General features: G+C 38.5%; 47 protein-coding genes (1 of these 47 running past the window's edge). 46 read left to right on the top strand and 1 reads right to left on the bottom strand.

Annotation, left to right across the window (positions count from 1 at the left end):
- The 12 genes from nrdR to glmS all read left to right on the top strand — a co-directional run.
- On the top strand, window positions 1-142 hold the end of the coding sequence (nrdR, locus tag O3658_RS06130) for a transcriptional regulator NrdR (RefSeq protein ID WP_001203674.1). Its footprint begins 332 nt before the window's first position; the window shows 142 of its 474 coding nt (coding positions 333-474); its start codon lies beyond the left edge, outside the window; its stop codon occupies window positions 140-142.
- A complete protein-coding gene (locus O3658_RS06125; RefSeq protein WP_371560066.1) occupies window positions 143-1,309 on the top strand; it encodes a DnaD domain protein in 1,167 nt (388 codons plus the stop codon). It abuts the gene before it with no gap.
- The gene (dnaI, locus tag O3658_RS06120) at window positions 1,310-2,206 is read left to right on the top strand and encodes a primosomal protein DnaI (RefSeq protein WP_371560064.1); all 897 of its coding nucleotides are present in this window, start codon (window positions 1,310-1,312) and stop codon (window positions 2,204-2,206) included.
- A complete protein-coding gene (locus tag O3658_RS06115) occupies window positions 2,203-2,916 on the top strand; it encodes an NADPH-dependent oxidoreductase (protein ID WP_371560062.1) in 714 nt (237 codons plus the stop codon). Before dnaI ends, O3658_RS06115 begins: the two co-directional genes overlap by 4 nt.
- Before the next feature lie 13 nt (window positions 2,917-2,929).
- Window positions 2,930-4,240: a ribosome biogenesis GTPase Der gene (gene der, locus O3658_RS06110; RefSeq protein ID WP_371560060.1), complete on the top strand. Its 1,311-nt coding sequence runs from the start codon at window positions 2,930-2,932 to the stop codon at window positions 4,238-4,240.
- Window positions 4,241-4,832: 592 nt separating this feature from the next.
- Complete coding sequence (secA, locus tag O3658_RS06105; RefSeq protein WP_371560058.1) at window positions 4,833-7,346, top strand: preprotein translocase subunit SecA; 2,514 nt, start codon at window positions 4,833-4,835, stop codon at window positions 7,344-7,346.
- An 81-nt stretch (window positions 7,347-7,427) separates the two neighbouring features.
- Entirely contained in the window at window positions 7,428-8,459 is a 1,032-nt protein-coding gene (locus O3658_RS06100; protein ID WP_371560056.1) for a 3-deoxy-7-phosphoheptulonate synthase, read from the top strand.
- A 1-nt stretch (window position 8,460) separates the two neighbouring features.
- Window positions 8,461-9,492, top strand: a complete 1,032-nt coding sequence (locus O3658_RS06095) for a 3-deoxy-7-phosphoheptulonate synthase (RefSeq protein WP_371560054.1) — start codon at window positions 8,461-8,463, stop codon at window positions 9,490-9,492.
- Window positions 9,493-9,537: 45 nt separating this feature from the next.
- Window positions 9,538-9,900, top strand: a complete 363-nt coding sequence (gene acpS / locus O3658_RS06090) for a holo-ACP synthase (protein ID WP_371560073.1) — start codon at window positions 9,538-9,540, stop codon at window positions 9,898-9,900.
- A complete protein-coding gene (alr, locus tag O3658_RS06085) occupies window positions 9,890-10,993 on the top strand; it encodes an alanine racemase (RefSeq protein ID WP_371560052.1) in 1,104 nt (367 codons plus the stop codon). Before acpS ends, alr begins: the two co-directional genes overlap by 11 nt.
- A gap of 24 nt (window positions 10,994-11,017) precedes the next feature.
- Entirely contained in the window at window positions 11,018-13,033 is a 2,016-nt protein-coding gene (gene recG / locus O3658_RS06080) for an ATP-dependent DNA helicase RecG (RefSeq protein WP_371560050.1), read from the top strand.
- A 742-nt stretch (window positions 13,034-13,775) separates the two neighbouring features.
- Window positions 13,776-15,584, top strand: coding sequence for a glutamine--fructose-6-phosphate transaminase (isomerizing) (glmS, locus tag O3658_RS06075; RefSeq protein ID WP_371560049.1), 1,809 nt, complete (start codon window positions 13,776-13,778; stop codon window positions 15,582-15,584).
- A 670-nt stretch (window positions 15,585-16,254) separates the two neighbouring features.
- Here glmS and O3658_RS06070 read toward each other — a convergent pair.
- Entirely contained in the window at window positions 16,255-17,739 is a 1,485-nt protein-coding gene (locus O3658_RS06070) for a DUF1846 domain-containing protein (RefSeq protein WP_049549034.1), read from the bottom strand.
- Window positions 17,740-17,890: 151 nt separating this feature from the next.
- Between O3658_RS06070 and O3658_RS06065 the strand changes: the two genes are divergently transcribed.
- From O3658_RS06065 to O3658_RS05900, 34 genes are all read left to right on the top strand, one after another.
- A complete protein-coding gene (locus O3658_RS06065; protein WP_371560046.1) occupies window positions 17,891-19,501 on the top strand; it encodes an alpha-glucosidase in 1,611 nt (536 codons plus the stop codon).
- Window positions 19,502-19,666: 165 nt separating this feature from the next.
- Complete coding sequence (locus tag O3658_RS06060; RefSeq protein WP_371560044.1) at window positions 19,667-21,634, top strand: peptide ABC transporter substrate-binding protein; 1,968 nt, start codon at window positions 19,667-19,669, stop codon at window positions 21,632-21,634.
- A 159-nt stretch (window positions 21,635-21,793) separates the two neighbouring features.
- Window positions 21,794-23,752: a peptide ABC transporter substrate-binding protein gene (locus tag O3658_RS06055; RefSeq protein ID WP_371560042.1), complete on the top strand. Its 1,959-nt coding sequence runs from the start codon at window positions 21,794-21,796 to the stop codon at window positions 23,750-23,752.
- A gap of 497 nt (window positions 23,753-24,249) precedes the next feature.
- On the top strand, window positions 24,250-25,695 hold the full coding sequence (locus O3658_RS06050; protein WP_371560040.1) for an LCP family protein: 1,446 nt from the start codon (window positions 24,250-24,252) through the stop codon (window positions 25,693-25,695).
- A gap of 1 nt (window position 25,696) precedes the next feature.
- Entirely contained in the window at window positions 25,697-26,428 is a 732-nt protein-coding gene (gene cps4B / locus O3658_RS06045; protein ID WP_371560038.1) for a capsular polysaccharide biosynthesis protein Cps4B, read from the top strand.
- An 8-nt stretch (window positions 26,429-26,436) separates the two neighbouring features.
- Window positions 26,437-27,129, top strand: a complete 693-nt coding sequence (locus O3658_RS06040; protein ID WP_371560036.1) for a Wzz/FepE/Etk N-terminal domain-containing protein — start codon at window positions 26,437-26,439, stop codon at window positions 27,127-27,129.
- A gap of 10 nt (window positions 27,130-27,139) precedes the next feature.
- Window positions 27,140-27,829, top strand: coding sequence for a tyrosine-protein kinase (locus tag O3658_RS06035; protein ID WP_371560034.1), 690 nt, complete (start codon window positions 27,140-27,142; stop codon window positions 27,827-27,829).
- 384 nt (window positions 27,830-28,213) lie between these two features.
- Window positions 28,214-28,807 carry a sugar transferase gene (locus O3658_RS06030; protein WP_371560032.1) on the top strand — a complete coding sequence of 198 codons (594 nt, stop codon included), beginning with the start codon at window positions 28,214-28,216 and terminating at the stop codon, window positions 28,805-28,807.
- A 9-nt stretch (window positions 28,808-28,816) separates the two neighbouring features.
- The gene (locus O3658_RS06025; RefSeq protein WP_371560030.1) at window positions 28,817-30,043 is read left to right on the top strand and encodes a glycosyltransferase family 4 protein; all 1,227 of its coding nucleotides are present in this window, start codon (window positions 28,817-28,819) and stop codon (window positions 30,041-30,043) included.
- Complete coding sequence (locus O3658_RS06020) at window positions 30,040-31,209, top strand: glycosyltransferase (RefSeq protein WP_371560028.1); 1,170 nt, start codon at window positions 30,040-30,042, stop codon at window positions 31,207-31,209. The genes O3658_RS06025 and O3658_RS06020 overlap by 4 nt, the downstream gene beginning before the upstream one ends.
- 16 nt (window positions 31,210-31,225) lie before the next feature.
- Window positions 31,226-32,320 carry a glycosyltransferase family 1 protein gene (locus O3658_RS06015; protein WP_000590693.1) on the top strand — a complete coding sequence of 365 codons (1,095 nt, stop codon included), beginning with the start codon at window positions 31,226-31,228 and terminating at the stop codon, window positions 32,318-32,320.
- Window positions 32,317-33,426 (top strand): glycosyltransferase family 4 protein, encoded by a 1,110-nt coding sequence (locus O3658_RS06010; RefSeq protein ID WP_371560026.1) that lies wholly within the window; start codon window positions 32,317-32,319, stop codon window positions 33,424-33,426. Before O3658_RS06015 ends, O3658_RS06010 begins: the two co-directional genes overlap by 4 nt.
- Entirely contained in the window at window positions 33,423-34,343 is a 921-nt protein-coding gene (locus O3658_RS06005) for a glycosyltransferase family 2 protein (protein WP_371560024.1), read from the top strand. The genes O3658_RS06010 and O3658_RS06005 overlap by 4 nt, the downstream gene beginning before the upstream one ends.
- Window positions 34,344-34,358: 15 nt before the next feature.
- Window positions 34,359-35,798: a flippase gene (locus O3658_RS06000; protein ID WP_371560022.1), complete on the top strand. Its 1,440-nt coding sequence runs from the start codon at window positions 34,359-34,361 to the stop codon at window positions 35,796-35,798.
- Window positions 35,795-36,883 (top strand): EpsG family protein, encoded by a 1,089-nt coding sequence (locus O3658_RS05995; RefSeq protein ID WP_371560020.1) that lies wholly within the window; start codon window positions 35,795-35,797, stop codon window positions 36,881-36,883. Before O3658_RS06000 ends, O3658_RS05995 begins: the two co-directional genes overlap by 4 nt.
- 113 nt (window positions 36,884-36,996) lie before the next feature.
- Complete coding sequence (locus O3658_RS05990) at window positions 36,997-37,851, top strand: phosphorylcholine transferase LicD (RefSeq protein WP_371560018.1); 855 nt, start codon at window positions 36,997-36,999, stop codon at window positions 37,849-37,851.
- Window positions 37,848-38,252 carry a glycerol-3-phosphate cytidylyltransferase gene (tagD, locus tag O3658_RS05985; protein ID WP_000832257.1) on the top strand — a complete coding sequence of 135 codons (405 nt, stop codon included), beginning with the start codon at window positions 37,848-37,850 and terminating at the stop codon, window positions 38,250-38,252. Before O3658_RS05990 ends, tagD begins: the two co-directional genes overlap by 4 nt.
- Before the next feature lies 1 nt (window position 38,253).
- The gene (gene cps4J / locus O3658_RS05980) at window positions 38,254-39,315 is read left to right on the top strand and encodes a capsular polysaccharide biosynthesis protein Cps4J (RefSeq protein ID WP_371560016.1); all 1,062 of its coding nucleotides are present in this window, start codon (window positions 38,254-38,256) and stop codon (window positions 39,313-39,315) included.
- A 113-nt stretch (window positions 39,316-39,428) separates the two neighbouring features.
- The gene (gene cps4K, locus O3658_RS05975; protein ID WP_371560014.1) at window positions 39,429-40,658 is read left to right on the top strand and encodes a capsular polysaccharide biosynthesis protein Cps4K; all 1,230 of its coding nucleotides are present in this window, start codon (window positions 39,429-39,431) and stop codon (window positions 40,656-40,658) included.
- Window positions 40,659-41,843, top strand: a complete 1,185-nt coding sequence (gene cps4L / locus O3658_RS05970; RefSeq protein ID WP_371560013.1) for a capsular polysaccharide biosynthesis protein Cps4L — start codon at window positions 40,659-40,661, stop codon at window positions 41,841-41,843. It abuts the gene before it with no gap.
- Between the two features lie 186 nt (window positions 41,844-42,029).
- On the top strand, window positions 42,030-42,233 hold the full coding sequence (locus O3658_RS05965; RefSeq protein WP_371560011.1) for a hypothetical protein: 204 nt from the start codon (window positions 42,030-42,032) through the stop codon (window positions 42,231-42,233).
- Between the two features lie 359 nt (window positions 42,234-42,592).
- Window positions 42,593-43,462 carry a glucose-1-phosphate thymidylyltransferase RfbA gene (gene rfbA / locus O3658_RS05960; protein ID WP_371560009.1) on the top strand — a complete coding sequence of 290 codons (870 nt, stop codon included), beginning with the start codon at window positions 42,593-42,595 and terminating at the stop codon, window positions 43,460-43,462.
- Window positions 43,463-44,056, top strand: a complete 594-nt coding sequence (locus tag O3658_RS05955; RefSeq protein WP_371560007.1) for a dTDP-4-dehydrorhamnose 3,5-epimerase family protein — start codon at window positions 43,463-43,465, stop codon at window positions 44,054-44,056. It begins immediately after the preceding gene.
- A 12-nt stretch (window positions 44,057-44,068) separates the two neighbouring features.
- Window positions 44,069-45,118: a dTDP-glucose 4,6-dehydratase gene (rfbB, locus tag O3658_RS05950; RefSeq protein WP_371560006.1), complete on the top strand. Its 1,050-nt coding sequence runs from the start codon at window positions 44,069-44,071 to the stop codon at window positions 45,116-45,118.
- Window positions 45,119-45,184: 66 nt separating this feature from the next.
- Window positions 45,185-46,039, top strand: coding sequence for a dTDP-4-dehydrorhamnose reductase (gene rfbD, locus O3658_RS05945; RefSeq protein WP_371560004.1), 855 nt, complete (start codon window positions 45,185-45,187; stop codon window positions 46,037-46,039).
- A gap of 528 nt (window positions 46,040-46,567) precedes the next feature.
- Window positions 46,568-47,941, top strand: coding sequence for a cell division protein FtsA (gene ftsA / locus O3658_RS05940; protein ID WP_371560002.1), 1,374 nt, complete (start codon window positions 46,568-46,570; stop codon window positions 47,939-47,941).
- 17 nt (window positions 47,942-47,958) lie between these two features.
- Window positions 47,959-49,215 (top strand): cell division protein FtsZ, encoded by a 1,257-nt coding sequence (gene ftsZ / locus O3658_RS05935; RefSeq protein ID WP_371560000.1) that lies wholly within the window; start codon window positions 47,959-47,961, stop codon window positions 49,213-49,215.
- A 5-nt stretch (window positions 49,216-49,220) separates the two neighbouring features.
- Window positions 49,221-49,892, top strand: a complete 672-nt coding sequence (locus O3658_RS05930; RefSeq protein WP_075227282.1) for a YggS family pyridoxal phosphate-dependent enzyme — start codon at window positions 49,221-49,223, stop codon at window positions 49,890-49,892.
- Window positions 49,893-49,901: 9 nt separating this feature from the next.
- The gene (locus tag O3658_RS05925; RefSeq protein ID WP_075231297.1) at window positions 49,902-50,453 is read left to right on the top strand and encodes a cell division protein SepF; all 552 of its coding nucleotides are present in this window, start codon (window positions 49,902-49,904) and stop codon (window positions 50,451-50,453) included.
- Window positions 50,453-50,716, top strand: a complete 264-nt coding sequence (locus O3658_RS05920; RefSeq protein WP_248035607.1) for a YggT family protein — start codon at window positions 50,453-50,455, stop codon at window positions 50,714-50,716. Before O3658_RS05925 ends, O3658_RS05920 begins: the two co-directional genes overlap by 1 nt.
- On the top strand, window positions 50,713-51,498 hold the full coding sequence (locus O3658_RS05915) for an RNA-binding protein (RefSeq protein WP_371559998.1): 786 nt from the start codon (window positions 50,713-50,715) through the stop codon (window positions 51,496-51,498). The genes O3658_RS05920 and O3658_RS05915 overlap by 4 nt, the downstream gene beginning before the upstream one ends.
- 9 nt (window positions 51,499-51,507) lie before the next feature.
- Window positions 51,508-52,266, top strand: coding sequence for a DivIVA domain-containing protein (locus O3658_RS05910; RefSeq protein WP_371559997.1), 759 nt, complete (start codon window positions 51,508-51,510; stop codon window positions 52,264-52,266).
- Window positions 52,267-52,540: 274 nt separating this feature from the next.
- Window positions 52,541-55,333 (top strand): isoleucine--tRNA ligase, encoded by a 2,793-nt coding sequence (ileS, locus tag O3658_RS05905; protein ID WP_371559995.1) that lies wholly within the window; start codon window positions 52,541-52,543, stop codon window positions 55,331-55,333.
- Between the two features lie 824 nt (window positions 55,334-56,157).
- Window positions 56,158-57,671: KxYKxGKxW signal peptide domain-containing protein (locus O3658_RS05900; RefSeq protein ID WP_371559993.1), on the top strand; the 1,514-nt coding region annotated here is incomplete at its 3' end.

The raw sequence follows: 57,671 nt of genomic DNA, 5'->3' as shown, positions 1-57,671 counted from the left end.
GGTTATGGAAGAGTTGGCAGAGTTAGATGAGATTACTTATGTACGTTTTGCCAGCGTTTACCGTAGCTTTAAGGATGTGAGTGAGCTTGAAAGCCTACTCCAGCAGATCACACAATCCTCTAAAAAGAAAAAGGAAAAATAAATGAAGCCAAATGACCGTTTTTCTTTTGTAAAGAATAATCGGGTGTCGCAAGATACCTCATCAATGGTGCAGTGCTACCTCCCGATTATCGGTCAGGAGGCGCTGAGCCTCTATCTTTATGCTGTGACTTTTTGGGATGGTGGTCAAAACGAACATCTCTTTGCAGCCATGCTTAATCATCTGAATTTCGGGATGGATACCCTTTTAAAGGCTTTTAAAACTCTGACAGCCATGAAATTGGTGACCCTCTATCAGCAGGGGGAGGCCTATAACTTGTTAGTCCATTCTCCCTTATCAACTCAAGAATTTTTACAACATACAGTTTATCGGACCTTATTAGAAAAAATGATTGGGGATAGTGCGGTTGCAGCTATGAGACAGGAAGGTGTTGAAGGGGAACCTATCTCGGTGTCCTTGAGTCAAATCTTTCCTCAGTTATCTGAGTCTGCGAGTCAAGAAACCTCTAGCAGTCAGCCAGCAGTAGATGATTTTGATTTGGAGCATTTCCGTCAGCTTATGGCTCGCGATGGTCTTCGTTTTCAAGATGAGACTTCGGATGTTTTGGCCTTGTTTGCAATAGCAGACGAGCAGAAGTGGACCTGGTTTGACACTTATCAAGTAGCCAAAGCGACAGCAGTGTCGCAAGTGATTTCTGTCAAACGCATCCGTGAAAAGATAGCGCAAAAGCCTGTGACTTCTGACTTTAGTCCCAAGGAAGCAACCATTATCCGAGAGGCTAAGAAAAAGACAGCCTTGCAGTTCCTTGCTGAAATCAAGCAGACTCGCAAGGGAAGTATTACCCAGACTGAACGGGACCTGCTCCAGCAGATGGCAGCCTTGGGTTTGCTGGATGAAGTGATCAATGTTATCTTGCTCCTGACCTTTAATAAGGTTGATTCAGCCAATATCAATGAAAAATACGCCATGAAGGTGGCTAATGACTACGCCTATCAAAATATTCGTAGTGCCGAGGAGGCTGTCCTCCGTATTCGTGAACGTGGCCAAAAAGCAAAAACGCAAAAGCAGAATCAGACTGCCCCAGTAAAAACCAATGTGCCTAAATGGAGCAATCCTGAATATAAGAATGAAACTAGCGAAGAAACTCGCTTAGAACTAGAACGTAAGAAAAAAGAAATGTTAGCTCGATTAGAAAAAGGAGGAGACTAGATGGAAAGTGTCGGAGACGTACTCAAGCGTCAACCAAGCAGATTTCAGTATCAGGATTTGGTCCAGCAAATTGTGAAAGACCCTGATGTTGCGGCCTTTATCCAGAAAGAATCTCTCAGTCAGGAGGAGTTAAACCGTAGTATTTCCAAGTTTAACCAATACATCACTGAGAGAGATAAGTTCCTCCGAGAAGATACAGACTATATCGCGCGTGGCTACAAGCCTATCCTAGTCATGAACCAAGGCTATGCAGATGTCTCTTATGAAGAAACTCCAGAGCTAATCGCGGCAGAAAAAGAAGCGGCGATTAAAAACCGTCTCAAGCTAATCAATCTTCCAGCTAGTCTTAAAAAAGCTAGCCTAGCTCAAGTTGATTTAGATGATTTGGGGCGCTTGTCCGTTTTTGAAAAGCTCCTAGCCTTTGTGGAGCAATATCCAGCTATTCGAAAAGGTCTGTACTTATATGGAGACTTTGGTGTGGGTAAAAGTTTCATGGTGGCTGCCCTAGCCCATGATTTGTCTGAAAAACGTGGTGTTTCATCAACTCTCCTCCACTATCCTAGTTTTGTCATCGATGTCAAGAATGCCATTGGTGATGGCAATGTCAAGACCTTGGTGGATGAGATTAAGCTGGCTGAAGTCTTGATTTTAGATGATATTGGTGCCGAGCAATCAACAGCTTGGGTGCGTGACGAGATCTTGCAGGTCATTCTCCAATATCGCATGCAGGAAGATTTACCGACCTTTTTCACCTCCAACTTCAACTTTGAAGATTTGGAGAAGCATTTCGCTAAAGGGAAAAACGGAAATGACGAAACCTGGGAAGCTAGACGCGTCATGGAACGCATTCGTTATTTAGCAGAGGAAACCAGACTTGAAGGAGAAAACCGCCGATGACAGAAACAATCAAATTAATGAAGGCTCATACTTCAGTGCGTAGATTTAAGGAGCAAGAGATTCCCCAAGAAGATTTAAATACCATTTTGTCTGCAGGACAAATGGCTTCTTCTTGGAAAAATTTCCAATCGTATTCTGTGATTGTAGTTAGAAGTCAAGAAAAGAAGGATGCCTTATTTGAGTTAGTTCCTCAAGAAGCGATTCGCCAGTCTGCAGCCTTTCTCCTCTTTGTCGGTGACCTAAACCGTGCAGAAAAAGGGGCTCGTCTCCATACGGATGTTTTCCAACCTCAAGGGGTGGAAGGACTCCTCATCACTTCAGTAGATGCTGCGCTTGCTGGGCAAAATACCTTGCTTGCGGCAGAAAGCCTAGGCTACGGTGGAGTGATTATCGGTTTGGTGCGTTACAAGTCTCTTGAATTAGCAGAATTGTTCAAGCTTCCTGACTATACCTATCCAGTCTTCGGGATTGCACTAGGTGTGCCAAATCAAAAGCATGATGTAAAACCAAGATTGCCACTAGAGAATGTTGTCTTTGAGGAAGAATACCAAGAACAGTCAACTGAAGCTATTGAAGCCTATGACCGTTTACAGACTGAATATGCAGGTGCGCGTGCGACTACAACTTGGAGTCAACGTTTGGCAGAGCAATTCGGCAATCCAGAACCAAGCTCGACTCGAGAAAATCTTGAGCAGAAGAAGTTATTGTAGAAAGTGAGAAAACATGGCCTTACCAACTGTTGCCATTGTGGGACGTCCCAATGTTGGGAAATCAACCCTATTTAACCGTATCGCGGGAGAACGCATCTCCATCGTAGAAGATGTTGAAGGTGTAACGCGAGATCGTATCTATGCCACAGGTGAGTGGCTTAACCGTTCTTTCAGTATGATTGATACTGGGGGGATTGATGATGTCGATGCGCCTTTCATGGAACAAATCAAGCACCAGGCAGAAATTGCCATGGAAGAAGCAGATGTTATCGTCTTTGTCGTGTCTGGTAAAGAAGGAATTACAGATGCGGACGAATACGTTGCCCGTAAACTTTATAAAACTCATAAACCAGTTATCCTAGCCGTTAACAAGGTTGACAACCCTGAGATGAGAAATGATATCTATGATTTCTATGCTCTAGGTTTGGGCGAACCACTACCGATTTCATCTGTGCACGGTATTGGGACAGGGGATGTGCTGGATGCTATTGTGGAAAATCTCCCACATGAAGTTGAAGAAGAAAATCCAGATGTTATTAAATTCAGCTTGATTGGACGTCCAAATGTCGGAAAATCTAGCTTGATTAATGCCATTTTGGGAGAAGACCGCGTCATTGCCAGCCCTGTCGCTGGTACTACTCGTGATGCTATTGACACTCATTTTACAGATGCGGATGGCCAAGAGTTTACCATGATTGATACTGCTGGTATGCGTAAATCTGGTAAAGTCTATGAAAATACTGAGAAATACTCTGTCATGCGTGCCATGCGTGCTATTGACCGTTCAGATGTAGTCTTGATGGTCCTCAATGCCGAAGAAGGCATCCGTGAGTATGACAAGCGTATCGCTGGATTTGCCCACGAAGCTGGTAAAGGTATGATTATCGTGGTCAATAAGTGGGATACTCTTGAAAAAGATAACCACACCATGAAAAACTGGGAGGAAGATATCCGTGAGCAGTTCCAATACCTGCCTTACGCACCGATTATCTTTGTTTCAGCTTTTACCAAGCAACGTCTCCACAAGTTGCCTGAGATGATTAAGCAAATCAGCGAGAGTCAAAATACCCGTATTCCATCAGCTGTCTTGAATGATGTGATTATGGATGCCATTGCCATCAATCCAACACCGACAGACAAAGGGAAACGCCTCAAGATTTTCTATGCGACGCAAGTGGCGACCAAACCACCGACCTTTGTTATCTTTGTGAATGAAGAAGAACTCATGCACTTCTCTTACTTGCGTTTCTTGGAAAATCAAATCCGCAAGGCCTTTGTCTTTGAAGGAACACCGATTCACCTGATCGCAAGAAAGCGAAAATAAAAAAGCAGAATCTGGAAGGACATTTCCAGATTTTTTGCTATAATAAAATAAGGAACGCGTTGGAGAGGTAAGGAGATGGAAAAACTATTAAAATTCTTGATTTTGGCACCCTACTTTTACTTTTTTCGTTGGCAAGGGAAGGTACAGCCAGGAAGTAAGTACTTTTCTGTCTTTTACTATTTTTATTGGTTTTATATGTCTCTAGCAGCCTTGTTTAGTCTAGTTTTCACTCTTTTTTCTCTAGTCTTATTTAACTTTATTTTACAAGAACCAAGGGATCTTGCTAGATGGGTGATTTGGCTACTTTTAGTCCTTTTATCCTTAGTCAATGACTGGAAAATCTATGCTTGTCTAAAATTTATGAATAAGCTGCGATTGGAAAAGAAGAAATCCAGTCTTCCTTGAAAGAAATAGGCAAGCTTGTACCTGAAAGAACACTAGCCTCGAAATAGGAATTTTAAGGGAACTAATCTTGATGGTTAGCCCTTTTTTCGTCCTAAGGGAAAACGGAATATTTCTTGAAAAAATTGGGCAAATATGCTACAATAAAAAGAACATTCTAAAATATTCAGAATTTAAAGTAAGGAAAAAAATGGCAAATTTACTAAAAACAATTATCGAAAATGATAAAGGAGAGATTCGTCGTCTGGAAAAGATGGCGGACAAAGTCCTAAAATATGAAGATGAAATGGCTGTGTTAACTGACGAGCAATTGCAAGCAAAAACAGAAGAATTCAAACAACGCTACCAAAATGGTGAGACTCTTGACCAACTTTTGTATGAGGCGTTTGCTGTTGTACGCGAGGGAGCTAAGCGTGTTCTTGGTCTTTTCCCGTATAAGGTTCAGGTTATGGGGGGAATCGTTCTTCACCATGGAGACGTTCCTGAGATGCGTACTGGTGAGGGGAAAACCTTGACAGCGACTATGCCTGTATACCTCAATGCTCTTTCAGGTAAAGGGGTTCACGTAGTTACGGTCAATGAATACCTTTCTGAACGTGACGCGACTGAGATGGGTGAGTTGTACTCATGGCTTGGCTTGTCAGTAGGGATCAACTTGGCAGCCAAATCTCCAATGGAGAAAAAAGAAGCCTATGAGTGTGATATCACTTACTCAACCAACTCAGAAATCGGATTTGACTACCTCCGTGATAACATGGTTGTCCGTGCGGAGAATATGGTTCAACGTCCGCTTAACTATGCCTTGGTCGATGAGGTAGACTCTATCTTGATTGACGAAGCTCGTACTCCTTTGATCGTTTCAGGAGCCAATGCAGTTGAAACCAGTCAACTCTACCATATGGCTGACCATTTTGTGAAGTCTTTGGATAAGGATGACTATATCATTGACATCCAGTCTAAGACTATTGGTCTATCAGATTCAGGTATTGACAAGGCCGAAAGCTACTTCAATCTAAGCAACCTCTACGATATTGAAAATGTTGCTCTGACTCACTTTATCGATAACGCCCTTCGTGCCAACTACATCATGCTTCTCGATATTGACTACGTGGTCAGCGAAGAGCAGGAAATCTTGATTGTCGACCAATTTACAGGTCGTACTATGGAAGGTCGTCGTTATTCTGATGGCTTGCACCAAGCGATTGAAGCTAAAGAAGGTGTGCCAATCCAAGATGAAACCAAGACTTCAGCTTCTATCACCTACCAAAACCTCTTCCGTATGTACAAGAAGTTGTCTGGTATGACAGGTACTGGTAAGACTGAGGAAGAAGAATTCCGCGAAATCTACAATATTCGTGTTATTCCTATCCCAACAAACCGTCCCGTTCAACGTATTGACCATCCAGACGTACTTTATGCTAGTCTTGAAGCTAAATTTAAGGCTGTTGTCGAAGATGTAAAAGCTCGCTACCAAAAAGGTCAACCAGTCTTGGTAGGTACTGTTGCAGTTGAAACTAGTGATTATATTTCTAAAAAATTAGTAGCTGCAGGTGTTCCTCACGAAGTATTGAATGCCAAGAACCACTACAAAGAAGCTCAAATCATCATGAACGCTGGTCAGCGTGGTGCAGTTACAATCGCGACCAACATGGCCGGTCGTGGTACCGACATCAAACTTGGTGAAGGTGTTCGTGAACTTGGTGGACTTTGTGTCATTGGTACAGAACGCCATGAAAGTCGTCGTATCGATAACCAGCTTCGTGGACGTTCAGGACGTCAAGGGGATCCAGGGGAATCTCAATTCTACCTTTCTCTTGAAGATGATTTGATGAAACGTTTCGGTTCAGAGCGCTTGAAGGGTGTTTTTGAACGTCTCAATATGTCAGACGAAGCAATCAAATCTCGTATGTTGACACGTCAGGTTGAAGCAGCACAAAAACGTGTTGAAGGAAACAACTACGACACACGTAAACAAGTCCTTCAATACGATGATGTCATGCGTGAGCAACGTGAGATTATCTACTCACAACGTTACGATGTTATCACTGCTGATCGTGACTTGGCTCCTGAGATTCATGCGATGATGAAACGAACCATTAATCGTGTTGTTGATAATCATGCGCGTGCTAAACAAAATGAAAAACTAGAAGCTATCTTGAATTTTGCAAGATACAACTTGCTTCCAGAAGATTCAATTTCACTTTCAGACCTAGAAGGTTTGTCAGACCAAGCGATCAAAGATGAACTAAACCAACGTGCCTTGAAAGTCTACGATAGCCAAGTTGCTAAGCTTCGTGATGAGGAAGCCGTCAAAGAATTCCAAAAAGTCTTGATCCTACGTGTTGTAGATAACAAGTGGACAGACCATATCGATGCTCTTGATCAGTTGCGTAATGCTGTTGGCCTCCGTGGTTATGCTCAGAATAACCCAGTCGTTGAGTATCAAGCAGAAGGTTTCCGTATGTTTAATGATATGATTGGTTCCATTGAGTTTGATGTGACTCGTTTGATGATGAAAGCACAAATTCATGAACAAGAGCGTCCACAAGCAGAGCGTCATATCAGTACGACAGCTACTCGTAATATCGCTGCGCAACAGGCTGAGCTTCCTGCAGATTTGGATCTTAGCCAAGTTAAGCGTAATGACTTGTGTCCATGTGGTTCTGGTAAGAAATTTAAAAATTGTCACGGTAAACGACGTTAAGAATGACTAATTTTCAGGCGGATGCCTAGTGAAAAGTGAATTTTCGCTTGGCGTCCGTTTGCTTTATAAGGAGGATGAATCATGGTATTTACAGCCAAAAGCCCTAAAATTAATATTGAAGAAGTTCGTAGTTTGTCTAAATTAGAAGGACAAGCACTTGCCAATAAACAACAACGCGATCAAGAACTTGAAGCGATTATTCGTGGTGAAGATAAACGCATTTTGTTAGTGATTGGTCCGTGTTCATCTGACAATGAAGAAGCAGTTCTTGAGTATGCCAAGCGTTTGGCAAAATTACAAGAAGAAGTCAAAGACCGTGTCTTTATGGTGATGCGCGTCTACACTGCTAAACCACGTACTAATGGTGATGGCTATAAGGGCTTGATTCACCAACCAAATGCCAAAGAAGCGCCGAGCCTTATCAATGGGATCAAGGCGGTTCGTCATTTGCACTATCGTGTCATTTCTGAAACAGGAATGACCACAGCGGATGAGATGCTGTATCCAGAGAACCTTCCTTTGGTAGATGATTTGATTTCTTATATGGCAGTTGGAGCTCGTTCGGTTGAAGACCAACAACACCGTTTTGTAGCTAGTGGAGCAGATTTTGCGACAGGTTTTAAAAATCCAACGTCTGGAAATCTCAATGTCATGTTCAACGGTATTTATGCAGCGCAAAACAAACAAAGTTTCCTTTTCCTAGGGAAAGAAGTTGAAACGACTGGAAATCTTCTATCCCATGCCATTCTCCGTGGTGCCCTTAACGAATACGGAAAAAATATTCCTAACTACTACTATGATAATTTGATGGATACTATTGCCCAGTATGAAAAGATGGGCCTTGAAAATCCATTTATCATCATTGATACTAACCATGATAACTCAGGCAAGCAGTATATGGATCAGATTCGCATCGTTCGTCAGACCTTGATTAACCGTGACTGGAATGAAAAGATTAAAAAATATGTTCGTGGCTTCATGATTGAGTCTTATCTAGAAGACGGTCGTCAAAATGAACAAGAGGTCTTTGGAAAATCTATCACCGATCCATGTCTAGGATGGGAAAATACTGAAGCTCTTGTTCGCGAAATCTACCAAAGACTAGGAGAATAATATGGCATTTATTGAAAAAGGTCAAGAAATAGATATTGAAGCGATTAAGGCGGAAACACAGCTGTCTGCAGAAGCCTTGCAACATAAGGAAAGCCGAGACCAAGAACTGGCAGATATCCTTTCAGGAAAGGATAACCGAATCTTGTTGGTCATTGGACCTTGTTCGTCTGACAATGAAGAAGCAGTTCTTGAGTATGCTCGTCGTTTAGCAGACTTGCAGAAGAAAGTTGCGGATAAGATTTTCATGGTCATGCGTGTTTACACAGCTAAGCCACGTACCAATGGAGATGGCTACAAGGGTTTGGTTCATCAGCCAGATACTTCTAAAGCACCAAGTTTGATTAATGGTTTGCAGGCTGTTCGTCAGCTTCATTATCGTGTTATTACAGAAACTGGATTAACCACAGCGGATGAAATGCTTTATCCATCCAATCTAGTCTTGGTTGATGACTTGGTGAGCTACCATGCAGTGGGTGCGCGTTCAGTAGAAGATCAGGAACATCGTTTTGTAGCTTCAGGGATTGATGCACCAGTGGGGATGAAAAATCCAACCTCTGGAAATCTGTCTGTTATGTTTAATGCCATCTATGCTGCACAAAACAAGCAAACATTTCTTTACCATGGACAAGAAGTTGAGACTTCAGGTAATCCCCTAGCTCACGTTATCCTTCGTGGAGCTATGAATGAGTATGGGAAAAATGAACCAAACTTCTACTATGAAACTCTTTTAAATGCTATCGGGCGTTACGAGTCTATGGGGCTTGAAAATCCTTTTATCATGATTGATACCAACCATGATAATTCAGGGAAGCAATATATGGAGCAAGTTCGAATTGTTCGCCAAGCTCTGCTCAACCGTGACTGGAATGAAAAGATTAAGAAAACAGTTCGAGGTTTCATGATTGAATCCTACTTAGCAGATGGTCGACAAAATCAACCAGAAATCTTTGGTTGCTCTATTACAGACCCATGTCTAGGATGGGAAAATACAGTAGCCTTGGTAGAAGAAATCTATACTACCTTAACAAAATAAGTGAAAAGGATGGAGTTGGGGGTATCTCAACTCCTTTTGACGAAAATGATAGTTGGACACGGAATTGATATCGAAGCATTAGCTTCTATACAAAATGCAGTTGAAAAGAGAAAAGGTTTTGCCCAGCGTGTCTTGACAGACAAGGAAATGGAGCGCTTTGCCAGTCTCAAAGGTCGTAGGCAGATCGAGTATTTGGCTGGGCGTTGGTCAGCAAAAGAGGCTTTCTCAAAGGCTATGGGAACGGGAATTGGGAAATTAGGTTTTCAGGACTTGGAAGTTTTGAACAATGAAAGAGGGGCTCCCTACTTCAGCAAATCCCCGTTTTCAGGAAAAGTTTGGCTATCGATTAGCCATACAGATCAGTTTGTGACAGCTAGTGTTATTTTGGAGGAAGATTATGAAAACTAGTCCACATAGACCAACCAAGGCCCTCATCGATCTGGGTGCTATCCGCTACAATATCCAACAAATGGGTGCGCATATTCCCAAAGATACCCTAAAATGGGCGGTTGTGAAAGCCAATGCCTACGGACACGGAGCGGTAGCTGTTGCTACGGCTATCCAGGATGATGTCGATGGTTTTTGCGTTTCTAATATCGATGAAGCCCTCGAGCTTCGTCAAACAGGAATTTCTAAGAAGATTCTCATTTTGGGAGTATCTGAGGTTGAATCTCTTTCATTGGCCAAGGACTTTGATATTACCTTGACAGTGGCAGGATTGGAATGGATTGAGAATCTCCTTGCTACTGAGTCAGACTTAGCTGGTTTAACAGTCCATCTTAAAATTGATTCAGGTATGGGTCGAATTGGTTTTAGAAGTGCAAGCGAGGCAGCACAAGCTCAAACTTTACTCAAGGAATATGGAGCAAATGTTGAGGGAATCTTTACGCACTTTGCAACTGCTGATGAAGAGTCGGATAGTTACTTTAATCAACAGTTAGAATGCTTTAAGGGAATCCTAGCAGACTTGCAAGAAGTACCAGAACTAGTCCATGCGAGTAACTCCGCAACGACTCTATGGCATGCAGAAACGATTTTCAATGCGGTTCGCATGGGAGATTCCATGTATGGCCTCAATCCAAGCGGACAGGTTTTAGAATTGCCTTATGAACTAAAACCAGCCCTGACCTTGGAAACAGCTATTGTCTATGTCAAAACAGTAGTGGCTGGGGCTTGCATGGGATATGGAGCGACCTATCAGGCAGACAATGAGCAAGTCATTGCTACTTTGCCAATCGGTTATGCGGATGGTTGGACACGAGATATGCAGAATTTCTCAGTTCTGGTGGATGGACAATTGTGCCCTATCGTAGGGCGGGTATCTATGGACCAGATCACGGTTCGTTTGCCTAAGCTGTATCCCTTGGGAACAAAAGTTATCTTGATTGGTGCAGACGGTGATCAAGAAATTACTGCAACAGATGTTGCGGTTTACCGAGGAACCATCAATTATGAGGTAGTTTGTCTCCTCAGTGATCGAATTCCGAGAGAATATCATTAAGAAACAGAAGGAAAGGAGAAGAGCATGAATTTACATCAACCCTTGCATGTCTTGCCTGGCGTGGGACCTAAATCAGCAGAAAAATATGCCAAACTAGGAATTGAAAACTTGCAGGATCTCTTGCTCTACTTTCCTTTCCGTTATGAAGATTTCAAGACCAAGCAGGTACTAGAGCTAGAAGATGGCGAGAAGGCGGTTCTGTCTGGTCAGGTGGTAACGCCAGCTAGTGTTCAGTATTATGGTTTTAAGCGCAATCGTCTACGCTTTAGTCTCAAGCAGGGAGAGGTTGTGTTTGCAGTTAACTTCTTTAACCAACCCTACCTGGCTGACAAGATTGAGCTAGGAGCGACTCTAGCTGTCTTTGGAAAATGGGATCGTGCCAAGGCTAGTCTGACAGGGATAAAGGTTTTGGCCCAAGTGGAGGATGATCTTCAACCAGTCTATCGCTTAGCTCAAGGAGTGACTCAAACAGCCCTGGTTAAGGTGATTAAGACTGCCTTTGATCAAGGATTGGATCTTTTGATTGAGGAAAATCTCCCCCAAACCTTGCTAGACAAATATAAGCTCATGTCACGTTGCCAAGCTGTACGTGCCATGCACTTTCCTAAGGATTTGGCAGAATACAAACAGGCCCTTCGTCGAATCAAATTTGAGGAACTCTTTTATTTCCAAATGCAATTGCAAAGCCTCAAGTCTGAAAATAAGGTTCATGGAAGTGGATTGGTCCTGAATTGGTCGCAAGAAAAACTAACTGCGGTTAAAGAAAAGTTACCCTTTGCTTTGACACAAGCCCAAGAAAAAAGCCTGCAAGAAATCCTAACAGATATGAAGTCGGACCATCACATGAATCGACTATTGCAAGGGGATGTTGGTAGTGGGAAAACAGTGGTGGCAGGTCTAGCGATGTACGCAGCTGTAACGGCTGGTTATCAGGCCGCTCTCATGGTTCCAACAGAGATTCTTGCAGAGCAACACTTTGAAAGTCTAGAAAGTCTCTTTCCTGATTTGAAACTAGCTCTCCTAACAGGTTCATTAAAAGCTGCAGAAAAACGCACGGTTTTAGAGACCATTGCCAAGGGCGAGGTCGATGTGATTATTGGTACCCATGCTCTTATACAGGATGGGGTAGACTACGCTAGACTAGGTTTGATCATCATCGATGAGCAACACCGTTTTGGTGTGGGGCAAAGGCGTATTTTACGTGAAAAAGGAGAAAATCCAGATGTCCTCATGATGACAGCGACACCGATTCCACGGACCTTGGCTATCACCGCCTTTGGAGATATGGATGTTTCCATTATTGACCAGATGCCAGCAGGACGCAAACCGATTGTGACACGTTGGATCAAGCATGAGCAATTGCCCCAGGTTTTGACTTGGTTGGAGGGTGAGATTCAAAAAGGTTCTCAAGCCTATGTCATTTCGCCCTTGATTGAAGAATCTGAAGCCTTGGACCTAAAAAATGCTATTGCTTTATCGGAAGAATTGACGGATCATTTTGCAGGGAAAGCAAAAGTTGCCCTCTTACACGGGAAGATGAAGAGTGATGAAAAAGACCAGATTATGCAGGAGTTCAAAGATAGAAAGACAGATATTCTGGTTTCGACAACGGTTATCGAAGTTGGGGTCAATGTGCCAAATGCAACCGTCATGATTATCATGGATGCTGACCGTTTCGGACTTAGTCAGCTTCATCAGCTCAGAGGTCGTGTCGGTCGTGGGGAGAAGCAGTCCTATGCAGTTCTCGTTGCCAATCCTAAGACTGACTCTGGAAAAGACCGTATGCGTATCATGACAGAAACGACCAATGGTTTTGTCCTTGCAGAAGAAGATTTGAAAATGCGCGGTTCGGGTGAGATTTTTGGAACCAGACAGTCAGGTCTACCAGAGTTTCAAGTAGCTGATATTATCGAAGATTTTCCGATTCTTGAAGAAGCACGTAAGGTAGCTAGTTATATCAGTTCACTGTCTAACTGGCAGGAGGATCCAGAGTGGCATATGATTGCCCTAAATCTAGAAAAGAAAGAACATTTAGATTAAGCTTTCTCTAAGAAAATCTTAAGTTTACTTTTAGAGTTATTGCCTATACTAGAGTCATCAAAAAGAAACGAGGACTCTCACATGACAATGACAATTAAAGTAAATTACCAAAAAACGTTTCAACAGGAACAAACACCTTCTCCTAAATACTAAGTAAAAGAGCGGTAACGCTCTTTTTGTATGGGATTCGCAGGTAAGGGATTTAGAAAAATGCTTATATTAATTTTATTTACTGAATGCATAAACTTAAACACCACTTCAAACGAGGTCTTAGTCTATCTGGTAAACTGAATGCAGTGCTTTGAGAAAGCTGTGACTAGCTTTCTAGTTTTCTCTTTCGTTTTCATTGAGTCACAAGTTACTTTTAGTTTTTTCTAAGGAAAATATAAGCTATGTTTTAGGAAGGCGTCCTATACTAGAGTCATTAAAAAGAAACGAGGACTCTCACATGACAATGACGATTAAAGTAAATTATCAAAAAAACTTTCAAGAAGTAGTAAAGGCAGACAAGCTTGCTACAAAATAGTAGTTATTAAGGGCGGTAAAGCCCTTTTTAAATACTTGCTTTAGGCGAAATATGATAGATTTTTAGTAGATAGAATCGGCAGAATCACGCTATACCAATTTTTATTCTTGACAAGTAAAAGAAACAAGTATATACTGTTTTTGCTGATTCTGTAAAGCGAGAATTAGACTATACCAATTTAAGGGGAAAGCACAGCTTGTCTGTGTCGTATATACTATGTGTGGAATTGTTGGTGTTGTTGGAAACACAAATGCAACTGATATTTTGATTCAAGGGCTTGAAAAGCTCGAATACCGTGGTTATGATTCTGCGGGGATTTTTGTCCTAGGTGGTGCTGAAAACCATTTAGTGAAGGCGGTTGGTCGTATCGCAGAATTATCTGCTAAAACTGCTGGTGTTGAGGGAACAACTGGTATCGGACATACTCGTTGGGCGACTCATGGGAAACCAACAGAAGACAATGCTCACCCCCACCGCTCTGAGACAGGACGTTTTGTCTTGGTCCACAATGGTGTGATTGAAAACTATCTTGAAATCAAGGAAGACTACCTTGCAGGTCACCACTTCAAGGGACAAACAGATACAGAAATCGCTGTTCACTTGATTGGAAAATTTGCAGAAGAAGACGGCTTGTCAGTACTTGAAGCTTTCAAAAAAGCTCTTCATATCATTCGTGGTTCATATGCCTTTGCCTTGATCGACTCTGAAAATCCAGATGTCATCTACGTGGCCAAGAACAAATCACCACTCTTGATTGGTCTTGGTGAAGGTTACAACATGGTCTGCTCAGATGCCATGGCTATGATTCGTGAAACTAACCAATACATGGAGATCCATGACCAAGAATTGGTGATTGTCAAAGCTGATAGCGTTGAAGTGCAAGACTATGATGGTAACAGCCGTGAGCGTGTTAGCTATACTGCCGAGCTTGACTTATCTGATATCGGTAAGGGGACATATCCATACTACATGCTTAAGGAAATTGATGAGCAGCCAACGGTGATGCGTAAGCTCATCCAAGCCTATACAGATGAGACTGGTCAAGTAGTGGTAGATCCAGCTATCATTAAGGCTGTTCAAGATGCAGACCGCATCTACATCCTAGCAGCTGGAACATCTTACCACGCAGGATTTGCTTCTAAGAAGATGCTGGAAGAATTGACAGATACGCCAGTTGAACTTGGTATTTCCTCTGAGTGGGGCTACGGTATGCCACTTCTCAGCAAGAAACCACTCTTCATCTTTATCAGCCAGTCTGGTGAAACAGCGGATAGTCGTCAGGTTTTGGTTAAGGCTAATGAAATGGGAATTCCAAGCTTGACAGTTACAAACGTACCAGGTTCAACACTTTCACGTGAAGCTAACCATACTATGTTGCTTCATGCAGGTCCTGAAATTGCCGTAGCATCAACTAAGGCTTATACAGCACAAATCGCAGCCCTTGCCTTCCTTGCAAAAGCAGTCGGAGAAGCAAACGGCAATGCTAAAGCGCAAGCCTTTGACCTGGTTCATGAGTTGTCAATCGTGGCTCAGTCTATCGAATCAACTCTTTCAGAGAAAGAAACGATCGACGCAAAAGTCCGTGATCTTCTTGAAACAACACGCAATGCCTTTTACATCGGACGCGGTCAAGACTACTATGTAGCTATGGAAGCTAGTCTCAAACTCAAAGAAATCTCTTACATCCAATGTGAAGGTTTTGCGGCTGGAGAACTCAAGCACGGAACGATTGCCTTGATTGAAGAAGGAACACCTGTCTTGGCCCTCTTGTCAGACCCAGTCCTTGCCAACCACACTCGCGGAAATATCCAAGAAGTGGCAGCGCGTGGAGCTAAGGTCCTCACCATTGCAGAAGAAAATGTTGCCAAAGATACAGATGATATCGTTCTTACGACCGTACACCCTTACCTCTCACCAATCTCAATGGTCGTACCAACGCAATTAGTCGCTTACTTTGCAACCCTACACCGTGGACTCGATGTGGACAAACCACGTAACCTTGCTAAGTCAGTAACAGTAGAATAAGCTAAAAAAATTAAATCATAATCAAAAGTGAACAAAATAGTTTTCTGAAAATCAGAATACTGTCTTGTTCACTTTTTTGTATATTCAATGAAAATCAATGATCAAATTTGTTCTCTTGTGTAGATGTCTCCAAGCATCGCTTTGAGGTTTTAGATAAGAGTGACGCAGTCAGTCTTATTACACCAAGTTGATATTGTAGAGAAAATGGATCAACCTCAGCCAAGGTAGTTCAAGTCAAGATTGAAGAGGATTGATTCATACTCTTCGAAAATCTCTTCAAACCGCGTCAACGTCGCCTTGCCGTAGGTATGGTTACTGACTTCGTCAGTTCTATCCACAACTTCAAAACAGTGCTTTGAGCTGACTTCGTCAGTTCTATCCACAACCTCAAAACAGTGTTTTGAGCTGACTTTGTCAGTTTCATCTACAACCTCAAAGCAGTGCTTTGAGCAGCCTGCGGCTAGTTTCCTAGTTTGCTCTTTGATTTTTATTGAGTATCACTCCTTTTAAGAATTCATTAGAAATAAATCTAAAATTAAATGTTATCTCAGTTTCTATGAAAATGAGAATTCTTTTTGAAAGATATGCTTGTGGAAGACTTGCAAGATATAAAAAACTCTTAGAGCTGGATGATAAGGATCCAATTCTAAGAGGAGTTAGTTTCGTATTTTTACTTGCGATACAAACGATCGTATTGGTAGTAAGGATCAAAGGTTACGTTGATACCTAGTTTGCGAAGAACATTTTTGTCTTCGTCTGTTAGGATAATTGTAGAATGAGCTTCGCTACCCTTGAGATTTCCGAGTTCTTTCATGGCACGATCTGCATCAGGATTCTGCATTGCTGTGATAGCAAGAGCGATGAGGATTTCATTTGAGTGGAGTCGAGGGTTACGGCTACCCAAGTGATTGATTTTCAAACCTTGAATTGGTTTCACCACTTCTGGTTCAATTAATTTTGTTTCAGCATCAATGTTAGCGGACATCTTGATAGCATTAATCAAAGCAGCGGCTGTTGGACCAAAGAGTTCTGAATTCTTACCAGTAACGATTTCACCAGAAGGTAATTCAAGAGCTAGGGCAGGTCCGCCTGTTTCTTCTGCTTTTTGTCGTGCAGCGACAGCAACCTTGCGGTCAGCTGGAGTGATGCCGAGGTCATTCATGAGAAGCTCAATCTTCTTCACAGCAGTTTCTCCAACCTTCTCAGCTTTGAAGTCAAGAACGGTCTGGTAATAGCGACGGATAATTTCCTGTTTAGATGCTTCAATGGCAGCGTCGTTATCAGTGATTGCAAAACCAACCATATTGACACCCATGTCAGTTGGAGACGCATAAGGAGACTCACCGAGAATACGTTCCAGCATACGCTTAAGGACAGGGAAAATTTCAATGTCGCGGTTGTAGTTGACTGTGGTTTCTCCATAAGTTTGGAGATGGAATGGGTCAATCATGTTGACATCATCTAGGTCTGCTGTAGCAGCTTCATAAGCTAAGTTTACTGGATGATGAAGTGGGAGATTCCAAACTGGGAAGGTTTCAAATTTAGCATAACCAGACTTGATACCATTGATTTGGTCGTGGTACATGTTAGACATACAAGTTGCCAACTTACCTGAACCAGGCCCAGGAGCAGTCACGACAATCAAGTTTCGACTAGTTTTGATATAGTCGTTTTTCCCCATACCTTCAGGAGAAATGATATGATCCATATCTGTCGGATACCCCTTGATAGGGTAGTGTAGATAAGAGTCGATACCATTTTTCTCTAATTGATTACGGAAGGCATCAGCTGCCGGTTGGCCTGCATATTGAGTAATGACAACTGAACCAACAAAGATACCGAGTTCATTGAATTTATCGATCAAACGAAGCACTTCTTGGTCATAAGAAATGCCCAAGTCTCCACGAGCTTTTGAGTGCTCGATATTGCTAGCGTTAATAGCGATAACAACCTCAACTTGCTCCTTCAATTCTTGTAAGAGTTTGATTTTGTTATCTGGTTCATATCCAGGAAGGACACGAGCAGCGTGAAAATCTTCTAACATCTTACCACCAAACTCTAAATAGAGTTTGCCGTCAAATTGGTTGATGCGCTCCAAGATATGGTCGCGTTGTAGATTCAAATATTGTTCAGAACTAAAAGCTTGTTTTTTCATTTTTTTACCTCTGAGCTCTATTATATAAAAAAAATGGAAGATTAGAAACTAGAGAGTCGCAAAAGTGAGAAAAAAGATAAAGCAAACGCTTGCATAATTTTGATAAAAGGTCTATGATGGAGTAAAGTCAATTTTAAATAGAGGTAAAAAGATGCAAGAAAAATGGTGGCACAATGCCGTTGTTTATCAGGTCTATCCAAAAAGTTTTAAGGATAGCAACGGAGATGGGATTGGTGATTTACCTGGGATTACCAGTAAGCTAGACTATCTAGCTAAGTTAGGGATCACAGCGATCTGGCTTTCTCCAGTCTATGATAGCCCCATGGATGACAATGGTTATGATATTGCCAATTATCAAGATATCGCTGCTATTTTTGGCACGATGGAGGATATGGATGAGCTGATTGCTGAGGCTAAAAAACGAGATATCCGAATCATTATGGATTTGGTGGTCAATCATACATCAGATGAGCACGCTTGGTTTATTGAAGCTTGTGAAAATCCTGATAGTCCTGAGCGAGACTACTATATCTGGCGTGATGAACCTAACGAATTGGAGTCAATTTTCAGTGGTTCTGCCTGGCAATATGACGAAAAGTCTGGTCAATATTACCTGCATTTTTTCAGTAAGAAACAACCAGACCTCAACTGGGAAAATGAAGAACTACGCCAAAAAATCTATGAGATGATGAATTTCTGGATTGATAAAGGGATTGGTGGATTCCGTATGGACGTCATTGACATGATTGGGAAGATTCCTGATCAGAAAATTGTAAATAATGGTCCTATGCTCCATCCCTATCTCAAGGAAATGAATCAGGCTACTTTCGGCGACAAAGAGCTCTTGACAGTAGGGGAAACTTGGGGAGCAACACCAGAGATCGCTAAACTCTATTCAGATCCGAAAGGACAAGAACTGTCTATGGTCTTCCAGTTTGAACATATCTGTCTTCAGTATCAGGAAGGGCAACCTAAGTGGCAGTACCAAAAAGAGCTAAATGTTGGGAAGTTAAAAGAGATTTTCAACAAATGGCAAACAGAGTTGGGAGTTGAAGATGGCTGGAATTCCCTCTTCTGGAACAACCATGACCTCCCTCGTATTGTCTCTATCTGGGGAAATGACCAAGACTACCGTGAAAAATCTGCCAAAGCGTATGCAATCTTACTTCATCTTATGAGAGGGACTCCTTATATTTACCAAGGTGAAGAGATTGGAATGACCAATTTCCCGTTTGAAACGCTGGATCAAGTAGAGGATATTGAATCCCTCAATTATGCGCGTGAAGCTCTTGAAAAAGGCGTTCCAATGGAAGAAATCATGGATAGTATTCGTGTGATTGGACGAGACAATGCCCGTACCCCAATGCAGTGGAATGGAACAAAAAATGCTGGTTTCTCAGACGGACAATCTTGGTTGGCTGTTAATCCAAACTACGAAGCAATCAACGTTCAGGAAGCACTGGCAAACCCAGATTCTATTTTCTATACTTATCAAAAACTGGTAGAAATTCGTAAGGAAAATAGCTGGTTGGTTCGTGCTGACTTTGAACTTCTTGATACGGCTGAAAAAGTCTTTGCTTATATCCGTAAAGATGGGGACCGTCGTTTTCTAGTGGTCGCCAATTTGTCCAACCAGCAGCAAGAGTTTGCAGTAGAAGAATCAGTTAAGTCTATCTTGATTGAAAATACCTCAGTAGAAGCAGTTTTGACTACACAGAGCTTGGCTCCTTGGGATGCCTTCTGCGTCGAATTAGCCAATTAAACCTAAAACTCAAGTATCTTAGATGCTTGAGTTTTTTCTAAAATAAGTGTATAAATTTCTTAAAAAAATATTAGTTTGAATTTTCTAAAAAATCACCTGAAAATCCTTGCTTTTATATAAAAATAGGGTATAATGGTGAAAATAGTATTTTAAAGGAGAATACCAATGAAATCGAAAAAGTGGCTCGCAGTAGCAGGGATAACGATGAGCGCAGCTCTTCTTTTGGCAGCTTGTGGCAAGACTGAGAAAAAAGCAGATGCTCCAACAACATTTTCGTATGTATATGCCATTGATCCAACAACATTGGACTATAGCGTTACTAGTAAAAGTTCAACATCAGACGTCATTGCCAACTTGGTCGACGGACTCTTGGAAAATGACAAATATGGAAACTTGATTCCATCTCTTGCTGAAGACTGGTCTGTTTCACAAGACGGTTTGACTTATACTTACAAGCTACGTAAAGGTGTCAAATGGTATACTTCTGAAGGAGAAGAGTACGCTGAAGTCAAGGCCCAAGACTTTGTGACAGGTTTGAAGCATGCTGCAGATGGTAAATCAGATGGTCTAACTCTTATCCAAGACTCTATCAAAGGTTTGGCAGAGTATGTCAGCGGTGAAACAAATGACTTCTCAACAGTCGGTGTCAAAGCAGTTGACGATTATACAGTTGAGTATACCTTGAACAAACCAGAAAGCTTCTGGAATTCTAAGGTGACAACAGCAACTATGCTCCCCGTTAATGAAGAATTCTTAAATTCTCAAGGAAAAGATTACGGTGCGGCAGCGCCTTCAGGTATTCTCTACAATGGTCCATATATTTTGAAGAACTTCACTTCAAAATCAGTGATCGAGTACGAAAAGAACCCAAATTATTGGGACAAAGACAATGTTAAAATTGACCACGTCAAGCTTACCTTCTACGATGGTTCTGACCAAGAATCATTGATTCGTAGCTTTGCGTCAGGCTCATATACGACAGCTCGTCTTTTCCCAACTAGCTCAAGCTTTGATTCAACTAAGAAAGAATACGGCGATAAGATCGTTTATAGTCCGCAAGAAGCGACAAGCTATTACTTTACTTTCAACGTAAATCGTCAGTCTTACAATAAAACAGCTAAGACAGATGATGCCCAAAAAACATCAACTAAAGAAGCACTTCTCAATAAAAACTTCCGTCAAGCCATCAACTTCGCTCTTGACCGTCATGCTTACTCTGCACAGATGAATGGCGAAGAAGGTGCAGACAAGATTATCCGTACCAGCCTTGTGCCTTATGACTATGTCCAAGTTGGTGAAAAGACCCTCGGTGAATTGGCTCAAGAACAATTGGTAACATACGGAGACCAGTGGAAGGATGTAGCTTTGACAGATGGTAAAGATACCCTTTACAATCCAACAAAAGCAAAAGCTGCCTTTGAAAAAGCAAAATCAGAATTGCAAGCTAAAGGTGTAACCTTCCCAATCCATTTGGATATTCCAGTTGAGCAGACAGATGTCATTGCTGTACAGCAAACCAACTCTCTCAAACAGTCTGTCGAAGCAGCACTTGGAAGTGAAAATGTTGTCATTGATGTACTTCAAATGACTGACAATGAGAAAATGAGTATCACATCTCAAGCCAAAGTGCCTTCTCAAAAAGATTATGACTTGAACGGAACTGGTTGGGGGCCAGACTATCAAGACCCAGCAACCTACCTCAATATCTTAGATGCTAAGAAGGGTTCTGCCCTTAAACACTTGGGTATCACAAAAGGTAAAGATCCAGAAGTTATGGCTCAAGTTGGACTTGATGAGTACAAGAAACTCTTGGATGATGCAGCGTCAGAAACAAGCGATCTTAACAAACGCTATGAAAAATATGCCAAAGCACAAGCTTGGGTTTCAGATAGCTCACTCCTTATCCCTGTAGCTTCTTCAGGTGGTTCTCCGACAGTTAGCCGTACAGTTCCATTCACAAAAGCTTACTCTCAAGTTGGTATCAAGGGAGATCCATTTGTATTCAAAGGTTTAGAATTGCAAAATGATATTGTAACAGCTAAAGAATACGAAGAAGCTCTCAAGAAATGGCAAAAAGAGAAAATTGAAACAAATGCTAAATACCAAAAAGAACTAGCAAATCACGTTAAATAGTCTTTTGTAATGAATAAAGAAATCCTGTTTTGAAGCGGGATTTCTTTATTTTTTTGATTTTCAATGAGAGGTCAAATCAGTATATAACTTTACTTTTTGGACAAAATTTGTTAAAATATAACCATGTTACAAAACCTAACATATAAGGAGAAATAAATCATGAGCATGAAAAAACGCTTATTAGGAGCAGGGTTGACACTTGCTGCTGCGGTCCTATTGACAGCATGTGGCCAGTCAGCATCAGACGGCAAAACATACTCGTCTACCTTTGGTGCAGATCCAACAACCTTCAACTATCTCTTGGACTACGCTGGTGATAACACTGCTATTGTAACCAACTTGGTTGATGGTTTGCTTGAAAATGATAACTATGGAAACCTCATTCCTGCCCTTGCAGAAGATTGGAGTGTTTCTAAGGATGGTTTAACTTATACCTACAAACTTCGCCAAGATGCCAAGTGGTTTACAGCTGACGGTGAAGAATACGCTCCCCTTAAAGCACAAGACTTTGTAACTGGTATCAAGTACGCTGCTGATAATAAGGGTCAAGCCCTAGACTTGATTCAGAACTCTATCAAGGGCTTGGATGATTATGTAACAGGTGCAAATACTGACTTCTCAAATGTTGGTGTCAAAGCCTTAGATGACTATACTGTCCAATATACCTTGACTCGTCCAGAGCCATTCTGGAACTCAAAAACAACCAACAGTATCTTATTCCCTGTAAACGAAGAATTCCTTGCTTCTAAAGGTAAAGACTTCGGAACCCTGAAACCAGATAGCATTCTTTATAGCGGACCATATTTGTTAAAAGATTTTACATCTAAGTCTTCTATCGAATATGTGAAAAACCCACATTACTATGACCAAGAAAAAGTAACGATTGAAAAGGTAAAATTGTCCTACTTTGATGGTTCAGACCAAGACTTGACAATTCGTAACTTTGAAAGTGGTGCTTACTCATCTGCAGGTGTTTATCCAAATAGCTCAAACTTCGCTAAGACAAAGGAAAAATACAAGGACAATATCGTTTATAGCTTGCAAGATGCAACATCTTGGTACTATAACTTTAACGTCAACCGTGGTGCTTATAACCATACTGCAAAAACAAGCGATGAACAAAAACAAGCAACTCAAGCTGCAGTTTTGAATAAAAACTTCCGTCAGGCAGTTAACTTCGCCATTGATCGTACAGCTTACTCAGCTCAATCAAATGGTGAAGAAGCAGCTAAGAACACTCTTCGTAACTCGCTTGTACCACCAACTTTCGTACAAGTTGGAGACAAGACTTTTGGTGAAACAGTTGCTTCCAAATTGGTCAACTATGGTACACAATGGTCAAATATGAATCTTGAAGATGCTCAAGACGGTTATTTCAATAAAGAAAAAGCACAAGCCAAGTTTGCAGAAGCTAAGAAAGAATTAGAAGCTCAAGGTGTGAGCTTCCCAATTCATTTGGACTTGCCTGTAGACCAGGTTAACAAGACCTTGCTTTCTGGAACAAACTCAATCAAACAATCAATCGAATCAACGCTCGGTTCTGAAAATGTAGTGGTTGATGTTATCCAATTGTCAACAGATGATTATACAAATGCAACAGTTCAAGCACCAACTCCAGCAGATCATGACTATGATTTGAACTTGGATGGATGGTCAGCTGACTACCAAGATCCTTCGACTTACCTCAATCCTTTCAACGCTGAAGATGGATTCTATCTCAAGATTTTGGGACTTGATCCAAGCAAGGACACCAGTAAGATTACTAGTCTAGGTTTGGACCAATTTACTCAAAAATTAAAAACAGCAGATACAGAAAATACAGACGTAGCTAAACGCTATGAAAACTACGCAGATGCACAAGCTTGGTTGATTGATAGTTCCCTTCTAATCCCAGTTGTGTCAAACGGTGGTGGTGCTTCAGTGACTCGTGTGACACCATTTACACGCGCTTACTCACTAGTTGGTATCAAAGGAACTGGAAGCAACTACAAGTACATGAGATTGCAGACAGATGTTGTTACAAGCTCTCAATTTGCTGAAGCGAAGGCTAAATGGGAACAAGAACGTAAAAATTCTGTCGAGAAGAGTCAAAAAGACTTTGAAAGTCACGTGAAATAAGTTTAAGAAGATAGGTTGGGTAAAAACTCAATTTGAAAATGAAATTGAGTGAAGCTTTCAATTATAAAATGCATAGTATAAAGTTTTTGAACACTTAATACTATGTGTTTTTTTATTTTGAAGACTTTTACCCTGCCTCTTGTTTTTTATTAACGATAAGTCTTTGTTGCGATAGCGGGTTGTTTTTTTGTTTTCAAGACTCTAAAAGGCTGTTTTTATAAAAAACTTGAGTCTCTCTAGTTAAAATCTTCCACTTTCTTGGTAATTATTGAAAGTTTTAGAGTGTGAGAGTATGGTATTGAGAACTTGTCAACCGATTTCTATCTCCTGGTATTTTTGTTGGAAGTCTTCTTTCAAAAAAGATATGAGGCATTTAATGATTGAAATATAATATTTTTGGTTTTAAGGTAAAATAAAACGGTTGCAATTCAGGTGTTGATAGCATCTGGTGTTAGTTTGTGGTATAATAGAAATAAAATAATTAATAGAGGTGTAAGGTGGTAAGACGTTTAAAAGAAAATAAAGCGAGCAAGTTTCAGCAAAGTTTCAATATTATTTTGTTGTTTTTATATATAGTGCTTACTTGTTTTTTGCTGTTTTTAATATTCAGATATCATATCTTAGCCGTTAGTTATTTCAATCTTCTTCTAGCAGCTATTATGATGTTCATTGCGCTAGTAGCTTTATTTTTAATATCAAATAGAAAAGCTAAGAAGTTTACTTTAATCATGCTCTTGCTATCTATTGTAGCCAGCTCACTAGCTTTGGTTGGAGTTCATCAGTTCGTTAGTTTGGCCAATCATTTAAATGCAACATCTAACTATTCTAGTTACTCTATCAGTGTTGCAGTTTTGGAGGATAGTGAGATTGGTAATGTATCCCAACTATCCAGTGTGACAGCTCCGACAAAAACAGATGCAGAGAATATCAAAAAACTGCTTGATGATATTAAGACAAGTCAGAATAAAGACCTAAAGGTTGAGGATAGTTCTTCTTACCTTGCGGCTTATAAGAGTCTCTTAGCTGGAGAGACCAAGGCAATTGTTTTGAATAGTGTCTTTGAAAATCTGATTGAACAAGAGTATCCGGATCACGCCAAAAAAATCAAGAAAATTTATACCAAAGAACTAACCAAAACTGTTGAAGCACCTAAGTCTTCTCAAAACAAGGCTTTTAATATCTATATTAGTGGGATTGACACATACGGACCGATTAGCTCCGTTTCTCGTTCGGATGTCAATATCATCATGACGGTTAATCAAGAAACCAAGAAAATTCTCTTGACAACGACCCCTCGTGATGCTTATGTGCCCATAGCTGATGGAGGCAATAACCAAAATGATAAATTGACCCATGCAGGTATTTATGGTGTGGATGCTTCGATTCATACTTTGGAAAATCTTTATGGAATTGACCTAAATTACTATGCACGACTCAACTTCACTTCTTTCTTGAAATTAATTGATCTCTTAGGTGGTGTCGATGTTTATAATGACCAAGAGTTTACATTATTTCAAGGGAAATATAACTTCCCTGTTGGGAATGTCCACCTAGACTCTGAGCAGGCCTTAGGCTTTGTACGTGAGCGCTATTCATTAGCAAACGGTGATGGAGATCGTGGACGTAACCAACAGAAAGTCATTTCGGCTATTATCCAAAAACTAACTTCGGCAGAAGCATTGAAAAATTTTGATGATATTATGCAAAGTTTACAGGATTCTGTCCAAACCAATATGCCTCCTGAAACAATGGTTAGTTTAGTGAACTCCCAACTAGTAAGTGGAGGGAAATATACTGTCATCACTCGAGATTTAAAGGGAACTGGTCGTATGGGTCTTCCTTCCTATGCTATGCCTGACAGTGAACTCTATATGTTAGAAGTTGATCCAAACAGCCTAGAGACACTCAAAACAGAAATCAAAGATATCATGGAAGGAAAATAAGATGATTGACATCCATTCACACATAGTTTTTGATGTAGATGATGGTCCTAAGGATAAGGCAGAAAGTATAGCGCTTCTGAAGGAAGCCTATGCTCAAGGAGTCCGTACCATCGTTTCGACTTCCCATCGTCGAAAGGGGATGTTTGAAACACCAGAAGAGGACATATTAAGAAATTTTAAAGTTGTCAAGGAGTTGGCTAAAGAGGTTGCTCCTGATTTAACCATCTTGTATGGAGCAGAAATTTATTACAGCAGTGATGCTTTAAACAAATTAGAGAATCAGCAGATTCCACAACTAAATGGCACCCGTTATGCCTTGATAGAATTCAGCATGAATACTCCTTACCGAGACATTCATAATGCACTAACGAATGTTCTCATGTTAGGAATAACACCTGTAATAGCGCATATAGAGCGATACGCTGCTTTGGAAAATAATGAAAAAAGAGTGCGAGACCTCATCAACATGGGATGTTATACACAGGTCAACAGTTCGAGTATCCTTAAACCAAAATTGTTTGGTGATACTTATAAATTCATGAAAAAACGGGCTCGTTATTTCTTAGAGAGGGATTTGGTTCATATAGTTGCTAGTGATATGCACAATCTAGATGGTCGCCCTCCTTATATGAAGGAAGCCTACGAAATAGTGAGTAAAAAGTATGGCCAAGATAAGGCTCGGGAACTCTTTATATTAAATCCCGAAAAAGTCATTAAAGATCAAATTATTTAGGAGTTATAATGAAAGAAAAAGATACTATTGAAATCAATGTTATTCAGTTGTTAAAGGCACTATGGAAAAAGAAACTGCTAATCCTTCTTGTAGCCATCGTAGCAGGAGCCGCTGCATTTGCATATAGTAGTTTTGTTGTTAAACCTGAGTACAGAAGTACAACTCGGATTTATGTAGTTAATCGAAACCAAAGTGATAAACCGGGATTGACAAATCAAGATCTACAAGCAGGAGCTTACCTGGTTAAGGACTATCGTGAGATCATTCTTTCCCAAGATGTCCTAGAGAAAGTAGTTGCTGATCTTGGTTTAAACATTAATGCGAAAATATTAGCTAAGAAGATTCAAGTAACGGTTCCCGCAGACACACGTATCGTATCTATTTCAGTTAGTGATCACAAGCCTGACGAAGCAAGTCGAATTGCAAATGCTCTTCGAGATGTTGCGGCACAAAAGATTATTGCGGTCACCCGTGTTTCTGACGTAACTACCTTGGAGGAAGCACGTCCAGCAACTGGACCGTCTTCACCAAATATTCGTCGAAATACCATTATGGGAGTTGTAGCAGGTGCAGGATTAATGATTGTAGTGGTCTTGTTGCTTGAACTATTCGATGACCGTGTTAAACGTCCAGAAGATATCGAAGATGTTATGGAAATTTCACTCCTTGGAGCCATTCCAGACATGGATAAATTAAAGTAAGGGAGAACTTATGGCGAAGTTAGAATTATCACAACAAAAACTGAACTCTGTAAAAAAAGCAGAAGAGTACTACAATGCTTTACGTACAAATATACAACTGAGTGGGAATAACTTAAAGGTTATTGCCGTTACATCGGTTGACCCTAGCGAAGGAAAGTCTACAACAGCTACTAATGTTGCTTGGGCTTTTGCGCGTGCTGGCTACAAGACGTTATTGATTGATGCCGACATTCGAAACTCAGTCATGTCTGGAGTATTCAAATCAAGAGAACGAATCACAGGTTTAACTGATTATCTTGCTGGTACACAAGACTTATCTCATGGTCTTTGTGAAACAAACATTGATAATTTATTTATGATCCAATCAGGGTCACCTTCTCCAAATCCAACAGCTCTTCTTCAAAGTACCAATTTTGAATTGATGATTGAAACACTACGAAAATATTTTGATTATATTATTGTTGATACAGCCCCAATCGGAGTTGTAATTGATGCAGCGATTATTGTTCAAAAATGTGATGCATCAATTTTGGTTACAGAAGCTGGTAGAACAAAAAGAAGAGATATTCAAAAAGCTAAGGTTCAGTTAGAACAAACAGGGATCTTATTTTTGGGTGTTGTTTTAAATAAATTTGATGTTAAACGAGAAAAATATGGATCTTATGGAACTTACGGTTCTTATGGTAAAAGAAAAAAATAAGATAGGGAGTTCAGTATGGAAGGAAGAGGCCTCTACAATATAACTCTGGCCCTCTTGCAGAGTATACTTGTTAGTTTATTAGCTTATGTACTGATTGCAAGTTCAGAAACTGATATTTCTTCAAGAAATATTCGATCTGTTTGGAAGAACAATTGAACTGAACTTTCTAATCCATTATTGAGAAGTCATATATTACTGAAACAAATAAGTTTTGTTTAGATGAGAAAAGAAAATTTTATTTGTTATAGCAGATATAAGGACTATATTCCCATAAATCATTGAATTACCAAAGATATACTGAGTTTTTGCAGTTGCATGAACTGAACGATTTAATTTGAAAGATGGGAATAAGATAGAATTTGAATTTATAGTGAGAAATAGTTTATGTACAGTGTAATAAAACGATTAGGGGATATAACTTTATCTTTAATAGGCATAATAGTACTGTGTCCAGTTTTTTTGATAATTATAATCGCGATTAAACTGGATTCAGAAGGACCAGCGATATTTAAGCAAAAACGTTTTGGGCTTCATAAGAAATCTTTTTATGTTTTAAAATTTAGAACAATGAAAGTAGAATCTCCCAAATATGTAGCTACTCGAGATTTACACAATTCAGAGCAGTGGATTACCAGAGTAGGAAGTGTTTTAAGAAAAACATCTTTAGATGAGTTGCCTCAACTATGTAATATTCTTGTTGGTAATATGAGTATTGTGGGCCCTAGACCGGTAGCAATAAACGAATTGGATGTAGTAGAAGCAAGAGATAAATATGGTGCAAATGATGTTTTACCAGGATTAACGGGATGGGCACAAATTAATGGTCGAGACAATCTGTCTACAGATATGAAAGCAAAATTGGATGGTTATTATGTAAAACATAGATCATTAATAATGGACATAAAATGTATAGTAAGAACAATACCTTACGTATTGAAACGAAAAGGAATTGTAGAGGGGAGTAAACGAGAGAGTTAAGATAGTGAAATGAAAATTTTATTTGTTAGTCAACATTATAGACCAGAACCTTTTAGATTATCAGATATTTGTGAAGATCTTGTTGAGAGAGGCCATGAAGTTACTGTTTTAACAGGAATTCCTAATTATCCTGAAGGTGAAATATATGCGGATTATCGGAATAACCAAAATAGACGAGAAACTATAGAAGGAGTTACTGTTTTTCGTTCCTATACAATTCCAAGGGGAAAAAGTACTTTACATAGGATATTAAATTATTTTAGTTTTGCTATCAGTTCATCGATAGGAGTTTTACTGGGACAGTATAAAGCAAAAGATGGATCAGAATTTGATTGTGTTTTTGTAAATCAATCATCTCCAGTTATGATGGCATGGGCTGGTATGGTTTATAAAAATAAGTATAAGAAGCCCCTATTTCTATATTGTATGGATGTTTGGCCAGATAGTTTAACTGTAGGTGGAGTGAAACAAGATGGCTTGATTTTCAAGTTGTTTAAATTTATCTCAAAAAAAGTTTATCGAACTAGTGATTATATATTTGTCACTAGTCCATCATTTAAGAATTATTTTGTGCAACAATTTGATATATTAGAACAAAAGATTACTTATTTGCCACAATATGCAGAAGATCTTTTTATCCCTGATGAATCGAGAGTTAATAAAGAAAGTGTTGACCTAACTTTTGCTGGTAATATTGGTAAAGCACAAAATTTGGAAACTATTTTGAAAGCTGCCAGCTTGATAGAAAAGAATACTGATTTACCCAAGAAAATTCATTTTCATTTTGTTGGAGATGGTACGGAATTGTTAAGTATGAAAGCATTAGCTTATGAATTGGAGTTGAAGAATGTTTCCTTTTATGGAAGACGTTCTTTGGAAGAAATGCCTACCTTCTATAAAAAATCAGATGCTATGTTAGTTTCTTTAATAGGAGACTCGATAGTTTCTCGTACTATACCTGGGAAGGTACAATCTTATATGGCGGCAGGGAAACCAATTATAGGTGCAATTTCAGGAGATACTAAAACAATCGTAGAGGAAGCAAATTGTGGCTATGTTAGTTCTGAACAAGATGTGGAACAATTAGCACAAAATATTTGTGAATTCAGTATGTTGTCTATAGAGGAACAAAAGGAGTTAGGAAAGCAAGCTCGTTATTACTATGAAAAGCACTTTTCTAAAGAGCAGTTTATGACACAGTTGGAAAAGTATTTGAGAGAGGAATTTTCCTCATGAAAATTTTGATGATTAATACTGTTTGTGGTATTAGGAGTACAGGAAGAATTTGTACGGATATCGCAACCGCTTTAACAAAAAAGGGTCATGAAGTTAAGATTGCATATGGACGTGAGTATGTTCCAGAAGTCTATCAAGATTACGCGGTTAAAGTAGGATCGAGAGTGGATGTAAATAGGCATGTCTTACAAGCTCGATTTTTTGATAATGCTGGTTTTGGAAGTAAAGTGGCAACTAGAAAATTTATTACTTGGGTGAAAGAATATGATCCTGATATTATTCATCTGCATAATTTACATGGATACTATATTCATGTAGGAGAATTATTTTCCTATTTGAAAACTTGCGGAAAGAAAATTTTATGGACCTTACATGATTGTTGGGCTTTTACTGGACATGGTGCTTACTTTGATACTTTAGAATGTGAAGAGATTGGACAGTGCTATCATTCGAGTCAAAAACACGATTATCCAAAGTCATTAATTGATTTTTCATCTAGAAATTTTAAACGTAAAAAACAATTGTTTACAGGGATTCCAAATTTAACGCTTATTACGCCATCGGAGTGGTTGGCGAATCTGGTAAGAGGTTCATTTTTGAAAGAATATCCCGTAACAGTTATTCATAACGGTATTGATACTACTATATTTAAACCAAGGCTATTTGAGGCTCAGGAATTGAGAAAAAAATTTAGCTTAGAAGGCAAACAGGTACTGCTTGGTGTGGCTTCTATCTGGGATCAGCGTAAAGGCTTGAATGATCTATTAGAATTATCTACACAGCTAAAATCTTATCAACAATTAGTTTTGATAGGATTATCAAAAGAACAATTGACTAAACTTCCTCAAGAGGTTATTGGTCTGACCACAACAGATAGTGTGGAAGAACTTTCTGCTTGGTACACGTTGGCAGATGTATTTATCAACCCGACAACACAGGATAATTATCCGACAACTAATTTAGAAGCTATTGCCTGTGGGACACCAGTTGTGAGCTACCCAACTGGGGGGAGTATAGAAAGTACACATATGTACGGTATAGTGTGTAGTGATAGAACTGTTACTTCTATACTAGGATCCCTAAAAGAAGTGAGTCAATGTAAAAGGAATCCTAATTTTAATTTGTCAAAAGAGTATTTTGTAGAAAATATACTCAATTTATACTAGTGGAACTGGAGTTGATATGATAAAGATTTTATACGTTAACGGCGGGACTATGGATAGAGGCGGTGTATCTACCTTTATGATGAATGTTTATGAAAAAATGCATTCTGAAAACATTCAAATTGATTTTTTAGTCCATACATTGTCCAAAGGTGTACGCGATGAAGATATTTTAAATCTTGGAGGTAAAATCTTTAGAGTTCCTGCCAGAGGAAGGAATCCTTTAAAAAATTATCGTCAAATTAAGCAAATTATGCTGAATGGAAAATATGATGTAGTTCATGCGCATGCTGATGCAGGAAATAGTACAATTTTATCTATTGCAAAAGAGTGTAATATTCCTATTCGTATTTCACATTGCCATAATACAAACTATACAAACAAAAGTTTATTGAAGAGGTTTTTGAATGACCAATTCAAGAAGCAAATTCCGAAATATGCTACTCATCTATGGGCTTGTTCGGAAAAAGCAGGAGAGTGGTTGTATGGTAATCACTCTTTTGAAGTTATTCCTAATGCTATTGATGTTCAAAAGTTCATCTATAGTCCACAATTATCTAAAGATTTGCGTAAGGAATTAAATTTAGAAAATAAGTTTGTTATTGGTCATGTAGGACGATTTGATTATCAGAAAAATCATGATTTTCTTCTTAAAGTTTTTGCGGAAGTTATCAATGAAAGAGAAGATGCTCATCTTGTTCTCATAGGTAAGGGAGAATTGGAAGAGGTTATTAAAAAGCAAGCAAATCAATTAGGAATATTGGATAAGATTAGTTTTTTAGGTGAGTCTTCTAATGTGAACAAATTGATTAATGTGTTTGATGTAGGTGTTTTCCCATCTCTTTTTGAAGGTTTTGGTATAGCTGTGCTAGAGATGCAAATCAACGGTTTACCATTAGTAGTTTCTGATAATTTTCCCAGTGAGATTAATTTAACTGATAATATACGTTTTTTATCATTGGATGAAACAGTTAAATATTGGTGTGAAACGATTTTGGAGACCAAAGGACGGGATACTGGGGCAGTTGATAAAATTATTGCTAAGGGTTATAACCTGTCTGATATGGTTAATAAGTTAACAAAAACTTATGAAAGAATTGTAGATAAATCATGAAAAAAGTATTATTTGTAACTAATATTCCATCGCCTTATCGTGTGGATTTCTATAATCAACTTGGGAAATTTGTGGATTTAACTGTTATTTTCGAAGCAACAGGAGCTCAAGATATTAGATTTGATTACCGTGAGACTTTTAAAAATTTTACCGCCATTTTTTTAAGTGAAGGTAATATTGATGAGAAGAAATTAAATTCAGCTATATTCCAGTATTTAATTCCTGAAAAGTATGACTATATTTTTTTGACTAACTATTCTTATCGAACAGAATTATTTGGTTATTTAAAGTGTGTTTTTTCTAAGATACCGTTTATATTAGAAATTGATGGCGGTAAGATACCAGAAAGCGAGAACTTTTTAAAATACCAGTTTAAAAAATTTATTCTTACGAAACCCTGCTATTATTTTAGTCCAAGTCAGTCCAGTGATGATTTCTTAGCGCATTATCATGTGAATAAAGAAAATATTTATCGGTATTCATTTACTTCGTTATCAGAAAAAGACATACGACATCAAATTGTCGATGAGGAAGAAAAACAATTTTTAAGAAAAAAACTAGGATTCAGTCCAAATAAAAAAACAATTTTATTTGTTGGTAGAATCATCCCTGGTAAAGGTGTGGATGTTTTAATCAAGGCTGTTCAAAATTTATCAGACAATGTACAATGTTTGATTGTAGGAGCAAGTCCTGATAGTGAATACAAACAATACTTGCTTGATCTTATTGGACAAGATAGCCGTTTTCATTTTATTGATTTTTTACAGACATCTGAACTGAAACAATACTACAAGCTATCTGATATATTTGTTTTACCAACAAAGTCTGATGTTTGGGGACTTGTTGTAAACGAGGCAATGTCGCAGGGACTTCCTGTTATTTCTACATCTGCATGTGTTGCTGCAATTGAACTTGTTTCGAATGGTTATAATGGATATGTTATTGATAGGGTCGATGACTGGAAAGCTATTTTTCAAAAGTTAAGCCAAGTATTACAAGATGACTCATTACGAGTTCAATTATCTCAAAATGCTTTATCTACTATTAAACACTACACTATTGAAACAATGGTTGAAGAGCATTTGAAATTTATGGAGGAAAAATGAGGATATCTATTGCAATGACAACTTATAATGGAGCTGATTATTTGCTAGAGCAGCTAGAATCGCTTCGTACTCAGAGTTTAATGGCTGATGAAGTTATTATTGTTGATGATTGTTCAACAGATAATACAGTTGATTTACTTAATATGTATATTCAGAAGTATCATCTTGATAATTGGGTATTGATAAAAAACTCATCTAATATAGGTTGGAGAAAAAACTTTAGAAAAGCGCTTCAAAAGACAACAGGAGATGTAGTTTTTCTTTGTGATCAAGATGATATTTGGAATAAAGATAAAATTTCACTGATGGTAAAAGAGTTTCATAAATCGCCGTCAATAGAACTATTGGCTAGTAACTATGAGATTCTCGATTTTGGTAGAAATGATAAAATCAAGATTAAGGATATTGAGTTAGATAATGGTGCTGTAGTCCCGTTTTCGTTAAAAAACAAGAGTATTTCTGTTATGAGACCAGGATGTACTTTTGCAGTTAAGCGTGAGTTAATAGTTCTGTTAGAAAAGTATGATATAGATAGATTTGGCCATGATAATATTTTATGGAATCTAGCTATGGTAAGAGGAACTCTATATCTATACTTAAAACGCTTAATACATTTTCGTCGCCACGAAACAAGTGCTTCTGCTCCTAAGCAATCTCTTAATCGTGAACGGCGAGTTGTTGAAGTGGATACGAGTTATCAAATTGCAGTTTTCTTACTTGATGTGGCTCGTAAAGAACATTTAGACATAAAAATAATTTCTCAACTTGAAAATATGGCAATGGTTCTTGAGAGACGTAGAGAGATTTTAAAAGATGGTACTCTTATGCAAATAGTTCATTTCCAATTGAAGTATTATGCTTATTATCCTACATTCCGCAATTTAATATCAGATATATTAGTGTTTTTAAAAAAATAATGAGAGAGAAGAGTTTTGAGTAAAATTTCTAAAAATTATCTATATAACTTAATTTATCAAGTGGTAGTTTTAATATTACCACTATTGATTACTCCATATGTTGCTAGAGTATTGGGCGCACACCAGTTGGGAATTTACGATTATGCCAATTCAATCGTTACTTTGATTTATACTTTAGGTTTACTAGGTATCGGTCACTATGGAAATCGCGAATGTGCCTATACTAGAGATGATAAAGAGGAACTATCAGAGACATTTTGGAGTATTTTGGCTATTCAGATTATTTTAGGATTTTTTTCACTATTCTTCTTATACATTTTTTCTAACATAAATTCAAATTATCAAGTTTATTTTCAACTTTTTTCCATTTGGCTTTTTGGGTCTATTCTTGATTGTACGTGGTTCTATCGTGGCTTAGAGGAAATGCAGTATGTTGTATTAAAAAACATTATTGCTAAGTTATTATTTACGATAGCGACCTTCTTATTTGTAAAAAGCGAAACAGATCTAACTCTATATGTGCTCATATATGGTCTCTCTGTTTTAGTAGCAAATGTATCAGCTTATAGTCAACTAAGGATGTTTATTAGTAGACCAAAGATAAATATTCATCGTTTTACGGAGATTATTTTAGGGAGTCTCAAACTATTTTTACCAAGTATCATCATGCAAATTATGTTATCTGCTGATAAAATTGTTCTAGGGTCTTTAAGTTCTGGAATCAGCAATGTTTCTTACTATAGTAATGCAGAGAAGATTATACAGATACCACTCTCTTTAATAGTAGTATTAAATTCTGTTATGATGCCCCGAATAGCAAATGAATTTCGTAATAGACGGTTAGAAAATATGAAAAAGTATCTGATAACTGCAGCTGAATTTTCTTTGTTCTTAGCTGTTCCATTGTCGATTGGTCTTTATGCTATTGCAGATACTTTTGTTCCGTGGTTTTTAGGCGAAAGTTTTATGCCATCTATAGATGCTCTTAAATGGCTTGCTCCTATTGCTGTTGGCAATGCTTTACTAGGAGTCTCAGGTAGTCAGTATTTTGTTGCAGTTAATAAAACAAAAGTCTTATTCTTTTCTAATACTTTAGCTGCAATTTTAAATATTCTATTAGATTTGTTACTTGCTCCAATGTTTGGAGTAGTAGGTGTTTGTTTAGCAACTATAGTATCACTTACCTCTTCTGTTATAGTGCAATACTATATAATGTCAAAGGATATACCTATTATACCTATTTTGAAGTCATTATTTAAATATCTCATTTATTCTATGATAATGGGGATAATTATTATTGTTTCGTTCAAAGGATATCCAGCAAATTATGGAACAACTATTAAGCAAATCGTTCTTGGGATAGTAGTTTACTTTGGTTTGAGCTTGTTGACGCGAGATGTATTTGTTTTTCAAGCATTAGATTTTGTAAAGAAAGGATTCAAAAAAAGTAGATGATTTCAGCTTTATTTTATATAAGTTTTTTAACAAATCTACTAGTCGTAGTCAATAGGATACGTATAAATTTTCTAGCATTTTTATCTTGGTTAGTTTTGTTTTTTATCTATGCAGGAAATATCCGAGGAGGATTTTCAGATTTAACTCATTATCGTGCAAGATATGCTGTAGGAAAAAGTAGTCTGTATTTTTCAGACCATGCGTATAATTTTTTTGCAGATTGGTTTTCACATCACTCCATCTCTTTTCAAGTTTTTTTAGCATGTATTTTCCTTTTCTCCTCAGCATGTTTCTATTTTGTTGCTAAAAAATTGCATTGTAATTATAATCTTCTGATTTTATTGCTATCTCTTTTTTATTTCTTTTATACTTTAGAAGTTCTAAGATTCTTTTTAGCAGCTAGTGTAGCACTTATAGCACACTATTATCTTTCACAAAATCATCGATTTATATTCATAGGATTGATGTTCATAGCGTTTCTGTTTCACGGATCCATCATTTATTTCTTACCATTTGTTATTTTTTACAGACAAAAAAATACTAGTAAGATGCTATGGGCATTGGTATTTATGTCTACGGTGTTAATTGTGACAAATCTATTGGTAGGTAATAATTCTAGCTACTTGACTAAAATATTTGAACTGCTAGGGAGCGAGGCCACTAAAAGTCGTGTTATGTATTATACAGCGAAATCGACTCGTCTTGGTTTTATATTGTATGATAGTTACTATATTTTCAACCTACTAATTAGTATTAACCTCAAAAAGATAGCAAAAACAGTTTCAAATCTCCCTCAGGAAGTGACCAATTTTATAAACTTGGTGTATCAACATAGTTTTTTTAGTACAATTTTTTTACCCCTAATTATGTTTAGTACAGCATTTACTCGCTATTTAATTTTTACTGTTGTTTTAAATTTTATAGCCATTGCAGCTTTACAACCATTTATGCAACGATCATTTATAAAATTAAAGAACGGACTTTATATTATTTTCGGAGTTGTAGGTGCTACTTGTTTTTGGTGGTATCTAAGAGAAAATGTTCTCTATTTTTATGAAGCGCTTTTGCCAAATTTATTTAACTGATTGTGATTTTATATTCTTTATGTCTGTACTTTGCAAACATTACAAGAGTGGTCTATAATATAAAAATATAAAGAAATACGGTGTAGATATTTCTTTAGAAAGTGGAAATTTAAATGATTAATTACAGCGCAGATGAATTAGATATGATTCAGAAGCTTGAACTCAAAATATTAAAAGAAATTATTCGAATATGTAAAAAAGAAAATATAGAGTATTTTTTAATTGGTGGAAGTGCTCTTGGAGCAATACGTCATGAAGGATTTATACCATGGGATGATGATATTGATGTTGGTATGACGCGTGAGAATTACGATCACTTTTTAAGAGTAGTTGAACAGTATTTAGGAGAAGAGTTTTATTTACAATCACCATCCTCTGATAGCAATTCTCCCTATTCTTACAGTAAACTAATGTTAAAAGGGACTTTGTTCTTAGAGTATGCCCAAAGGAATTTAAAAACACAAAGTGGTATTTATGTAGATATTTTTCCATTTGATGAGGTTCCAGATAATGAGTCAGAAAATGAGAGACAATTTAAAGCGGTACAGTTTTATAAAAAGTTATATGTGATGAGGATGTTACCAACTGTTTCTAAGGCTCCTGAGAATTTTATTCAAGGTTTAAAAGCTATTCTAAGGAGATGCATTCATTATAGCTTAAGATTAATTCCTAAAAGTTTAATACTCAAAAAAATTGATCAATTTTCTAGATTATATAATGGAACAAATCAATCTGCATTTGCTTGTTTAGACTTTCCGGTAAGAAATGTAGAGTATGTTCTAAAAACAACACTATATCCCTTAATTGAACATAAATTTGAGGAAATTACAATTTTATTACCTGGTGATTTTCATCAATACTTGACTACACATTATGGTGAGTACATGAAGTTGCCACCTTTAGAAGAACGTGTTGGGCATAGACCATATTTGATTGATTTAGGAATATATGGAAAGGAAGAAAAATGAAGAGAGTGATTACTTACGGGACTTTTGATTTGCTTCATTACGGTCATATCAATTTATTGAAGCGTGCTAAAGATTTGGGAGATTATTTAATAGTAGGTCTATCTACTGATGAATTTAATCTTCAAAAAGATAAGATTTCATATTTTGATTATCAACAACGTAAAATTTTGCTTGAATCTATTCGTTATGTAGATCTGGTAATTCCTGAGATTTCATGGGAACAAAAACGAGAAGATGTAAAGAAGTATTATGCTGATATCTTTGTTATTGGTGATGATTGGGAAGGTAAGTTTGATTTTTTGAAAGATGAGGGCGTAGAAGTAGTATATTTACCTCGTACTGAAGAAATTTCTACTACACAGATTAAAGAAGATTTAAACAAGACCAAAGGTGGAAAATAATATGTCACAATTTACAGGAAAAACTCTTCTAATTACAGGAGGGACAGGTTCATTTGGGAATGCGGTTCTCAAGCGTTTTTTAGAAACAGATATCTCAGAGATTCGTATTTTTTCACGAGATGAAAAGAAACAGGATGATATGCGTCATGAATTTCAGGTGAAAGTACCAGAAGTGGCTGGGAAAATCCGTTTTTACCTCGGAGATGTGCGGGACTTGGCTTCGGTAAAAAATGCTATGCATGGTGTGGATTATGTTTTTCATGCTGCTGCTCTTAAACAAGTACCTTCTTGTGAATTTTTCCCTGTAGAAGCGGTAAAAACTAACATTTTGGGAACTGAGAATGTTCTTACTGCAGCTATTGAAGCTGGTGTAAAGCAAGTTATCTGTCTTTCTACAGATAAGGCGGCTTATCCTGTTAATGCTATGGGAACATCCAAGGCTATGATGGAAAAGATTGCTGTTGCTAAGTCCCGGACGGTAAATTCTGAGCATACAAAGATATGCGTGACTCGCTACGGGAATGTTCTATGTAGCCGTGGATCTGTAGTTCCTCTTTGGATTGAGCAAATTAAGCAAGGGAATGCTCTCACAATTACTGAACCTAGCATGACACGTTTTGTCATGACATTGGAAGAAGCAGTAGACTTGGTTTTATTTGCATTTGAAGAAGGGAAATCTGGAGATATACTAGTTCAAAAAGCACCTGCATGTACGATTGAAGTGTTGGCTAAGGCTGTATCAGAAATTTTTGCCTCAGAACAAGATATTAAGATTATAGGTATTAGACACGGAGAAAAAATGTATGAAACACTATTAACTAATGAAGAGTGCGCAAATGCAATTGATTTGGGTGATTTTTATAGAGTTCCTAGTGATAATCGTAATCTTAACTATGATAAGTATTTCAAAGATGGTAGTACGAATAGAAATTTGTTGACAGAATTCAATAGTAATAATACTGATTTGATGGACGTAGAGCAAGTTAAAAGAAAGTTGCTAGAATTAGATGAAATACAGACAGCAATTCGTCACATGGTAGCAGATGACGAAAAGAGCAAATGATGTGAAATCTTTTAAGATACATTAAAGTTTTGAAGGATGTGTAATGTGTCATTTCATTGTCGAGAGAGTTGACTATTAAAATAGCATATAATGATATAAAACAAGGGGGACGCATGATTAAAAATGTTTTAATCACAGGAGCGAAAGGATTTGTAGGAAGAAATCTTATCTGTACTCTGGAAGCTTTGAAGGATGGGCGAGATAGAACTCGTCCTAATTTAGAGATTGGAGAGATTTTTCAGTATGATCGTGATACAGATCCGATTTTATTAGAAGAATATTGTAAGAAAGCCGATTTTGTATTCCATTTAGCTGGCGTCAATCGTCCACAGAATCCTGATGAATTCATGGAGGGAAATTACGGTTTTTCAAGTAGATTATTAGAGATTTTAGAAAAGTATGAAAACACTTGTCCTGTTCTACTCTCTAGTTCTACTCAAGCTAGTTTAGAAGGCCGATTTTCAAACTCTGTATATGGACAATCTAAGCTAGCAGGGGAAGAACTATTCTTCGAATATGGAAATAAAACGGGAGCATCTGTCTTAGTTTACCGTTTCCCAAATCTGTATGGGAAGTGGTGCCGCCCTAACTACAATTCTGCTGTAGCAACTTTCTGTCATAATCTAGCTCACGATTTACCTATTCAGGTAAATGATCCAAGTGTAGAATTGGAGTTGCTGTATATTGATGATTTGATACAAGAGTGTCTAACTGCATTGGAAGGAAATCCTCATCGTTGTAATCTAGATGGATTACAAATCTTACCCAGCCCATCAGGAAACTACTGTTATGTACCAACGACTCATCGTGCAACCCTAGGAGAGATTGTAGCTCTATTAGAAACATTTAAAAAACAGCCTGATAGTTTAGTTATGCCTGAAATTCCTCAAGGATCCTTTGAAAAGAAATTGTATTCTACCTACCTATCTTATTTACCAGTAGATAAGTTTAAGTTCCCTCTAAAAATGAATATAGATGAACGAGGTAGTTTCACGGAACTATTAAAAACGGAAAATGCGGGTCAATTTTCTGTCAATATTTCTAAACCTGGCATTACAAAAGGGCAACATTGGCATCATTCTAAGTGGGAATTTTTCATGGTTGTTTCTGGTCGTGCTTTAATACAAGAGCGTAGGATAGGACTGGATGAAAACGGGCAAGAGTATCCTGTTCTGAACTTTGAAGTGTCGGGCGATAAGATTGAAGCAATACATATGATACCGGGCTATGCACATAATATTATTAATCTTTCTGATACAGAAAATCTAGTTACTGTCATGTGGGCTAATGAGTCATTTGATCCTAGCCATCCAGATACTTTTTTTGAACAAGTGGAGAAATAAATGAAAATTAAGACAGATTATAGTGATATTCACTTTAAAGATAATGGCAAACTTAAGTTATTGATTATTGTGGGAACACGTCCAGAGATTATACGTCTAAGTAGTGTTATCACTAAATGTCGAAAGTATTTTGATGTTATTTTGGCACATACTGGACAAAACTATGATTACAATTTAAATGGCATTTTCTTTGATGATTTAGGTTTAGATACTCCAGATGTATACATGGATGCTGTTGGAGATGATCTTGGTGCTACTGTAGGGAATATTATCAATACTTCTTACAAATTGATGAATCAAATTAACCCAGATGCTTTATTGATTTTAGGGGATACAAATTCTTGTTTGTCAGCTATTGCTGCCAAGCGTTTACATATTCCAATTTTTCATATGGAGGCTGGCAATCGCTGTAAGGATGAGTGTCTTCCAGAAGAAACTAATCGTCGGATTGTTGATATTATTTCAGATGTTAACTTAGCATACTCTGAACATGCTCGTAAGTATCTACATGAGTGTGGTTTACCTAAAGAGCGCACATATGTAACTGGTTCTCCAATGGCAGAAGTGTTACATAAAAATTTATCTGCCATTGAGTCTTCAGATATCCATGAACGTTTGGGATTGAAAAAAGGAGGTTATATCCTACTTTCAGCTCACCGTGAGGAAAATATTGATACAGATAAAAATTTTCTCTCTCTCTTCACAGCAATTAATAAATTAGCTGAAAAGTATAATATGCCAATCTTGTATTCTTGCCATCCTCGATCTAAGAAAAGATTAAAAGAGAGCAGTTTTGAATTAGATAAACGTGTGATTCAGCATGAGCCACTAGGATTCCATGACTATAATTGTTTACAGATGAATGCATTTGTTGTAGTATCTGATTCAGGAACTTTACCAGAAGAAAGTAGTTTCTTTACTAGTCAAGGCTATCCATTCCCAGCTGTATGTATTCGTACAAGTACAGAACGCCCTGAGTCCCTAGATAAGGCAGGATTTATTTTGGCAGGTATTGATGAAAATTCTCTTCTTCAAGCAGTTGAAACTGCTGTTAGCTTGGCAGAAGATGAGGATTTTGGCTTACCTGTACCAGACTATGTTGAGGAAAATGTCTCTACTAAAGTTGTTAAGATAATACAGAGCTATACAGGGATAGTGGATAAAATAGTTTGGCGGAAAAGCTGAATTGTATATTTTTAATAAAATAATCAATTCTTAATAGAACAGGAATAAAATTGAACGAATTCGATAGAAATGGCTTCTTTGACAGTAGAGGGGATTGCCATTCTATCGGATTATGGCTTGTTTTTGCGCCTTATGTTTGATAGAATAAAGTAACAACACTTTAACAATTGCAGTGAGGTGATAATAATGGCAGTAATTTTTAAAGATGTACTTATTGAAGAGAAGACTGAAGAAGAAAAACAACATATTTTATCTATTTTAAATGGTGAGTATAACTTATCTGATGATGTAAGTCGTAGATTACGACGACTGAATGAGGAAAGTAAACACATGAAGTGTTTAGTAAGGAGACGCACTAATAGCCTGTCTTGGATTCTATTGATGAATTGAAATTAATCAGTATCTCATTGTCATTTTTTAACGATGAGGAAGCTAGAGATTTTTAATGGATCTCTGATTACTATGTAATTTAGCATTGAAAAACTAAGAAATGGTGAAATTATGCCTCTTACACAGTTATTTGAAACATCCTTAGGAATTGATTTTTAATTGTATGCAAACAAAGTAGAATTCGCTTATTTCATTTTATGCTAAATGTAATATGAAATAGGTGAATTTTTATAGATAAAGAAGAGTTTTTATGTGTTTTTAGATAATAATTTGAAAAAATGTGACGATTATTTTCCTTTTAGAGTAGTACACAATTAATAGTAATTGACTCTAAAACAATAAAGAAAGGGACCCCTTTTATGAAAGGTATTATTCTAGCAGGTGGCTCGGGGACACGTTTATATCCTTTGACCCGAGCTGCATCAAAACAACTTATGCCGGTTTATGATAAACCCATGATTTATTATCCTCTATCTACACTCATGTTAGCGGGTATCAAAGATATTTTGATTATCTCAACTCCACAGGATTTACATCGATTCAAAGAGCTCCTTCAAGACGGATCTGAGTTTGGGATTAAACTTTCTTATGCAGAGCAACCAAGTCCAGATGGTTTGGCACAAGCCTTTATCATTGGGGAAGAGTTTATTGGTGAAGATAGCGTTGCGCTAATCTTAGGCGATAATATCTACCACGGGCCTGGGCTTTCTAAGATGTTACAAAAGGCAGCAAGCAAGGATTCAGGAGCGACTGTCTTTGGCTATCACGTGAAGGATCCAGAACGCTTTGGTGTTGTTGAGTTTGACAAAGACATGAACGCCATTTCTATCGAAGAAAAGCCAGAACATCCTCGTTCAAACTATGCAGTTACAGGCCTCTATTTCTACGATAATGATGTAGTAGAGATTGCCAAAAATATAAAACCAAGCCCGCGTGGTGAATTGGAAATTACAGATGTCAACAAGGCTTACCTAGATCGCGGAGATTTATCGGTTGAGGTTATGGGACGTGGTTTTGCTTGGTTGGATACGGGCACTCATGAAAGTTTGCTAGAGGCTTCACAGTACATCGAAACAGTCCAACGGATGCAAAATGTTCAGGTGGCGAACTTGGAAGAAATTGCCTATCGCATGGGCTATATCAGTCGAGAAGATGTGTTGGCCTTAGCCCAACCACTTAAGAAAAATGAATACGGGCAGTATCTGCTTCGTTTGATTGGAGAAGCATAGATGACAGATAATTTTTTCGGTAAGACACTTGCAGCACGCAAGGTTGAAGCTATCCCAGGTATGTTGGAGTTTGATATCCCCGTTCATGGTGATAATCGTGGTTGGTTTAAAGAAAATTTCCAAAAGGAAAAAATGCTCCCACTTGGATTTCCAGAGTCTTTCTTTGCAGAAGGAAAATTGCAAAACAATGTATCCTTCTCACGTAAAAATGTTCTCCGTGGCCTCCACGCAGAACCTTGGGATAAGTACATCTCTGTAGCAGATGGTGGGAAAGTTCTGGGTTCTTGGGTTGATCTACGCGAGGGCGAAACTTTCGGAAATACCTATCAGACAGTAATTGATGCAAGTAAGGGAATCTTTGTTCCTCGAGGCGTGGCCAATGGTTTCCAAGTCCTATCAGATACAGTTTCTTATAGTTATTTGGTCAATGACTACTGGGCTCTTGAACTCAAACCCAAGTATGCCTTTGTGAACTATGCTGATCCAAGCCTTGGCATTGAATGGGAAAATCTTGCAGAAGCAGAGGTTTCAGATGCAGATAAAAATCATCCACTACTTAAGGATGTAAAACCTTTGAAAAAAGAAGATTTGTAAAAAGGAAAGAATATGACTGAATACAAAAAAATTATCGTGACAGGTGGAGCTGGTTTTATCGGTTCCAACTTTGTCCACTATGTTTACAAGAATTTTCCAGATGTTCATGTGACAGTATTAGACAAGTTGACTTATGCTGGGAACCGCGCGAATATTGAGGAAATTTTAGGTGATCGTGTTGAGTTAGTTGTTGGGGACATTGCGGATGCGGACTTGGTAGACAAGTTGGCAGCTCAAGCAGATGCTATCGTTCACTATGCGGCGGAAAGCCACAATGACAATTCGCTCAATGATCCATCACCATTTATCCATACCAACTTCATCGGAACCTATACTCTTTTAGAAGCTGCTCGTAAGTATGATATTCGCTTCCACCATGTATCGACAGATGAAGTTTATGGGGATCTCCCTCTACGTGAGGATTTGCCAGGTCATGGTGAAGGTCCAGGTGAGAAATTTACTGCTGAAACCAAATACAATCCAAGCTCTCCTTACTCATCAACTAAGGCAGCTTCAGACTTGATTGTGAAAGCCTGGGTACGATCATTTGGAGTCAAGGCAACGATTTCTAACTGTTCAAATAACTACGGTCCTTATCAACACATTGAAAAATTTATCCCACGTCAGATTACCAACATCCTAAGTGGAATTAAGCCAAAACTTTACGGTGAAGGTAAGAACGTTCGTGACTGGATTCATACCAATGACCACTCTTCAGGAGTTTGGACAATCTTAACAAAAGGTCAAATCGGTGAAACCTACTTGATTGGGGCTGATGGTGAAAAGAACAACAAGGAAGTTTTGGAACTAATCCTTAAGGAAATGGGACAACCTGCCGATGCCTATGATCATGTGACTGACCGTGCAGGACATGACCTTCGTTATGCAATTGACGCAAGCAAGCTCCGTGATGAGTTGGGCTGGAAACCAGAATTCACCAACTTCGAACAAGGTCTCAAAGAAACCATCCAGTGGTACAAAGATAACCAAGAGTGGTGGCAGGGAGAAAAAGAAGCTGTTGAAGCCAACTACGCTAAAACACAAGAGGTTCTTGAAAAATAAAAGGCAGAAACTTTCTGCTTTTTATTGCTATACCGAAGAATTGTGAATCAGTTGAAAGGAAGAAAAATGATTTTAATTACAGGGGCAAATGGCCAATTAGGAACGGAACTTCGCTATTTATTGGACGAGCGTAATGAAGAATACGTTGCTGTTGATGTGGCTGAGATGGATATTACCGATGCAGAAATGGTGGAGAAAGTTTTTGAAGAGGTGAAACCGACTTTAGTTTACCATTGTGCGGCCTATACAGCTGTTGATGCAGCAGAGGATGAAGGGAAAGAAATGGACTTTGCCATCAATGTTACGGGGACAGAAAATGTCGCCAAAGCATCCGAAAAGCATGGTGCAACTCTAGTCTACATCTCTACCGATTATGTATTTGACGGTAAGAAACCAGTTGGACAAGAGTGGGAAGTGGATGACAAACCAGATCCTCAAACTGAATATGGTCGTACTAAGCGTATGGGAGAGGAGCTTGTAGAAAAACACGTTTCAAACTTCTATATTATCCGAACTGCCTGGGTTTTTGGAAATTACGGCAAAAACTTCGTGTTCACAATGCAAAATCTTGCTAAAACTCATAAGACCTTGACAGTTGTAAATGATCAGCACGGGCGTCCGACTTGGACTCGTACCTTGGCTGAGTTCATGACTTTTCTAGCTGAAAATCGCAAGGAATTTGGTTATTACCATTTGTCAAATGATGCGACAGAAGACACAACTTGGTATGACTTTGCGGTTGAAATTTTGAAGGATACAGATGTTGAAGTCAAGCCAGTAGACTCAAGTCAATTTCCTTCCAAAGCTAAACGTCCACTAAACTCAACAATGAGCCTGGCTAAAGCTAAAGCTACTGGATTTGTCATCCCAACTTGGCAAGATGCCTTGAAAGAATTTTACAAACAAGACCTTAAAAAATAAATGTTGAAATATTGCTATAAAGTATATTTTGAACTAGAGATATTTCAGGATTAGTGCCGTATCACTCATGCTAAAGGATGAAATGGTTTTATTAGAGAAGTCGAACTATGTGTGATAGACACTCGCACTAGGAAATAGATTTATAGAATTTTCTTTTGGATAGTTGCGGAAAATAGGACCAGTTTTCCAGTAATTTTATAAAAAGGCGGAGGAGGTAAAAACTCAATTTGAAGATAAAATTGAGTAAATTTTTCCGTTATAAAACGCATAGTATCAAGTTTTTTTGAACATCTGATATTATGCGTTTTCTTATTTTAAGGGGGCGTTTGCCCAGCCGTTTTCTTTTTATTTACCCACCGATGAAATCGTCGGATAATTATAAAAATTCAAGAAAAAGCTTGGTTAAATGTTAGAAAATTCGAGCACGAATGTATTTTTTGTGTTATAATATTCTGTGAGTAGTTATGCCTTGGTGTAGCTATTAAAAATAGAAGTGTGAAACTGGTAAGATAGAGAGGACGCAGTGTAATGACTAGGAATGGTTTTTTTACAGGCTTAGATATCGGAACTAGCTCTATTAAAGTGTTGGTTGCAGAGCTTGTAAATGGTGAAGTAAATGTAATTGGCGTAAGTAATGCCAAAAGTAAAGGTGTCAAAGATGGGATTATCGTTGACATCGAAGCAGCAGCGACTGCTATTAAGTCTGCAATTTCTCAAGCAGAAGAAAAAGCAGGAATTTCAATCAAGTCTGTAAACGTTGGTTTGCCAGCTAATTTGCTACAAGTTGAGCCAACTCAGGGCATGATTCCGGTGACATCAGATACAAGAGAAATTACAGATCAAGATGTTGAAAATGTAGTTAAATCAGCTTTGACTAAAAGTATGACTCCAGACCGTGAAGTTATCACCTTTATTCCAGAGGAATTTGTCGTAGATGGATTCCAAGGAATTCGTGATCCTCGCGGGATGATGGGTGTGCGTTTGGAAATGCGCGGTCTCTTGTACACTGGCCCACGTACGATTCTCCATAATCTTCGTAAAACTGTAGAGCGTGTAGGCATTCAAGTTGATAACGTGATTATTTCACCTCTTGCAATGGTTCACTCTGTCTTGAATGAAGGTGAACGTGAGTTTGGTGCGACTGTTATCGACATGGGTGGTGGCCAAACGACGGTTGCCACTATTCGCAACCAAGAACTTCAATATACAAATGTCAACCAAGAGGGTGGCGATTATGTTACAAAAGACATTTCAAAAGTTCTCAAGACTTCTAAGAAAATTGCAGAAGGTCTAAAATTGAACTATGGAGAAGCTTATCCACCACTAGCTAGCAAGGAAACTTTCCAAGTTGAAGTGATCGGTGAAGTTGAACCAGTTGAAGTGACTGAAGAATACTTGGCTGAGATTATTTCGGCAAGACTTAAGCACATTTTTGAGCAAATTAAGCAAGATTTGGAAAGACGTCACCTATTAGACTTGCCAGGAGGTATTGCTTTGATTGGTGGAAATGCCCTCCTTCCAGGTGTCGTTGAATTGGCCCAAGAAGTATTTGGAGTCCGTGTTAAGTTATTCGTACCAAATCAAGTTGGGATTCGTAATCCTGCTTTTGCCCATGTCATTAGCTTGTCAGAATTCGCTGGAAGCCTTACTGAAGTGAATGTTCTAGCTCAGCGAGCAATTCGAGGGGAACATGCTTTAAGCCACCAGCCACTTGACTTTAGAAGTTCAGCTCAACCTGTTTCACCTGTTTCTCCACGACCAGTATTTAATACAGTGACAACACCTGAGCCTGAAACAAACCAATCTGTTGAACCAGTAGCTCCTCTTCAATCGGAAGAAAAGAGCAGAGGTAAATTAACGGATCGTTTCCGTAGCTTGATTGGAAGCATGTTTGACGAATAAAATAGAGGAATATAAATATGACATTTTCATTTGATACAGCAGCAGCACAAGGTGCAGTAATTAAAGTAATCGGTGTCGGCGGTGGTGGTGGAAATGCCATCAACCGTATGGTTGACGAAGGCGTTTCTGGAGTTGAATTTATCGCAGCCAACACAGATGTACAAGCTTTGAGCAGTACAAAAGCTGAGACAGTTATTCAGCTCGGCCCTAAATTGACTCGCGGACTTGGTGCAGGAGGTCAACCTGAAGTTGGTCGTAAAGCTGCGGAAGAAAGCGAAGAAGTATTGACAGAAGCAATCAGCGGTGCTGATATGGTCTTCATCACTGCTGGTATGGGTGGTGGTTCTGGTACAGGTGCTGCACCAGTTATCGCTCGTATTGCAAAAAGTCTTGGTGCTTTGACAGTCGGTGTTGTTACTCGCCCATTTGGTTTTGAAGGAAGCAAACGTGGACAATTTGCTATCGAAGGGATTAACGAACTTCGTGAGCATGTTGATACACTCTTGATTATCTCAAACAACAACTTGCTAGAAATCGTTGACAAGAAGACTCCACTTCTTGAAGCATTGAGTGAAGCAGATAACGTTCTTCGTCAAGGTGTGCAAGGGATTACAGATTTGATTACAAATCCTGGTTTGATCAACTTGGACTTTGCAGACGTTAAGACTGTTATGGCCAATAAAGGTAACGCCCTTATGGGAATTGGTATCGGTAGCGGTGAAGAACGTGTTGTAGAAGCTGCTCGTAAAGCAATCTACTCACCACTTCTTGAAACAACTATTGATGGTGCTGAGGATGTTATCGTTAACGTAACTGGTGGTTTGGACTTGACTTTGATTGAAGCTGAAGAAGCATCAGAAATTGTGAACCAAGCAGCTGGGCATGGAGTTAACATCTGGCTTGGAACATCTATTGATGAGACAATGAAAGACGAAATCCGCGTGACGGTTGTTGCGACAGGAGTACGTCAGGATAAAGTTGAGAAAGTTGTAACTCCTCAACCACGCCAAGCAACACACCGCGAACCTGCTCGAACTAGTCATGCGCAGACTTTTGATCGTAATTTTGATATGGCTGATACAGCAGAAATTCCAACTCCAAGTTATCGTCGTCAAGAAGCTCCAAAGGCATCAGCTTTTGGTGACTGGGACTTGAGACGCGATGCTATCGTTCGTCAAGGAGAGCCAGTTGTTTCTCCAGTGGAACGTTTTGAAGTTCCAGCAGCTACGGATGAAGATGAGTTGGAAACACCACCATTCTTTAAAAATCGTTAATGAAGATGAATTTAAAAGAAAATACGAACCTTGTTTTTCAACAGATATCGAATGCAGTTCAGGAAGCTGGTCGTGAAAACGACTCGGTTTCTGTGATTGCGGTGACCAAATATGTAGATGTTGAAACAGCCTCAGCTTTGGTTTCGCAAGGAGTGCAACACATTGGTGAGAACCGTGTTGATAAATTTCTTGACAAGTATCATGCTCTAAGTGATAAGAATCTTACCTGGCATTTGATTGGAACCTTACAGAGACGTAAAGTCAAGGAAGTGATTTCTTATGTGGATTATTTTCATGCTTTAGATTCCTTAAAGCTAGCTCAGGAAATTCAAAAACGAGCAGACCACAAGATTAAGTGCTTTTTGCAAGTAAATATTTCTAAGGAAGAGAGCAAGCACGGTTTTTCGAAAGAAGAATTGTTAGCCCTCTTACCAGAACTTTCAGAATTAGACCAGATTGAGTATGTGGGACTGATGACCATGGCTCCATTTGAAGCAACTAGTCAAGAGTTACTAGAGATATTTAAAGAAACGCAAGAATTGCAAAAAACCATTCAAGAAAAACATCTCCCCAATATGCCGATGACAGAACTCAGTATGGGTATGAGTCGAGACTTCAAAGAAGCGATTCAATGTGGTTCAACTTTCGTTCGAATCGGCACAGCATTTTTTAAGTAGGAAATAACCATGTCACTAAAAAATAAATTTGAAAAGTTTATAGATTATTTCACTGAAGATGGAGAAGAAGTGGCACCAAACGTTGCTGAATTAAAGCCTGAAAAAACGCTAACATCAGTTTCTGCCCCCATGGAAGAACTTCCACAAGCTCAACAACTTCCCCAGCCTTCACAAGTGAATTCAAAGGAAAAAAATATTACGCGCCTTCATGCTCGTCAGCAAGAATTAGCGATGAAGAGTCATCGTAGTACAGAAAAGGTAACTATTGATGTTCGTTATCCTCGTCGCTACGAAGATGCAACGGATATCGTTGATTTACTAGCAGGCAATGAAAGTATTTTAATCGATTTCCAATACATGACTGAAGTACAAGCGCGTCGTTGTCTAGACTATTTAGATGGAGCTCGTCATGTACTTGCTGGTGAATTAAGAAAGGTTGCAAATACCATGTACCTTTTGACACCGGTAGGCGTTGTGGTTAACATCGAAGATATTCGTTTGCCAGAGGGAACTCATGGTGAAGAGTTTGATTTCGATATGAAGAGAAAACGAGTGAGATAATGATATTTCTAGTTCGCTTTATTCAAAACGCTACAGATATCTATTCTATGATACTTGTAGCGTTTGCTCTCTTATCCTGGTTTCCAAATGCCTATGAGACTAGAGCAGGTCGTTTGTTGACTAATTTAGTCAAACCGATTCTTCAACCCCTGAGACGTCTGCCACTAAGTATTGGTGGTTTAGATTTTTCAGTCTGGGTGGCTGTCGTTTTAGTTCATTTGCTTGGAAACTATCTGATCCGTTTTCTTTTAATACTAGCATGAGAAAAGACATCTATCAGCATTTCTCAGTCGAGGATATTTCCTTTATTGATAAAGGCTTGGAGTGGCTAAGGCAGGTAGAAGAGCATTACGCTTCCATCTTAACTCCCTTTATCAATCCCCATCAGGTCTTTATCTTAAAGACATTGGGAAATCATCAAGGGATTCAAGTTTTTTCTAGCAATGATTTTGTAGCTACTGAGTATAGTCGTGTACTACTTGCACCAGATTATTTCATACCGACTTTGACGGATTTTGAAATGGAATTGCTTGAGATTGTTTATTCTAGCAAGTTTGACCAATTGACACATTCCAAGATTTTAGGAACTGTTCTGAATCGTCTGGGAATCGATCGCAAGTTGTTTGGTGATATAGTGGTAACGGAAAATAGAGCTCAAATCATTGTAGACCAGAAATTCACTTCCCTCTTCCAAGACGGGATTCAAAAGATTGCCAATCTACCTGTCAAGCTAGAAGTCGTATCTTTTGAAAATCTGATAGAGGCCGAGAATGATTATCAGGAAAAGGAAGTTTTAGTTCCGAGTATGCGCTTGGATGCTTTCTTGTCAAATGTTCTGAAATTGTCTCGCTCTCAGACAGCTGAGTTATTAGAAAGAAAATATGTTCAGGTAAATTACCATCTGGTTGAAAAATCTGATTATCAAGTTAAGATTGGTGATTTAGTAAGTGTCAGGCGTTTTGGAAGGATTAGTGTTCTGAGAGAAAATGGTCAGACAAAAAGGGATAAGAAGAAATTGACAATACAATTATTATTAAGTAAGTGAGGGGAAAATATGCCAATTACATCGTTAGAGATTAAGGATAAAAGCTTTAGTACTAAGTTTAGAGGTTTTGATCCTGAAGAAGTTGATGAATTTCTCGATATTGTAGTTCGAGACTATGAAACATTGGTTCGAAGTAACCATGATAAAGAGCAACAAATTAGAAATTTAGAAGAGCGTTTGTCTTATTTTGATGAGATGAAAGATTCATTGAGTCAGTCTGTGTTAATTGCTCAAGATACTGCTGAGCGAGTTAAACAAGCAGCTACTGAACGCTCTCATAATATCATTCATCATGCTGAACAGGAATCACAACGTTTGCTTGATGAAGCTAAGTACAAGGCAAATGAAATTTTACGTCAAGCAACTGATAATGCTAAGAAGGTTGCGATTGAGACAGAAGAACTGAAGAATAAGAGTCGCGTCTTCCATCAACGTCTCAAATCTACAATTGAAAGTCAACTGGCTATCGTTGATTCATCTGATTGGGAAGAAATTTTACGTCCAACAGCAACTTATTTACAAACCAGTGATGAGGTCTTTAAAGAGGTGGTTAGAGAGGCTTTGGGGGAAAATATTTCAGCATTTCATGAGGAGGAAGCCAATGATTTGACTCGTCAGTTTTCACCTGAAGAGGTTGCTGAGCTCCAAGCACGTATAGAAGCAACTAATCGTGAATTGATGGAAGCACAGGATGAATCAACTTTATCTGACTTATCTTCGTTAGTAAATAATGAAATGAGTTCTGAGTCTAAAGAGGATTTAGAATAACACTTTCTCAACATTTGTAATTGTAAAATCTGAGAACAATATCTTATCAAATATATTTTTAGCGAGTAGGCGATGGTGGAAGTCCTACAATCCCTGTTGATTAGATTATCCTCTCAAGTTATCAAGTCTGAAGTTAGTAGGATTTGACGTTCCCCACGTTACGGGAAAAGAGGGAGAAAGACTAGTTCTTTTTCCGAACAAAGGTGGTACCACGATTTTCGTCCTTTTTAGCGAGTCGTGGTTTTTATTTTGTCTATATAAAAAAGGAGATATCATGAAACTCAAAGAAACTTTAAATCTTGGGAAAACAGACTTCCCAATGCGTGCAGGACTTCCAACCAAAGAGCCAGTATGGCAAAAAGAGTGGGAAGAAGCAAAATTGTATCAACGTCGTCAAGAGTTGAATGAAGGGAAACCTCACTTCACTCTTCATGATGGGCCTCCGTACGCTAACGGAAATATCCACGTTGGTCATGCTATGAACAAGATTTCAAAAGATATCATTGTTCGTTCTAAGTCTATGTCAGGATTCTACGCGCCATACATCCCAGGTTGGGATACACATGGTCTGCCAATCGAGCAAGTCTTGGCAAAACAAGGTGTCAAACGCAAAGAGATGGATTTGGTTGAATACTTGAAACTTTGCCGTGAATACGCTCTTTCTCAAGTAGATAAACAACGCGAAGACTTCAAACGTTTGGGTGTTTCAGGTGACTGGGAAAATCCATATGTAACCTTGACCCCTGACTATGAAGCAGCGCAAATCCGTGTCTTCGGTGAGATGGCTAACAAGGGATACATCTACCGTGGTGCCAAGCCAGTTTACTGGTCTTGGTCATCTGAGTCAGCTCTTGCTGAAGCAGAAATTGAATACCACGACTTGGTTTCAACTTCTCTTTACTATGCCAATAAGGTTAAAGATGGTAAAGGTGTCCTAGACACTGATACTTACATCGTTGTTTGGACAACAACTCCATTTACTATCACTGCTTCTCGTGGTTTGACGGTTGGAGCAGATATTGATTACGTTTTGGTTCAACCTGCTGGCGAAGCTCGCAAGTTTGTGGTTGCCGCTGAATTGTTGAACAGCTTGTCTGAAAAATTTGGCTGGGCGGATGTTCAAGTTTTGGATACATACCGTGGTTTAGAATTGAACCATATCGTGACAGAGCACCCATGGGATACAGCAGTAGATGAACTCGTTATTCTTGGTGAACACGTTACAACAGACTCAGGTACTGGTATCGTCCATACAGCTCCTGGTTTTGGTGAGGACGACTACAATGTTGGTATTGCTAACGGACTTGAAGTTGCTGTGACAGTTAACGAACGCGGGCTTATGATGGCTAATGCTGGTGCTGAGTTTGAAGGCCAATTCTATGATAAGGTTGTTCCAACGGTTATCGAAAAACTTGGTGATTTTCTTCTTGCTCAAGAAGAAATCTCTCACTCATACCCATTTGACTGGCGTACCAAGAAACCAATCATCTGGCGTGCCGTGCCACAATGGTTTGCTTCTGTATCAAAATTCCGTCAAGAAATCTTGGACGAAATTGAAAAAGTGAAATTCCATTCAGAATGGGGTAAAGTCCGTCTTTACAACATGATTCGTGACCGTGGTGACTGGGTCATCTCTCGTCAACGTGCTTGGGGAGTTCCTCTTCCAATCTTCTACGCAGAAGACGGCACACCAATCATGACAGCTGAAACGATTGAACATGTAGCTCAACTCTTTGAGGAACATGGTTCAATTATCTGGTGGGAACGTGATGCTAAAGACCTCTTGCCAGAAGGATTTACACATCCAGGTTCACCAAATGGTGAGTTCAAGAAAGAAACAGACATCATGGACGTTTGGTTCGACTCAGGTTCATCATGGAATGGTGTCGTGGTTAACCGTCCAGAACTCAAATACCCAGCCGACCTCTACCTTGAAGGTTCTGACCAATACCGTGGTTGGTTCAACTCTTCTCTTATCACATCTGTGGCTAACCATGGTGTGGCACCATACAAACAAATCTTGTCACAAGGTTTTGCCCTTGATGGTAAAGGTGAGAAGATGTCTAAATCTCTTGGAAATACCATTGCTCCAAGTGATGTTGAAAAACAATTTGGTGCTGAAATCTTGCGTCTCTGGGTAACAAGTGTTGACTCAAGCAACGATGTGCGTATCTCTATGGATATCTTGAGCCAAGTCTCTGAGACTTATCGTAAGATCCGTAATACCCTTCGTTTCTTGATTGCTAACACATCTGACTTTAACCCAGCTGAGGATGCAGTAGCTTACGAAGAACTTCGTTCAGTTGATAAGTACATGACCATCCGCTTTAACCAACTTGTTAAGACCATTCGTGACGCTTATGCAAACTTTGAATTCTTGACAATCTATAAAGCCCTAGTGAACTTTATCAACGTTGATTTGTCTGCCTTCTACCTTGATTTTGCTAAAGATGTTGTCTACATCGAGGGTGCCAAATCACTTGAACGCCGTCAAATGCAAACTGTCTTCTACGATATCCTTGTAAAAATCACCAAACTCTTGACTCCAATCCTTCCTCACACAGCAGAGGAAATATGGTCATATCTTGAGTTTGAAGCTGAAGACTTCGTTCAATTATCAGAATTGCCAGAAGCTCAAACATTTGCTAACCAAGAGGAAATCTTGGACACATGGGCAGCCTTCATGGACTTCCGTGGACAAGCTCAAAAAGCCTTGGAAGAAGCTCGTAATGCAAAAGTAATCGGTAAATCGCTTGAAGCTCACTTGACTGTTTATCCAAATGAAGTAGTGAAAACTCTTCTTGGAGCTGTTGATAGCAATGTTGCTCAACTCTTGATCGTCTCTGAATTGACTATCGCAGAGGGACCAGCTCCAGAAACTGCTGTTAGCTTCGAAGATGTAGCCTTCACAGTAGAACGCGCTGCAGGTGAAGTTTGTGATCGTTGCCGCCGTATTGATCCAAGTACAGCAGAACGTTGCTACCACGCAACCATCTGTGACCACTGTGCAAGTATCGTAGAAGAAAACTTTGCGGATGCAGTCGCAGAAGGATTTGAAGTTAAATAATGCTGTCACTGCTTACTAGATATACGAATGCAGTAACAATAACGTAATTACTGGCGAGGGTGGTCCAAAAGTTAATTTGAATAGAAACCAATAGCACTCTCCAACATTAAACGCATAATATCAAGACTTTTTAAGTCGTGGTATTATGCTTTTTTTCTTGTAATGCCCTTTTTACTAAGTATTTTTTTTGTACAGTGGATTGAATCCAGAATAGTAGGCTATGGATTCTATAGTAGATTGAACTTAGAATAGTACGCTACGAATTCTAACATTTTTAAAAATTATTTTGACTTTCCTAATCGATTTGTTCATATCTTATTTCAATCCACTATATTTTCATACTCCGTTATAGTAGATTGAATATTGAATAGTACACTGTTGCTTCTAAAACATGGATAAAAATCACTCTGATTTCCCTAGTCAATTTGTTCAGATTTGATTTCATTACACTATAAAATAAAATTGCACTTTTTGTTAGCAGGCTGCTTAAGAAATATCTAAGTCCGTGTGTAAATTTGGAATTCTAGCAGCTAATCAACGTATTCTAGGAGGATAAGGAAGAGTTTCTAACAAAACATAAAATATATATGTTTGTGTAGTTAAAATTTCTGCTCTTTTTGATTTTAAAAGAACATCAAGTTTTTAAGAAAAAAACTAACAAAATAGAGAAAAACTATATTTAGATATTATAAAAACTTATATGTATATATTTGGAATGTAATAAACTGAAAGAAATTTAAAGAATAAATTTGATTTATCTAAGTAAAAAGATTATAATAAAATTGTATTTATAATACTACATAAACACAAAAGGAGAAATAAATATGTATTTTAATCGTAAAAATGCAGAACAAAAGAATTGGCGTATGATCAAAAAAGGAAAACATTTCCTTTTCGGTTGTTCGCTTGTTTTTGCGGTTGGGGCTGCTTTGGTAGCACCATCAGTCAAAGCAGATACAAAAACAGATACAGTAGAAGCTAAACCAGAAACTAGCTCTACAACAGATGGGACTAAGCCAGTTGTATCTGAAGAGAACCCAACTTATGCAGCTCCAGCTGTAGAAGTGGCACCAGTAGTAGCAACTGGAGAAAAAGCTGAAAAACCAGTTGAACCTACTCAAAATTCTGAAGAAGAACCAGTAGTTGCGACTGAAAAAGCTAAGGAAGCAGACAGCATCCAAGCTCCAGAAGTGACTGTTGTTTACAATCCAGCAGCACTGACTGATGAAGAAAAAGCAAAAGTTGTGGCAGCTGTTAAGGCAGCAAACCCTACAGCAACTGATGTTCAAGTCCAAGCAGACGGCTCAGTAGTTGTTGCTTTTGCAGATGGGTCAAGAGCAAACTTGACAGCAGCACAAACGATCAAAGATGGTTCTTTAGTAGCTAAACCACGTACTAATCGTGCACTACGAGCAACAGCACCACGAGCATCAGAAGGGGCTGAAAACCTTGAGTATACAAATAAAAAAAGGGGCGAGGTTGTTGTTGATGATTATATGAAGATTTCTTACAAAGTTGATAACGCTAAAAATGTCATTCATTGGACAACTGTTGTTAATGGCGGGCGAGTTGGAAATGCAGCAAGCGGATATACCTACTTTACTGTACCAAAAGACTCAGTAGGTACTCCAACTAACTGGAATATTGTGCAGACTGATAAAAATGGCAAAGTCATGAGTACCCGTACTGACTGGAAGAATAATGATGGTTCTTATGTCATGGGGGCAAAAGGTAAAACGAACGTCTATACTGGCGATGAGATGACTAAGAAACTAACGCAATACTACAAAAATATTGGCAATCCAGCGCTAAAAGGAAAAGAGGCAAAAGCAGCAGCTCAGGCAGCAGCGCGTTCACAGGCTTTATATACACTAACAGCAGATGTTGCAGGAGGTTGGCTAGGTAAAAATCCAAGTTGGACTATTACTTATGATACACCAATTCTTGATAAGTCGAAACCACTTGATTATGTAGCGGGATTACAAGGTACAGGTGGTGCTGTTGGTGCAAAAACCGAGATTATGACTGGTTATATGGATAACTTCATAGATAATGCAAGTTCAAAATTCCAAGCAGTAGCAGTCAAAGAAAACTACACTGCCAAAGTTGGTGGAAGTTTTGCTGCTGATCCAGCTACTTATGTAACCAATAAAGCTGGAACACCAGAATTCCCAAATAACTACCGTGGTGCAACAAGCTTCAAATGGAAAGACGGTCAAGCACCAACTGCTACAGAAGCAGGTACTTACACTAAAACAGTAGTAGTCACTTACCCAGCACATTACAAACAAGCTCCACAGGAAGTTACGATTACATTTGAAGTAAAAGACCCACGTAG

The sequence above is a fragment of the Streptococcus sp. 27098_8_69 genome, from assembly GCF_041432445.1.
In the GTDB taxonomy this organism is placed as follows: Bacteria; Bacillota; Bacilli; order Lactobacillales; family Streptococcaceae; genus Streptococcus.
Note: the sequence above shows the minus strand (reverse complement) of the source record. Positions and strands in the feature narration are given on the sequence as shown.

What these genes read in the sequence shown, in the direction of transcription:
- O3658_RS05930 (WP_075227282.1), top strand. Translation starts at nt 49,221, where the DNA reads ATGAATTTAAAAGAAAATACGAACCTTGTTTTTCAACAGATATCGAAT.
- ftsA (WP_371560002.1), top strand. Translation starts at nt 46,568, where the DNA reads ATGACTAGGAATGGTTTTTTTACAGGCTTAGATATCGGAACTAGCTCT.
- O3658_RS06025 (WP_371560030.1), top strand. Translation starts at nt 28,817, where the DNA reads ATGAAAATTTTATTTGTTAGTCAACATTATAGACCAGAACCTTTTAGA.
- O3658_RS05920 (WP_248035607.1), top strand. Translation starts at nt 50,453, where the DNA reads ATGATATTTCTAGTTCGCTTTATTCAAAACGCTACAGATATCTATTCT.
- rfbA (WP_371560009.1), top strand. Translation starts at nt 42,593, where the DNA reads ATGAAAGGTATTATTCTAGCAGGTGGCTCGGGGACACGTTTATATCCT.
- O3658_RS05955 (WP_371560007.1), top strand. Translation starts at nt 43,463, where the DNA reads ATGACAGATAATTTTTTCGGTAAGACACTTGCAGCACGCAAGGTTGAA.
- O3658_RS06035 (WP_371560034.1), top strand. Translation starts at nt 27,140, where the DNA reads ATGGCGAAGTTAGAATTATCACAACAAAAACTGAACTCTGTAAAAAAA.
- rfbD (WP_371560004.1), top strand. Translation starts at nt 45,185, where the DNA reads ATGATTTTAATTACAGGGGCAAATGGCCAATTAGGAACGGAACTTCGC.
- acpS (WP_371560073.1), top strand. Translation starts at nt 9,538, where the DNA reads ATGATAGTTGGACACGGAATTGATATCGAAGCATTAGCTTCTATACAA.
- O3658_RS06020 (WP_371560028.1), top strand. Translation starts at nt 30,040, where the DNA reads ATGAAAATTTTGATGATTAATACTGTTTGTGGTATTAGGAGTACAGGA.
- cps4J (WP_371560016.1), top strand. Translation starts at nt 38,254, where the DNA reads ATGTCACAATTTACAGGAAAAACTCTTCTAATTACAGGAGGGACAGGT.
- alr (WP_371560052.1), top strand. Translation starts at nt 9,890, where the DNA reads ATGAAAACTAGTCCACATAGACCAACCAAGGCCCTCATCGATCTGGGT.
- O3658_RS06095 (WP_371560054.1), top strand. Translation starts at nt 8,461, where the DNA reads ATGGCATTTATTGAAAAAGGTCAAGAAATAGATATTGAAGCGATTAAG.
- ileS (WP_371559995.1), top strand. Translation starts at nt 52,541, where the DNA reads ATGAAACTCAAAGAAACTTTAAATCTTGGGAAAACAGACTTCCCAATG.
- O3658_RS06030 (WP_371560032.1), top strand. Translation starts at nt 28,214, where the DNA reads ATGTACAGTGTAATAAAACGATTAGGGGATATAACTTTATCTTTAATA.
- dnaI (WP_371560064.1), top strand. Translation starts at nt 1,310, where the DNA reads ATGGAAAGTGTCGGAGACGTACTCAAGCGTCAACCAAGCAGATTTCAG.
- O3658_RS06065 (WP_371560046.1), top strand. Translation starts at nt 17,891, where the DNA reads ATGCAAGAAAAATGGTGGCACAATGCCGTTGTTTATCAGGTCTATCCA.
- rfbB (WP_371560006.1), top strand. Translation starts at nt 44,069, where the DNA reads ATGACTGAATACAAAAAAATTATCGTGACAGGTGGAGCTGGTTTTATC.
- O3658_RS06005 (WP_371560024.1), top strand. Translation starts at nt 33,423, where the DNA reads ATGAGGATATCTATTGCAATGACAACTTATAATGGAGCTGATTATTTG.
- der (WP_371560060.1), top strand. Translation starts at nt 2,930, where the DNA reads ATGGCCTTACCAACTGTTGCCATTGTGGGACGTCCCAATGTTGGGAAA.
- O3658_RS05995 (WP_371560020.1), top strand. Translation starts at nt 35,795, where the DNA reads ATGATTTCAGCTTTATTTTATATAAGTTTTTTAACAAATCTACTAGTC.
- O3658_RS06040 (WP_371560036.1), top strand. Translation starts at nt 26,437, where the DNA reads ATGAAAGAAAAAGATACTATTGAAATCAATGTTATTCAGTTGTTAAAG.
- secA (WP_371560058.1), top strand. Translation starts at nt 4,833, where the DNA reads ATGGCAAATTTACTAAAAACAATTATCGAAAATGATAAAGGAGAGATT.
- recG (WP_371560050.1), top strand. Translation starts at nt 11,018, where the DNA reads ATGAATTTACATCAACCCTTGCATGTCTTGCCTGGCGTGGGACCTAAA.
- O3658_RS05965 (WP_371560011.1), top strand. Translation starts at nt 42,030, where the DNA reads ATGGCAGTAATTTTTAAAGATGTACTTATTGAAGAGAAGACTGAAGAA.
- O3658_RS06060 (WP_371560044.1), top strand. Translation starts at nt 19,667, where the DNA reads ATGAAATCGAAAAAGTGGCTCGCAGTAGCAGGGATAACGATGAGCGCA.
- O3658_RS05990 (WP_371560018.1), top strand. Translation starts at nt 36,997, where the DNA reads ATGATTAATTACAGCGCAGATGAATTAGATATGATTCAGAAGCTTGAA.
- cps4B (WP_371560038.1), top strand. Translation starts at nt 25,697, where the DNA reads ATGATTGACATCCATTCACACATAGTTTTTGATGTAGATGATGGTCCT.
- O3658_RS06115 (WP_371560062.1), top strand. Translation starts at nt 2,203, where the DNA reads ATGACAGAAACAATCAAATTAATGAAGGCTCATACTTCAGTGCGTAGA.
- O3658_RS06010 (WP_371560026.1), top strand. Translation starts at nt 32,317, where the DNA reads ATGAAAAAAGTATTATTTGTAACTAATATTCCATCGCCTTATCGTGTG.
- cps4K (WP_371560014.1), top strand. Translation starts at nt 39,429, where the DNA reads ATGATTAAAAATGTTTTAATCACAGGAGCGAAAGGATTTGTAGGAAGA.
- tagD (WP_000832257.1), top strand. Translation starts at nt 37,848, where the DNA reads ATGAAGAGAGTGATTACTTACGGGACTTTTGATTTGCTTCATTACGGT.
- O3658_RS06015 (WP_000590693.1), top strand. Translation starts at nt 31,226, where the DNA reads ATGATAAAGATTTTATACGTTAACGGCGGGACTATGGATAGAGGCGGT.
- glmS (WP_371560049.1), top strand. Translation starts at nt 13,776, where the DNA reads ATGTGTGGAATTGTTGGTGTTGTTGGAAACACAAATGCAACTGATATT.
- O3658_RS06125 (WP_371560066.1), top strand. Translation starts at nt 143, where the DNA reads ATGAAGCCAAATGACCGTTTTTCTTTTGTAAAGAATAATCGGGTGTCG.
- O3658_RS05910 (WP_371559997.1), top strand. Translation starts at nt 51,508, where the DNA reads ATGCCAATTACATCGTTAGAGATTAAGGATAAAAGCTTTAGTACTAAG.
- O3658_RS06100 (WP_371560056.1), top strand. Translation starts at nt 7,428, where the DNA reads ATGGTATTTACAGCCAAAAGCCCTAAAATTAATATTGAAGAAGTTCGT.
- O3658_RS05915 (WP_371559998.1), top strand. Translation starts at nt 50,713, where the DNA reads ATGAGAAAAGACATCTATCAGCATTTCTCAGTCGAGGATATTTCCTTT.
- ftsZ (WP_371560000.1), top strand. Translation starts at nt 47,959, where the DNA reads ATGACATTTTCATTTGATACAGCAGCAGCACAAGGTGCAGTAATTAAA.
- O3658_RS06055 (WP_371560042.1), top strand. Translation starts at nt 21,794, where the DNA reads ATGAGCATGAAAAAACGCTTATTAGGAGCAGGGTTGACACTTGCTGCT.
- O3658_RS05925 (WP_075231297.1), top strand. Translation starts at nt 49,902, where the DNA reads ATGTCACTAAAAAATAAATTTGAAAAGTTTATAGATTATTTCACTGAA.
- cps4L (WP_371560013.1), top strand. Translation starts at nt 40,659, where the DNA reads ATGAAAATTAAGACAGATTATAGTGATATTCACTTTAAAGATAATGGC.
- O3658_RS06070 (WP_049549034.1), bottom strand. Translation starts at nt 17,739, where the DNA reads ATGAAAAAACAAGCTTTTAGTTCTGAACAATATTTGAATCTACAACGC.